Consider the following 41309-nt stretch of genomic DNA (forward strand, 5'->3'; position numbering starts at 1 on the left):
TGGGGTGGTGCACACGGGCCAGGGCGCGGGCCTCGCGCAGTACGCGCTGCCGGGCCTTCGCCGCGGTCTCGGGGTCGGCGTCGGCCGTCTCCGGGTCGGGCGGTCGTACTTCCTTCAAAGCGACCTCCCGGTGCAGGGCTGTGTCGCGGGCCCGCCACACCAGCCCCATGCCGCCGCCGCCCAGGCGCTCCAGCAGTTCGAAGCGGCCGTCGATCACTCTTCCACGGGAGTCGCTCGCCGTCATGGCGGTTATCGTACGGACGGCCGGGGACGTTGATCGACCCTTGATCGGCCCCGCCCGAATCCGGGCTCCGCCACGCGTTGTCGGTGGCGGCGGATAGCCTCCTGTCGGAGAGCACGGGACCGTGGCGTGGGGACACTGAGGCCCGTGCGGAGCACGCGGTACTGGAAGCCGGAGGAGACGGACATGCGCGGGGGAGAGCCACGGTGAGGCTGCTGCACACCTCCGACTGGCATCTGGGCCGGTCCTTCCACCGGGTCGGGCTGCTCGACGCCCAGGCGGCGTTCATCGACCACCTGGTGGCGACGGTCCGGGCGGAGCGCATCGACGCCGTCCTCGTCGCCGGTGACGTCTACGACCGGGCGCTGCCGTCGCTGCCCGCCGTCGAGCTCTTCGACGACGCGCTGCACCGGCTCGCCGCCCTCGGCGTGCCCACGGTGATGATCTCCGGCAACCACGACTCCGCCCGCCGGCTGGGCGTGGCCTCGGGCCTCATCGACCGCGCCGGCATCCACCTGCGGACCGACCCGGCCGGCTGCGCCACACCGGTCGTCCTCGCCGACGCGCATGGGCCGGTCGCCCTGTACGGGCTGCCCTACCTCGAACCGGCCCTCGTCCGCGAGGAGTTCGCCCTCGAGCGCGCCGGGCACACCGAGGTGCTGAGCGCCGCGATGGCACGGGTCCGCGCCGACCTGTCCGCGCGCCCCGCGGGCACGCGCTCCGTCGTGCTGGCGCACGCCTTCGTCGCGGGCGGCGCCCCCAGCGACAGCGAGCGCGACATCACGGTCGGCGGTGTGGCGGCCGTGCCCGCAGGCGTCTTCGACGGCGTCGACTACGTGGCCCTCGGCCATCTCCACGGCAGCCAGACGATCAACGACCGGGTGCGCTACTCCGGCTCCCCGCTCGCGTACTCCTTCTCCGAGGCCGACCACCGCAAGAGCATGTGGCTGGTCGACCTCGGCGCCGACGGTTCCGTGGCCGCCGAGCGGATCGACTGCCCCGTGCCCCGGCCGCTCGCCCGGATCCGCGGCCGCCTCGAAAACCTGCTGGACGACCCGGCGCACGCGGCGCACGAGGACTCCTGGGTCGAGGCCACCCTCACCGACCCGCATCGCCCGCACGAGCCCATGGCCCGCCTGCGCAAGCGGTTCCCGCACGCCCTCGCCCTGGTCTTCGACCCCGAGCGCGCCGACGCCGATCCCCAGGCCACGTACGCCCAGCGCCTGCGCGGCCGCACCGACCGGCAGATCGCCGAGGACTTCGTGGTCCATGTGCGCGGCCGGGGCCCCGACATCGCGGAGCGGGCCGTCCTGCGGGACGCCTTCGACGCGGTCCGCGGCGACGCCGCACGGACGGAGAGCGACTGATGCGCCTGCACCGCCTGACCCTGACCGCCTTCGGGCCGTTCGCCGGCCGCCACACCGTGGACTTCGACGAGCTGTCCGCCGCCGGGCTGTTCCTGCTGCACGGCGCGACCGGCGCCGGCAAGACCTCCGTCCTCGACGCCGTGTGCTTCGCCCTCTACGGAGGCGTCCCCGGCAGCCGCCAGGGCAACCGGCTGCGCAGCGACCACGCCGAGGAGGACACCCCCACCGAGGTCGTGCTCGACCTGACGGTGGGCGGACGGCGGCTGGAGATCACCCGGCGGCCCGAGCAGCCGCGTCCCAAGAAGCGCGGCACCGGCTACACCATGGAGAAGGCCGTCACCCTGCTGCGCGAGCACACCGCGGGGGAGTGGCGGGCGCTCAGCAAGTCCCACCAGGAGGCGGGCGAGGAGCTGAGGCAGCTCATCGGCATGAGCCGCGAGCAGTTCTGCCAGGTCGTCCTGCTGCCGCAGGGAGAATTCGCCACCTTTCTGCGGGCCACGGCCACCGAGCGCGCCGCACTGCTCGGCAGACTCTTCGACACCGGTCGCTTCAAGGCCGTGGAGGAATGGCTGCGCGCCGAGCGGCGGGCCGCCGAGCAGCGCGTCGCCGCCGGTGACGAGGAACTGCTGCGGCTCGCCGAGCGGATGAGCCAGGCCGCCGGTGACGACGCCGAGGCCCTCGCCGGACCGCTGCCGCCGGGCGCCGCCGCCGGGGACCCGGAGTCGGCCGCGCACATCCTGCACTGGGCGGCCGTCCTGGCCACCACCGCACGCGAGCGCGCCGACATCGCCGACCTCGCCGTGGCCGCCGCGGAGGGCGCGCACGAGCGGGCGCAGCGCGAGGCCGAGGCGGTACGCGAGCTCGCCGTCCTGCAGGGCCGGCACGCCGCGGCCGAGCGCCGCGCCCGCGACATGGCCGGCGAGCGCGCGGCACGAGCCCGTGAGCAGGCGCTGCTGGAGACGGCGGAGCGGGCCGCGACCGTGGTGCCCGTCCTGCAGCTGCGCGAGCGCGCGGCCGACCGGCAGGCCCGCGCGGCCGCCGACGAGCGCACCGCCCGCGCAGGCCTGCCGCCCGAGCGATACGAGGCGAGCGCCGACCAACTGGCGGAGTACGAGGACCGGCTCCGCGAGGAGCTCGGCGGCCTCGAGGACGCCGGCCGGGCCGAGCAGCGCGCCGCCGAACTCGCCCGCGAACGTGAGCGCGTGGAGCGCGAGGCGGCCGAGGACGAGCGGCTGGCCGCCGACACGGCCGCGTGGCTCGAGGGCTGGGAGGCCGAACGGCTCGGCCGTGAACGCGCCGTGGACGCCGCCCAGACCGCCGCCACGCGCGCGGCCGAACTCTCCGCCGTCCTCGACCGGGCCGGCCGACGCCTCGACGCCGCCCGGCAACGCGACACCCACGCCGACGCGCTGCTCGCCGCGCAGGAGCGGCTGCGCACGGCCCGCGACGAGGCCGCCGACGCCCGCGAACACTGGCAGGACGTACGCGAGGCCCGTATCGAGGGCATCGCCGCGGAACTCGCCGCGCAGCTCAGTCCGGGTGAGGAGTGCCTGGTCTGCGGAGCCACCGAGCACCCGCACCCGGCCCGCCCCACCGGCCGCCAGGTAAGCCGCGCCGACGAGGAGGCGGCGCAGGAGGTCCACCAGCGGGCCGCCGCCGCCCGCGACGCCGCGCTGGAGCAGGTCGCACGCCTCACCGCGGCCCGCGACGCGGCCCTCGCCGCCGCCGGCGTCGAGCCGGTGCCGGAACTCGCCGCCGCGCACGCCGCCCTGGAGGCGGAGCACCGGGCCGCCGTGCGGGCCGCCGCGGCGGCGCCCGAAGCGCGTCAGGCGCTCGACCGGGCGCTCGCGGAGCACTCCCGCCGCACCGCCGAGCGCGGTGAGGCCGAGCAGCGGCTCGCCTCGCTCACCACCCGCCGCGAAATCCTCGACCAAGAGCACGCCGAGCTCACCGCCCGGCTGTCGCGCGCCCGCGGCCCCTACGCCACCGTCGCCGAGCGGCGCACCCGGCTCGCGGCGGACGCCCGGCTCGCGGCGAGCGCCGCCCGGGCCGCCCGCACCGCGCAGGAGTCCGCCCGCGCGCTGAAGGAGGCCGACGCCGACCTGGCCGACGCCGCCTACAAGGCCGGGTTTTCCACGCCCGAGGCGGCGGCCGCCGCCGTGCTTCCGGAAGCGGAGTTGCGGCGGCTGCGGCAGCGGGCGGAGGAATGGCGCCGCGCGGAGGCCGCCGTCACCGCCGAACTCACGGCTCTGGAGGTGCACGAGGCCGCCGCGCAGCCCCCGGCCGACCCCGACGCGGCCCGCCGGGCCGTCGAGACCGCCACCGCCCGGCTGCGTGAGGCCGCCGCCCGCCAGAACGCCGCGCACACCACCTGCGACGCGCTCGACCGGCTGCGGACGGAGGCACTGCGCGGCACCAGGGCGCTCGCCCCGGCCCGCGAGGAGTACGCACGCCTGCGGCGCCTCGCCGACCTCGCCACCGGCGCCGGGGAGAACACGCTGCGCATGGAGCTGGAGACCTATGTGCTCGCCGCCCGGCTGGAGCAGGTCGCGGCCGCGGCCAGCGCGCGGCTGCACCGCATGTCCTCCGGCCGCTACACCCTCGTCCACACCGACGCCCGCGCCTCACGCAACGTCAAGTCGGGCCTGGGCCTGATGGTCGTGGACGCCTGGACGGGCACCGAGCGCGACACCGCCACGCTCTCCGGAGGCGAGACCTTCTTCGCCTCCCTGGCCCTCGCCCTCGGTCTCGCCGACGTCGTCACGGACGAGGCGGGCGGCGCCCGGCTCGACACCCTCTTCGTCGACGAGGGCTTCGGCAGCCTCGACGAGCAGACCCTCGACGAGGTGCTGGACGTCCTCGACGGGCTGCGCGAACGGGACCGCGCCGTCGGCATCGTCAGCCACGTCGCCGAACTGCGGCAGCGCGTCCCCGTCCAGTTGCAGGTCGTCAAGGGGCAGCGCGGGTCAGCCCTGCGCCACCGCACGGCGGGCGAGCGGTGAGGAGTAGACGACGCTCGTCGTCACCGAGCCCAGACCGGAGACCCGGCCGGTGATCTCCTCCAGGTGACGCATCGAACGGGCGGCGACCTTCAGGACGAAGCAGTCGTCCCCCGTGACGTGGTGGGCCTCCATGATCTCCGGAGTCGACTCCAGCAGATCGTGGAACGGCTTGTAGTTGCCGTGCGGGTAGCGGAGCCGGACGAAGGCCAGGATCGGGCGGCCGGTCCGCTCCAGGTCCACCACGGCCGTGTAGCCCGTGATCACCCCGGCCTCCTCCAGCCGCCGGACCCGCTCCGTCACGGCGCTCGGGGACATCGACACGGCACGCGCCAGCTCGGCGTAGCTCGCCCGGCCGTCGCGCTGCAGGGCGTCGAGGATGCGCCAGTCCACGGCGTCGAGGGAATCCACGGTCATACCTCTGACTATCAGGGAAATCCACGGCCGGGCAAAACGGCTGCCGGGGAACGGCCCTTCAGGCGGCCGTCCGCGGCTCGTAGATTGTCCGCCATGACGACACGGACCGCTCCTTCGCACCCCACCGCCACCGGCAACCCCGTCCTGCGCACGCCGCCCGCCGCGCCCGCCGACGCCGCCGCGTACTTCGCCGCGAGCCTCGCCTTCCACACCGACGTGTCCGACGTCGCGGCCGCCCTCGCCACCGCGGCGGAGACCGGCGCCCACCCCGGCTTCGTCGTCGTGGACTCCCGCTCCACCCAGGCATGGGAGCAGGGCCACGTCCCCGGCGCCGTCCACCTGCCCACCGCGGACGTCCCGAGGCTCGCCGCGGCCCTCCTCGACCGCGACGTGCCCGTCGTCGTCCACTGCTGGGGCCCCGGCTGCAACGGCGCCACCCGCGCGGCGCACGCCCTGGCGAGCGCCGGCTACCGGGTCAAGGAGATGCTCGGGGGCATGGAGTACTGGATCCGCGAGGGCTTCGCCCACGAGACGGCGGGCGGCACCGAGCGGCGCCCCGCCGACCCGCTCACCGCCCCCGTGGGCGCGGACGACTGCGGCTGCTGAGGCCGCCGCGGCGGCGGCCTCAGCGCACGACGGCGGCGGTCGGGCGCAGGAACCGGCGGTCCCCCGGCCCGAAGGCGGCGAGCGGCCCCGCGGCCCGCAGGACGACGTCCAGCACGGCGGCGGCGTCGCAGGCGTAATGGCCGCTCGCCCAGGCGGCGTTGGCCTCGACCACCGCCCAGCCGCCGGTGGTGCGGCCGACGTCGACCACGATCGCGCGGGGCAGCTCCGGCACGTCGGGCGCGAAGAGCCGCCCGGCGAAGTCCCGTACCTCGCCCGCCAGCGGGTCGTCGTCCAGCGGCGCCACGTCCAGACCGCCCCGGCTCGCGTAGCGGCTGCCCGTCACCACCTCGCCGTCCAGCAGGAACAGCCGGTACTCGACGGCGAACGCCACGATGTCGCTCACCAGCACGGGAACGTCGTCGTCCACGGCGTCCGGGCCGGGCAGCCCGCTGCCGTCGGGGTACACGCGGGCCGGGAAGCTCTTGTCGTTCGGCGGCTTGACGAAGGCGGGCCTGCGCAGCGTGCGGGCCTCCGCCAGCGTGGTGAACGCGACCTCCCGCCCGACCAGTTCGAACGGCAGCCGGGCCAGCCAGTCCCCTTCCGCCTCCAGCAGCCCGAGGCCCAGTTCCGCCGCCACGGCGTCGGCGAACAGCGGCCCCGCGTACAGCGACGGGCCCACCGCGTCCGCCGCGTCCCGCGGCACCCGCCACGTGGGGAGGGTGCGCGTCGCCATGCCGCGCCCACGGGCGGCCGCGGCCAGCGCGTGGCCGGTGGCGGTCACCCGGGGTGAGAGGAAGAGGGTCCGGGGCGAGGGAACGGTGTTCACGGTCGCCGATGATGGCGCACCCGGCGGGTGACGCGACACCGCATTACGCCGTCGCACCCCGCCCGGCCGGCCGCAGCTCGTACGCCCAGTGGGCGTCCCGGTCCGCGACCCGCCCGAAACCCGCCCGCTCCAGCACCCGTTGCGAGGCGCGGTTGCCCGGATCGGTGGTCGCCACCACGGCGTTCACCCCGGTTCGGCTCAGCGCCCACCGGGACAGCACGAGCACGGCGTCCGTCGCCCAGCCGGCGCCACGCGCGGACTCCGACAGGTCGTAGCCGATCTCCACCAGGCCGTCCGCGGCGGACGGCGGGCCGTGGAAGCCGATGCCGCCGAGCGCGAGGCCGACGTCCGACCGCTGGATCACGAACAGCCCCCACCCCGGGGTGTACACCCCGGCGGCCGCGGCGATCGTCGACATCCCGGCCGCGATGATCGTGCCCTCGCCCGGCCCGCCGTCGATCCACACCAGCCCGGCCGGCTTCCCGTCGGCCAACTGCGCCGCTTCCTCCGGAAGCTGCTCGCGCAGGGTCAGCCGGCCGTGGCTGAGCACCAGACGGCCGTGGACGTGGCTGGCCTGAGGGGTCGTCACGAGGCACCTTCTCGCAGGGGGGACCGGTCGGACCGGTGGGACGGGGCGGTACCGCCCGGCTTGCCGGCCAGGGCGGACAGCGCGGCGGCGAGCGTCGTCACCGACGCGCCTGCGGACAGGTCCGAGACCTGACCGTCGCCCACTTCCACCACCCGCCACCGGCCGTCCTCACGCAGCGCCAGATCGGTGGTCACGAAGGGGCATCCCAGGCCGCTCACCAGGGGGCGCACCGCGTCCACATCCGGAGCCGGACGCAGGTCGGGGGTGTCCGGGTGAGCCGTGACGAGCGCGGGTTCGCCGCCGGTCCACCAGACCCTTGCCTCCCCGACCGCCTCGACGAACGGCTCGAAGGCCCGCACGACGATGCCGCCCGCCAGGTCGTCTCCCTGGAGCGCGGCGAAGCGGGCGACGACCGAGGTCAGGCGTTCGGTGTCCCCGAGCTCGGGGACGTAACAGGCCTCGTCCCACTCGTGCTTGCGGGATTTCACGTAGTCCTTCACCACGGCGGGGCCTTTGCCCAGGGGTGCGGTCGCCTCCGCCAGCGCCGGTGCGCCCGGAGGCTGCCCCTCGGGGTCGAGGGGCAGCCACGTGCTGAGCGGCGTCTGCGCGGCGAGCGTCTCGTACCAGCCGGGCAGCTCGTGCGCCCTGCGGTACTGGTCGGGGGAGGTCATCAGGACGACGCGGCGCTCGGACAGCGCCGCGGACAACGCGGCGTACCGCTCCGCGGACATCATCCATCCCCGGTACCAGGCCGGTCCCGCACCGAAGGGCACCCGTGAGGTGGCGGCAGCGGCGTCGCCCGCGAGCAGGGCGTCGTGGTCCACCAGCGCCACGTCGTGCCCGAGGGCCCGCACGGCCTCGGCCTCGGCCGCGAAGTGCGCGTCCACCCGGCCAGGCCGCAGGGCGTCGGCGCAGAAGACGAACAGCACCCCCATACCCGCACCCTATCCGGCCGGCGCCGCCGTCGACGGGCTACCGGTCATGTGAATGGGGGCCTTCCGAACCCCATGGGCGGCGGCCCGCCGAGGCCCGCCGCCCGTGGGCACCGTCCGCTACAGCTTCGAGAGCTCGTCCACCAGGTCGTCCAGCCCCAGGGAGCCCTGCGACAGCGCGGCCATGTGCCAGGCCTTGAGGTCGAAGGAGTCGCCGTGGGCCTTGCGGGCGGCCTCGCGGCCGGCGAGCCAGGCGCGCTCGCCCAGCTTGTAGCCGATGGCCTGCCCCGGCATGCCGAGGTAGCGGATGATCTCGCTGTCGAGCATGGCGTCGCTGAGACCGTTGTAGAGCCCGAAGAACTCGCGTCCCAGCTCCGGCGTCCAGGTCTCGCCCGGGCGGTACGGGCTGTCCTGCGGGATCTCCAGCTCCAGGTGCATGCCGATGTCCAGGATGACGCGGGTGGCCCGCAGCATCTGCCCGTTGAGGTAGCCCAGCCGGCGTCCCGCGTCCGTGAGGAAGCCGAGCTCGTCCATGAGACGCTCGGCGTACAGCGCCCAGCCCTCCGAGTTGGCGCTGACCTGGCCCAGCGTGGCCTGGTAGCGGCTGAGCCGGTCCGCGACGTACACCCACTGCGCGAGCTGCAGGTGGTGGCCCGGGACGCCCTCGTGGTACCAGGTGCTGACCAGGTCCCAGACGGGGAAGCGCTCACGGCCCAGGGTGGGCAGCCAGGTGCGGCCCGGGCGGGAGAAGTCCAGCGACGGCGACGTGTAGTACGGCGCGGCGGCGCTGCCGGGCGGGGCGATGCGCGACTCGACGCGCTTGACGGGCTCGGCGAGGTCGAAGTGCGTGCCGTCGAGCGCCGCCACGGCCTCGTCCATCAGGCCCTGCAGCCACTCGCGGACCGCGTCGACTCCCTCGATGGCCTCGCCTGCCTCGTCCAGGTGCGCCAGGGCCTCCATCGGGGTGGCGCCGGGCAGCACCTTCTCGGCCTCGACGCGCATCTCGGCCTCGATGCGCCGGAACTCCTCCCAGCCCCAGGCGTACGCCTCGTCCAGGTCGAGGTCCGAGCCCGTCCAGTGACGTGCCCAGCGGGCGTACCGCTCGCGGCCGACGGCGTCCGACGTGCCCTCGACAGCCGGCGCGTAGGTGTCGCGCAGCCAGTCGCGCAGCCCGGCGACGGCGGCGGCGGCCTCGGCGGCGCCGCCGTCGAGCTCGTCCCGCAGGGTCTCGGGGCCCTCCTTCACGAACTGGGCGAACCAGCTCCCGTCCGCGTCCTCGCCCAGCCACTCGCCGAGCTGCTCGATGACGGTGGCGACCTGGTGCGGCCCGGCCGGCAGCTTGCGGGCGAGGCCCTCCTCCAGGGAGGCCCGGTAGCCGGACAGCGCTTCCGGCACGGCGCGCAGCCGCGCGGCGACGGCGGCCCAGTCCTCGTCGGTCGCGGTCGGCATGATCAGGAAGACGTTCCGCACCGCGTGCACCGGCGAGTGCAGGTTGCTGACCGAGCGCAGGCCCTCACCGGCCTCGTGGACGGCGAGCTTCGCGGTGAGCCGCTCGCGCAGCAGCCGTGCGCAGCGGCGCTCGTCGTCGTCCGGCACGTCGGCCGCGTCGATCTCGGCCAGGGTGCGGCGGGTGAGTTCGGCCTTGGCCTCCAGGCCGGCGGGGGAGTAGTCGGGGAGCCGGTCCTTGCCGGTCTGCACCCCCAGGTACGTGGCGGTGATGGGGTCGAGTTCGGTGACCGCGTCGACGTAGGCGTCGGCGATCCGGCGGGGCAGCGCGCTGCCGGTGGTGTCGGGCATGGCCACATCCTGGTACGGAACGGCCCGGTCGTCACCCCTTGACGATCATCTGCCCGGCGCGGGCGGGAGCAGCGGGCCGCAGTCCCAGTGCTGGAAGATCAACCGGGTCTCGACGCGGGCGACTTCGGGCCGCGAGGTGAACTCGTCGACGACCAGCCGCTGCAGGTCGGCGGTGCTCGCGACGGCGACGTGCACGAGGTAGTCGTCGGGCCCGGTGAGGTGGAACAGCGCCCGCGACTCCGGCAGTGCCCGCACCCGTTCCACGAAGGGGCCGATCAGCTCCCGGCGGTGCGGCCGCACCTGCACCGCAAGCAGCGCCTCCAGCGGCCGCCCGAGCCGGGCCGGGTCCACCCGCAGCTCCTGGCCGAGGATCACCCCGCTGCGGCGCAGCCGGCTGACCCGGTCCAGGCAGGTCGAGGGGGCCACGCCGACGGCGGCGGCGAGGTCCTTGTAGGTCGTCCGTGCGTCGTTCTGCAGGAGTCGCAGAATCTCGAGGTCGACCGGATCCAGAAGCACGGAATCGGACATCGGCCGAAACTAGCACGGGCCTTTCCCTTTACGGACCGGGAGCCGTTCAGCATCGGGCCATGGACACGACAGCATCGGCGCACCTCCGCGCCCTCGCCACCGAGGCCGTGCACGCCGGCCGCGAAGACCTCGCCGACCTCGGCCTGCACGCCGTCCCCCTGGACCTGTCCACCACCTACCCCTCCCGGGACAGCCGCGCCGAGGCCGCCCGCCTCGACAACTTCGCCGCCACCGGCGCCGCGCTGACCGGCCCGCCGGTCTACTCCCGGCTCGACAACCCCACCGTGGCCCGCTTCGAGACCGCCCTGGCCAGGCTGGAGGGCGCCGAAGCCGCGGTGGCCTTCGCCAGCGGCATGGCCGCCCTCACCGCCACCCTGCTGGCCCGCGCCTCCATGGGGCTGCGGCACGTGGTGGCCGTCCGCCCGCTGTACGGCTGCAGCGACCACCTCCTGACCGGGGGGCTGATCGGCACCGAGGTGACATGGACCGATCCGGCCGGCGTCGCCGACGCCATCCGCCCCGACACCGGCCTGGTGATCGTGGAGACCCCCGCCAACCCGACGCTCGCCGAGGTCGACCTGAGGGCCGTCGCCCACTCCTGCGGCGAGGTGCCGCTGCTCGTCGACAACACCTTCGCCACGCCCGTCCTGCAGCGCCCCCTGGAAAGCGGCGCCCGGATCGTGCTGCACAGCGCGACCAAGTACCTGGGCGGCCACGGCGACGTCCTGGGCGGGGTCGTCGCCTGCGACGAGGAGTTCGCCCGCGTGCTGCGCAAGGTGCGCTTCGCCACCGGCGGGGTGCTGCATCCCCTCGCGGGCTACCTGCTGCTGCGCGGGCTGTCCACGCTGCCGGTCCGGGTCAGGGCCGCCTCGGCGACGGCGGCCGTGCTGGCCGAGCGGCTGGCCGCGGACCCGCGGGTGGCGAAGGTGCACTACCCGCGGATCGGCGGCGCCATGGTCGCGTTCGAGGTCCAAGGCGATCCGCACGAGGTGATCGCCGGGGTCCGGCTGATCACCCCGGCGGTCAGCCTCGGCAGCGTCGACACCCTCATCCAGCACCCGGCCTCCATCAGCCACCGCATCGTCGACGAGGGCGACCGCCGCGGTGCGGGCGTCAGCGACAGCCTGCTGCGCCTGTCGGTCGGCCTCGAGGACGTCGAGGACCTGTGGGCGGACCTGGACAGCGCGCTCAGCGCAGCCGAGCGCGCGAGCCGGCGGATGCCAGCGAAGCGGTGACGACCAGGGTGCTGTCCTCCACCTGGTAGTCCAGCGGCAGACCCAGGCGGCGCATCGTGGCGACCATCGCGGTGTCGGTCGCCCGGGTCACCGCGTAGACGCTCTCGCATCCCGTGTCGGCGGCCTGGGCGGCCAGGCGGCGCAGCAGTTCCAGACCGATGCCGCGGCGCTGCCAGGCGTCCTCGACCAGCAGGGCGACCTCGGCCTCGTCGCCGTCCCCCATCAGGTGGCCCAGGGCGACGATGCGGCCGGAGCCGGTCCGCGCCGCGAGCGTCCGCCCGAAGCGCGGGCTGAGCAGGTGGGGCAGATAGCGGTCCGCGTCCGCGACCGGCCCGTGGTAACGGCGCGCCAGGGTCGCCGCGGAGCAGCGGGCGTGGAGTTCCCGGGCGGCCTCGAGGTCCTCGGGCCCCGCCGCGCGGACGGTGATCTGCCCGCCCACGGGCGGGAGGGGAGCGGTCCGGCCGATGGCGCCGCCCAGCTGCGCGCCGAGCTCGACCAGTGCGCGGGCCCGTGCGAACTCGGTCGGCGTGAAGGGGAGATGGGCGCGCTCCACGGTGACGGAGCCACCGGCCGGTTCGCGCAGCCGCATGACCGTGCCCTCCAGGGTGTCCCCGGCCGGGTCGGGGCCGGCCATGCCGGGCGGGACGGTCCGCACCGTGCAGCGGCCGAGCAGCTGCCGTATGGCCAGGGGGAGTCCGGCGGCATCCATGGCGGTACGGGTGGCCAGGCCCAGCACCCGGGTCGGGGTGTCGACGAGGTCGTGGGCGTCGGCCCGCTCGATCCAGGTGTCCCGCCCGCCCCCGGCGGCGACCGCCCGCGTCAGGTCGCCCGGCGCGAGCGCGGCCGGCGCGCGGACCAGGAACTCGTCCACGGCGCCCTCGGCCAGGGGGTGCGTCTGGAGCGTGAGGATGTCCACGTCCTGCCCGGCGAGCGCGGCGCACAGGACGGCGAGGCTGCCCGGCGTGTCGCGCACGGTGGTGCGGAGCCGCCACAGCGTGGTCTGCGCGGAGGGCCCGCCCATGGCGGAGACCTTCGCCCGCTCGGTCGCACGGCCCCCGTTCGGGCCGCCTGCGGGTGGGGGCGTGTGAGCATGACGGCGCGCCCACCAGGTGTGGAAGCCGGCGGTCGCGACGAGCGCGGCGGCCGACAGGCACAGCAGGGCCGGGCCGTCGGGGGCGTGTCCCACGAGGTTCGCGACGAGGTCGGCGGTCGCCACGGCCACGAAGAGGGCCGCGAGTTCGATGACGTCGCGGCGCCAGTGGTGCTGCTGCCTCCGAGCGGTTGCGGAGGCAGCGGTCGTGGCGGAGGTCAGATCGCGCATGCAAACACCATGCCGAACGGGTGTTGCGCGGCCACGAACGCGTTGTGACCGGCGGGTAAAGTGTGGTGCCTGGCTCAACTCCCCCCTTCGGCGATTCCGTTCTGCGACAACCGGCGCAGGCACCGGCCGTAGCGGCGCACCGCGGCACGTTGAGTGGCGCGGCTCAGCGGCCCCAGTACACCCACGTACCACGCCCCCGGTCCGCTGAAGGCCGTGACATCCAGCCACACGGTCCCGTCCGGGGTGCGGCTCACCACGAACGCCTCCTCCCCGCGCTCCGGGTGACCGGGGAGCGTCCCGTACGCGAACCCCACGCGCTCCGGGCCGTGCTCCGCCCACACCACCTCGCACGGCGCGCGCAGCGGGCCGATCCGCAGGGTCACCCGCACCCCCGGTGCCGCGTCCGGGGTGCCGGCGGGAATCCGCAGCCCGGCCGCCCGGTGCATCCGCCACCCGATCAGCGCCCGCCCGGCCGCCGCCAGGACCTCGGGGCCCCGGCCGAGCCGGATCCGCTCGTGCAGGCGGCGGAACCCTGGCGGGGTCGGCTCACCGGTTCGTGTCACCCCGACCTGCTCATAGGTGAAGCCACTCGTCACGGCGCGCTCCTCCCGTCGTCCGTCGGGACTCTGCGGAACATCGGCCCCCCGGCCGCCCCGGCCGCTCCCAGGGGGCCCGGACATCGCCGTGCCGCCCTGTCGACCCGCACATGCTAAACCTGCCGCACCGCTCCCGCGCTGCGACGCGGGAAGGCGTGACCACCCCTGCGGCGTCCTCATCGCCCCGGCGCCCAGGGCCGCGGCTTCCACCGCACGCGGGGCGGCGTACCCACCACGCCCCGCGTGACCGGGCCTTGATCAGGCCGTGGCGTGATCATCCCGCAAGCGCACGTGGCCCCCCCGGCACAGGATCGGCCGCTGCGGATCCAGCCGGCCGACCAGCGCGCCGCGCTCGTCCACCAGGAGCGGGGGCGTTCCGGCTCCGGTGTCATGCCGGCGCACGCCACCGGGACGGCCGGTCGGCGGCACCCGCTTTCGGCCCGGCCTCCCAAGCGGCCGGCGGTGACGCGACCAGGGTCAGCCTGCCTGCCGGTGCGGAGCTTCCCCCCCGCAGCTCGACCAGGAGCAGGTCGATGCCCGCTGCGGCGGCGGCCTTGCCGACCTCCGAGGAGAGGGCGATGAGCGCCTTGTAGGCCGCCGCGTGCTGCTCGCCGATGCTGGCGCGCTGGGGGGTGGTCATCCGTTCCTTCGATTCGTTCGTTTCCCGCGTCGTTCCCTCGGGGGACGACGCGGTGGCGGGTGGGGTGTGATCCGGCGGGAGCGGAGTTCGTGACGGTGTCACCGCCCGCGGCGTTGCGGGAGCTGGGACGCCGGGTCGTCGACCTTGAGTTGGTCGCCGGTCTTGGACACGAAGACGACCAGGAGCTTGGCCGGCTCGGTCCGGCTGCTGTTCTCCGTGAGGACGTGGTGGGCTCCCGGCTCCTCGATCCAGGTCCCGCCCTGGTGGTGGGTGGTCACGGGCTTGTCGTCGAGCTTGCTGCGTACGGTGCCCTCGAGGACGTAGGCGAAGACGAACGCCTGACCGTGCCGGTGCGGCCGCGCGCTCGCGTCGGGCGGCAGCTCGACGATCGCCGAGGTGAACGTCTCGCCCTTCACCTGCGGAAGGGCCTGGTGGGTCAGGGGTTTGAGAGTCTCCACAGGGTGTGTCGATGCGGCAGTCTTCGATGCCGCGGCCGTCGCCGCCGCCCGGGAGTGGGCGGGCTCGGCGGAGGTCGAGCAGGCCATGGCCGCGGTCACCGCGGCGATCGCCAGGGCGCCGGCGGCTATGCGGATGCCGATCACGATAGGTCTCCTCCATCAGTTCTGTGTGCGGCGATGATGTGGCCGGCGGTGCCTCACGGCGGCGGGCTGGAGACCGCCGACCACCGACCCGGACGGGCCGTCCCCCGGTTGTGCCGGCCGGATCGGTGAGCCGGGGCCGTCCGGACTCGGCGACGAAGAGGACCGCTCGCCCGTCCGGGCGGCCCGGGTCGGAGCGGGGCACGCTCCGGCGCGGTGACGGCCCGTGCGCCGGCCCCACGGCGAGGGCGACCCGCAGACCCGGTCCGCTCGTGGTGCTGCAAGGGCCTGCGCACCGCCCGAGGCGACGCTCCCCGTGCGGACGTCTCGCACGTCCCGTGGCGACGGTGACGTTCCGGGTCAACTCGGCCAGGGAGCGCCGAGCATGAGCTCGACCGTGGTCGTCCGGCGGAAGCCGGGGACGAAGTGCTCCAGGACATCCGCGTTCACGGTTCCGTTCGTGGTATCCGGGCGCCACTTGAGTCCGTCGACGTAGGCCCGCAGGAACGCGTTCTTGAAGTCGTCGCGCGGATGGGCGGCGGTGATCTCGTCCACCTGGTCGCGGTCGAACTCGTCCAGGTCCAGGCCGAGCACGTCCGTCAGGACCCCGAGACTGGTGAGGGCGATCTCCGGGCCCATGCGGTGGGGAATGCCCGGGGTCGTGTGCAGTGCGATCGCCGTCCACACGACGTCGGCGGCAGCGGCGGGATAACCGCGGTCGAGCATGAACGCGCGTGCGTGGTCGGCCCCGTCGACCTCGAAGCGCTGTTCCGCGTCGGAGAACGGCGTCGAGAGGCCGGTGTCGTGAAACATGGCGGACAGGTAGAGCAGCTCCGGATCGGGCTCCAAGCCGAGTCTGCGCGCGTGCAGGACGCCGAAGACGTAAACGCGCCGGGAGTGGTGGTAGACGAGCGGACTGGTCATCTCCTGCATGACGCGGGTGGCCTCGGCGACCGCCGCCGTCTCAGGTACCTCTACCCCTGCGATGTTCTCGCTCATGACCTCTGTGCTTTCCGATACGCCAGTGCTTCGCACGGACGGTGTGTCCGTCCCCTCCACACTGCCGACCGGTCCGGTTCCCGCGCCGCCTCCGTCCGGACATGAATCACCTGAATCCGGACAACCGGCGCCGGGCGGGCCGCCACGCGGCCCACGGCCCGGGTGTCGGTGGCCCCATGTACGGTCTGCGCATGAAGGGGCAACGGTGGGTGGGAGTACGCCAGCGGGTCGAGGCGCTGGGGGCGGTGCCTGAGGGCGGCACGGTGTTCGGGGCATCCGGGCACCAGTGGGTGGTGGAGGAGCCGCTGACCCGGGACGAGCTCGCCGAACTCGAGGCTCAGCTGGGCGTGCGGCTACCGGAGGAGTACCGGTCCTTTCTGCTCCACGTCGGTGCGGGCGGCGCCGGCCCGGCGTACGGCTTGTTCCCGGTTCGGCGCGTGCAGGGCCGCTGGCGTTGGGAAGGCGACGGCGCGGACCTGGCCGACCTGTCGAGGCTTGCCGAGCCGTTTCCGGACCAGGGCCCGGACCCCGAAGTGCTTGACGACCTCCTCGCCCGACGCCCCGAGGAAGAGGACTTCGACGACATCGAGGACTTCGATGACGCCATCGAGGTGTGGGACGAGCAGTGGGAGGCTGCCATGTTCGCCCCAGAGCGCACCGCAGGTGCCCTCGTGATCTCCCACGTGGGTTGTGCCCTGAGGCAGTGGCTGGTCGTCAGCGGCAGTCATCGCGGCACGATGTGGTCCGACTGCCGGGCGGACGACGTCGACCTTGCGCCAGTCCTGGACGACAACGCCATGCCGGTGAGCTTCGCCGACTGGTACACCGCTTGGCTGGAGAACGCCGAGCGCGCGGCACTGCCGGCATCGTAGGCCCGGTGCATGGTGCCGCTGAGGCCGTACGCGCAGGGACCGTCGGGCCGAGCAGTTCGGTGGTCGGCTAGAGCCGCGCGATGATCGAAGGAAAATGGGTGAGGCTGCGCGCGCTGCGCTCCGACGACGCGGAACATCACCTTCGGTGGCGCAACGACCCGGAGGTGGTCCGCTGGGCCGCGGCCGGCGATCCGAGTTTCGGCCCCGTCACGGCAGAGGCGGTCCGACTCGGCTTCGACACGATGCCGCGCCTGAGCCCGAGAGAGTCAGCCGTGTTCACGGTCGAGGACCTGGCAGGCGGACGGGTGATCGGCATGGCTGACTACCGGGACCTGGACCCGTACGCCCAGGTGGCAACGCTGGGAGTCACCATCGGTGAGCGTGAGTTCTGGGGGCGCGGCTACGGCAGTGACGCGCTGAGGCTGCTCGTCGACCACCTGTTCGGCGCGTACGGCCTGAGTCGTCTGGAACTGGACACCTGGAGCGGCAACGAACGCGCCGTGCGCGCCTTCACCAGGCTGGGTTTCCGCGAGGAAGGCCGACGCCGCTCGGCGGTGCTGGTGGAGGAGATGCGCTACGACGGCGTGCTCTTCGGGATGTTGCGCGAGGAGTGGGCGAGCCCCGTGTGACGGTCTGGCCGCGGCGTGCCTCGTTCCAAGGCGGCCCTGATGCGCGCGCCGATCCGCTGGGCCTCGCGCGGTGTCCCCATGGGGGAAGCGGCCCGGCTGACCGAACGCCCGGCGGCGCCCGCGCGCCCCGGGGTTCGAGACGTACACGCCAAGGGCTCCTGGCCGGCAATGCCTGGGGCCGGTACGACGTCCCGGCCCCAGGCATTGCCGGCTGCTGCTGCTCGTGGTGGATCAGTGCCGGCCGTGGCCGCCGTCACTACGACGGCGTTGGAGCGTGAACTTCTCGAAGACCGACAGCTCACCTGTGGGCGTGATGATGTTGTAGTAGGTGACGTGGATGCGGGTCATGTCACCGGGGTGACGGCCCGGGTCGACGGAGAACTCGGCGAAGCCGTACGGATGCTCCGCGTCACGGACGCCGATCCAGACCGCGGTCTCCTTCTCCTTGACCGAGTTGTACTTGCCGACGCGCTCCATCTGGACGTATGCCGAGTGATGCCCGTGACCGTCGGCGTCGTCGGTGGTGAAGCTGTTGTTGGTGATGCCTGACACGCCGCCACCGCCGAGGACCATGTGCGTCGTGCCGTGCGCACTGTCGATCACATCGAGTGCGGTCTGGCTCGGGTTCGGTGTGAGGGTGACGCTGCCGGGGACGACGCCACGCACCGCCAACGAGCGCTCGTAGTCGTGCTCGTGGCCACAGACCACCAGGTCGACGCCGTACTTGTCGAACAGCGGGCCGTACGCCGCGCGGAGCGCGACATCAGGGCCGTTCGCGGCGGTCGCCGAGCTGATCATCACCTGGTGCATGCAGACGACGATCCAGTCGATGTCCTTCGAAGCCCGTGCCGACTTGAGCTCCTTCTCCAGCCAGGCGAGCTGCCGACCGCCGGAGTAGCCCTTGATGTAGATGTCGCCGCCCTCCTGCAGGGCGATGTCGTCGTTCTGCAGGGCGATCACCTTCACCCCGCCGACCGTGAAGGAGTACCAGAGGTTGTCGAGCTCGGGCTGGGTCTCGGTCGAGGGCAGCTCGAAGTAGGTCTGGTACGCGTCGAGACCGAGCTTGCCGTTGGCCAGCTCGATCTCATGGTTGCCCGCGCACGGCATCCACGGACGGAACCGCGCTGAGCGGCTGTTGTTGGTGAGGAAGTCGCGCCAGACGCGTACGCGGTCGGGCCCGGTGTTGGCGTAGCAGAGGTCACCGTTGAGGAGGTGGAACAGCGGGCCGACCTTCTCGACGCCGGTGACGATGTCCGCGGCGGCGGGCGTGGCGTTGGGCTCGAAGTCCCGGCCCGAGGCGTCGGCCGGGTTCGCTCCGGTCTTCCACGTCACGCCGGGCGCACCCTGGTCGCCGAAGCTGGTGAAGGTGAACGGAGCTCGGCCGGACGGCGCCGTGTGGAAGGTGCCGGCATCGGGGGTCGCGCCGTCGTGCTGGGCCGCGTACAGGTAGTCGGTGTCGGCCTTGAGCTTGCTGATCAGCGCGTGATGGACCCAGACGGTCCGCCCGGAGGTGCCGTCCACGTAGGTCTTCGTCGTCGCGCGCACGGTGGAACCGAAGCCTCCACTCAGCGTGCCGTAGACGACCCGGGGGTTCTTGACGGCCGCGTCGGTGACCCAGGAGACGACCATCTGGCTGCGTGGGTCGGCGCCGAAGGTCAGGTGCAGGCCCTGGACGGGGGTGGTGGCCGAGCCGGTGGCGAGACCGGTGACTTCCGATTGCGCAGGGACCGCCTCGGCGGTTCCGGCGCCGAGGACCAGTGGTCCGGCGGCGGCGCCGGACACTGTCGCGCCGAACAAGCCGAGCGCGTTGCGACGAGAGATCCTGGTTTGCTTGGGTTCTTCCGACATTCAGGGGCCTTTCGCGTCGTCGGGTGCAGTCGCACACCGACCGGTCAGCAGCGCTCCGGACCTGATGGCGGGCTGCGGAAGGTCAGTGGTGCGCGCACTCACGGACGCTAGGAAGCACGGTCGACCGGAGGGGTGAGACAGGCGTGAACGGCAGATGGCGGTCACCGCAACGGACGGCCGTCACCGGCGGCCTGGCCCTGCCTTGGCTCGCCTTGGAGCCTCGGGGAGTCTCGGGCGCGCTCCCGTCGCGCTGGCGCTGCTCCACGTCGGCCCGCCGGACGGGACCGAGGCGGACTGCGGCGGACCATCGCCTTCGCCGAGGAGCACCGCGCCGAGGAGCGGAGGGCTGCCCGGCTCGCCGACGCGATCACCTCGCAGGCCCGCCACACCGCCGCGCACGGCGACGCCGGGACCGCGGCCGGGCTCCTCGCGCGCCGCCCGCCTTCGACTGGAGGCCGCGCTCCCCCGATACGCCGCCGAGCCGGAGGCGCTGCCGGCCGACCTCTGCCTCCAGCGGGACGGCCACGCCACCGCGGAGGAGTCCGCCCGTGCCGCGCCGGAGCACCGCGCCGCCACCCTGCGCCCGGTGCGGCGCGCCCATCTGCACATCGTTCTCGGCGCCGCGCTCGCCGCCCGCGGCGCCGACGCCGAGGCCGCCGACCACGCCTTGAACGGCGCTCACCGGGCCGACGACGGCGACGCGTCCGATCAGCTCGGCGCCTGGTCGCGGCTGGTGCTCGGCGGGGCGCTGCTGCGCCAGGGCAGGGCCGCGGAGTCCGCGACCGTCCTGGAGACCGCCCTGCCCGACCTGGTGCGCGCTCACCACGACGGCAGGTCGTCCAGACCCGCTGGTGGCTGGGCGAGGCCCTGTGCGACAGGGACGAGCCGCGCGCCGCCGCCGAGCGGTCCTGCCGCCGCGGAGATCGCACAGGGCTGGGAGGAGCAGCAGGACCGCGCCGTCCTCGCGAACCTCGCCGCCGGCAGTCGGGAGCGGGCGGGCCTGGCCGGCGAGGCCGCGCAGGCGTGCACCCGCGCCGGTGAGCTCTGGCGCGCCTTGGAGCGACCTGTTCTTCTGGTCCCCGCCCTGCGGGCCAGGGCCAGGCTCAGCCTCCACGACGACCGGGCCGGCCTCGAAGCGGGCCGCTCGGCGATGGCCGAGGCGGCGGCGGTCGCCGAGGAGGCACCGGCCGCGGCCCGTGCCTTTGGGGAGGAGGCGGCCGCGGCGCACCTGCGCGCCGAACTGGCGGGGACCCACAAGCAGACCGGCGAACTGATCGTCCGCGCGTGCCCCGGCGAGCCCGGTGAGGACGACGCGGACGGCTCGGCGCGCGCCGCGTACGAGGAAGGCCTGGCCTCTCCGCAGTGCGCGATCGCCGCCTTCGACCCGGGTCCGGCGCGCAGCGCGGTCCGGCTCACGGCCGCCTGGCTCGAGGCCGATCCGGGGCGGCGGGCCGCGGCGGAGCGGGCCCGGGCAGTGATCGCCCGCTACACGGAGTCGCGGGAGGACGGGGAGGACGAGGTCGCCGCACAGCGGCTGACCGAGGCGCGCTTCGTGCTCGCATACGCCGGCGAGCGGGCCGCGGGGCCGCGGGAGGCGCAGGTCGGGGAGGTAGGGCGGTCAGGCGGCGTGCTTCGACCGAGAAGGACGGGGACCGGGCGGGTTAGTCTGAATGGTGGCTTCTCTTCCCGGCATGTGAGGAGGCCACCGTGACAGCTGACGTCCTCCGGTCCGAGTTCCCGCCGTCCGACGGCCGGTACCTGCCGATCTCCGCCCACGGGCTCATCGGCGACCTGCGCAGCGCCGCGCTCGTCGGGACGAACGGGACGATCGACTGGTACTGCTCCGGACGCTTCGACGCCCCCAGCGTCTTCGCCTCCATCCTCGACGCCGACCGGGGAGGCAGCTTCGAGTTGGCAGCGAACGTGCCCGCGCGCACGAAGCAGTTCTACTTCCCCGACACCAACGTGCTGATCACCCGGTTCTTCGCCGAGGACGGCATGGGCGAGGTACAGGACTTCATGCCGGTCGTCGACGACGGCCACGAGGCGGACCGGCACCGGCTGATCCGCCGCGTGGTCTGCGTGCGGGGCGTGCTGCCGTTCCGGATGCGGGTGGCGCCGCGCTTCGACTACGGCACCGTGGCGCACACCGTGCAGATGAACGGGATGCAGGCGCTCTTCGCCACCCCCGCCCAGACCCTCGCCCTGACCTGCTCGGTTCCGCTGGAGAACGACGGCCGGGACGTGTGGGCCGAGTTCAAGCTCTCCGAGGGCGAGACCGCGGTCTTCGCCCTGGACCAGGTCGGTGACGGTGTCGGGCCCCGGGGCTGCCCGCTGACCGAGGCGGAGGACCAGTTCGAGAAGACCGTGCGCTACTGGCGGCGCTGGCTGTCCAAGTCCAAGTACCGGGGACGCTGGCGCGAGATGGTGCATCGGTCCGCGCTGACCCTGAAACTGCTGACCTACGCGCCGACCGGCGCCATCGTCGCCGCCCCCACCACGAGCCTTCCCGAGCGCATCGGCGGCGAGCGCAACTGGGACTACCGCTACGTCTGGATCCGCGACGCCGCCTTCTGCGTCTACGCGCTGCTCCGGCTGGGCTTCACCGACGAGGCCGAGGCCTTCATGAACTTCCTGTCGGAGCGCGTCTGCACGGGCGACACGGGCTGCACCACAGGCCCCCTGCAGATCATGTACGGCATCGACGGCCGCTCCGAGCTGCCCGAGCGGGAGTTGCCCCACCTGGAGGGCTACGCGGGCTCCGCGCCGGTCCGGGTGGGCAACAACGCCGTCCACCAGCTCCAGCTGGACATCTACGGGGAGCTCATCGACTCGCTCTACCTCTACGACAAGTGGGGCAAGCCGGTCTCCAGCGCCCACTGGGACACCGTCTGCGAACTCGTGGACTGGGTCTGCGACAACTGGGACCAGCCCGACGAGGGCATCTGGGAGACCCGCGGCGGCCGCAGGAACTTCCTGTACTCCCGCGTGATGTGCTGGGTGGCGATCGAGCGCGGCATCCGCATGGCGAACCACCGCGGCCTGCCCGCCAACCGCGAGCGCTGGTACGGGGCCCGCGACGCCATCTACCGGCAGATCATGACGAGCGGCTGGTCGCAGAAGCGCGGCGCGTTCACCCAGTGCCAAGGAGAGGACGTGCTGGACGCGTCGGTGCTGATGATGCCGCTGTCCAAGTTCATCTCGCCCACCGACCCCCGGTGGCTGTCGACGCTCGACGCCCTCGGCAAGGACCTGGTCTCCGACTCCCTGGTCTACCGCTACGACCCCGCGGCGAGCCCCGACGGCGTCCCCGGCGACGAGGGCACCTTCTCCATCTGCTCCTTCTGGTACGTCGAGGCCCTCACCCGCGCCGGGCGCGAGGACGAGGCACGCCTGGCCTTCGAGAAGATGCTCACCTACGGCAACCACCTCGGCCTGTACGCCGAGGAGATCGACCGCGCCGGCGAGCAGCGCGGCAACTTCCCGCAGGCCTTCACGCACCTGGCCCTGATCAGCGCCGCCTTCAACCTGGACCGGGCGCTCGGCTAACGGGCGGCGCCCGTGGCGTGGCGGACCCACACGTTGGGCTCGACGTACACGGCGTGGTCGTGGGCGGTGTCGTAGTGCACCGGCACCAGCGCGCCGGGCACCTCGACGGCGCCGTCACGGTCGAAGGGGAGCCCCGTCCAGCGCCGCCACCGAGGCGGCACCTGCCAGGCGGGCTCCGCCGCGGCATCCCCTCTGCGTGGCGCCCCGCGGCTCCGTCCGAACGGGCCACGCCGTGCGACCTCCGGTGGCGCTCGGTCGCGGGCGTGCGCCACGTCACACCGGGGACCCGGAGCGGGCGGGAACTCCCTTGCCCCGCCGGTAGTTCGACAAGTACGGGCCGAGCGCGGAGCGCCGGCCCGGCCAACGGCCCCGACCGGGGGCCCCCGTCCCGGTCGGGGTCTTCATCGTGAGGCCCAGGGAGGCCGCGCCTGCCCCGCGGGGGGCTACACCCCCAGCGCCTGCTCGATCGGGTGGATCGCGAAGTAGACGGCGAACAGCGCCGACACCGCCCACAGCAGCCAGTGCACCTGCCGGGCCTTGCCCAGCACGGCCTTGAGCAGGACGAAGGCGATGAAGCCGGCGCCGATGCCGTTGGTGATCGAGTAGGTGAAGGGCATCACGGCGATCGTCAGGAAGGCGGGGACCGCGATCTCGAAGTCGTCCCAGCCGATGTTCTTGACCTGGGTCATCATCAGGAAGCCGACCGCCACCAGCGCCGGCGCCGCCGCCTGCAGCGGCACGATGGTCAGCAACGGGGCCAGGAAGAGGGCCACGGCGAACAGGCCGCCGGTGGCCAGGTTGGCGAAGCCGGTCCGCGCTCCCTCGCCGACGCCCGCCGCCGACTCTATGTAGGCCGTGTTCGAGGAGGCCGAGGCCGCGCCGCCCGCCACGGCCGCGGCGCCGTCGACGAGCAGCACACGGCCCAGGTGGGGGACCTTGCCCTCGTCGTCCAGCAGACCGGCCTCCGCCGTGATGCCGACGACCGTGCCCATGGTGTCGAAGAAGTCCGACAGGATGAGGGTGAAGACCAGCAGCACCACCGTGATGAAGCTGACCTCGGCGAAGGCCCCGAAGAGGCTGAAGTGCCCCAGCAGCCCGAAGTCCGGCGCGGCGAACACGTCGTCCGGCACCTTGGGCGTGGTCAGCCCCCAGCTCTTCACGTCCGCGACCGCGTCGACCACGACGGCCAGCACCGTCATGGCGATGATGCTGATCAGGATCGCGCCCTTCACCTTCCGGGCCAGCAGGGCAATCGTCAGCAGCACGCCCACGCAGAAGACGAGCACCGGCCAGCCCGACAGCGCACCGCTCCCGCCCAGCTGCACGGGCACCGTGGTGTTCGCGGCGTCCGGGATCCGGGTGACGAAGCCGGCGTCCACGAAGCCGATGAAGGCGATGAACAGGCCGATGCCCGCGCTGATCGCCTGTTTGAGCGGCTGGGGTATCGCGTGCATCACCGCCTCGCGCAGCCCCGTCACCACCAGGAGGCAGATCACCAGGCCCTCGATGACGATCAGGCCCATCGCGTCGTCCCAGCTCATCAAGGGCGCGATCTGGAAGGCGACCACCGCGTTGAGGCCGAGCCCCGCCGCGATGGCCAGCGGCAGGTTGCCGGCGACCCCCATCACGATCGTCATGACCGCCGCCACCAGCGCGGTGGCGGTGACCAGTTGACCCGTCGACAGGACGTGGCCGAACTTGTCCTTCGCGCTTCCCAGGATGATCGGGTTCAGCACAAGGATGTACGCCATCGTGAAGAAGGTAGCGAAGCCGCCGCGGACCTCGCGGCCGAGGGTCGACCCGCGCTCCCCGATACGGAAGTAGCGGTCCAGTGCGTTTCGCGGTGGCGGGGGCGGCGAGCCCTTCGCGACGTCGGTGGCCTGAGCGGACATGGTGCTCCTCGGAGTCGGTGCAACAACCGGGCAACCTGCTGGAGGCTGGATTGTGTACTCACTGACGTCCGCTCGGGTTTTGAATCCGTTTCCTTGTGTTAACAAATCAGCACCGTCCAGCGCCCAACCGGCGGACCGCACGCCGAAGTCGGCATCCTCGTCCATCTCGACGCGGCACGTCCGCAGGTCCGTCCGCCCACTCGTCCGCGCGTCCGCCGTCCGCCCGCCGAGGGCACGGATCCACGTACGTCGCCTCAGCCCAGTGGCTGTGGCCGGTTCTCGAGTGCCGCCAGGCAGGCGGCCAGGGGGCGGTCTGGGGGCTCGCCTTCGGAGGCGCGGCCACGCTCTTCCGGTCCGCGACCACGAGCGCGGCGGGCAAGGCGGCGGCGGACGTGGCCCAGTCCATGCTCGTGACCATGTGGAACATCGGCGTCGCGGGCGGCGGCGCCATCGGGGGCGCCCTCCTCGCGCGGCTCGGCGCGCGGTCACCGACGTGGGCGGTGCTCGCCCTGCTGGTCCCGTCCGCGGTCGCGGTCGTCCGGGCGAAGGGGCATGCCTTCCCCTCCTCGGCCGTCCGTGCGGCACGCGAGTCCATCGGAACCACGCGCGGCCGCCCGGAGGGCGGACGCCGAGGTCGCGCCGGCCGCCGGCATGCTCCGGCGGCGGGCTACAGACCGCCGGCGACGCGGAGCACCGCGCCCGTCGTGTAGGAGGCGTCCGCCGACATCAACCAGGCCACGGCGCCGGCGACCTCGTCCGGCTCCCCGGGCCGCCCCATGGGCACGCGGTCCCGGTTGCGCCAGGGCCGCTCGGGGTCGCCCATCGCGGCGTGGATGTCGGTGACGATCATGCCGGGCTGCACGGAGTTGACCCGTACGCCCTCCTCCGCCAGCTCCTTGGCGAGGCCCACGGTCATCGCGTCGACCGCCGCCTTGCTGGCCGCGTAATGCACGTACTCCCCGGGGGCGCCGAGCGTCGCGGCGCCGGAGGAGATGTTGACGATCGAGCCGCCTCGGCCGCCGTGGCGGGTGGACATCGCCAGTGCCGCGCGCCGCGCGCACAGGATCGCGCCCATCACGTTGACGTCGATCACCCGGCGCATGACGTCGACCGGGGTGTCGGTGAACCGGCCCAGCGGGCCGGTGACGCCGGCGTTGTTGACCAGGCCCGTCACCGCGCCGAGCCGCTCGCCCACCGTGTCGAAGAGCGCGTCCACCTGCCCGGCGTCGCTGGTGTCGACGCGCACCACGGCGCAACGGGCGCCCGCGTCCCGCACCTTGTGCGCGACGTCCTCGGCGGCGCCGGCGTCCTTCTCGTAACCGATGCCGACGGCGTGCCCCTCGTGGGCCAGCCGCAGGGCGACCGCCGCGCCGATGCCGCGGCCCCCACCGGTGACCACCGTGACCGAACCCATGCCGGCTCCCTCCCTCGACGTGATCACGAACGCTATCAGCGGGTGAACGGTCAGCGGCGGCGTGACCACCTCATGCACGGCCCGCGTCGGCCGCCCACCTCAGCCCGCGGCGGGTGCGGGCCCGGATTGGTCTTGACCAAGCCGGAGGGCCGCTCTATCGTCCCGTGGTAGTGCAAGGACCTTTAATAAAGAGCCGTTCGGAAACAAACCTGCACAAACCCCGGACGGCGCGGGCGCGATCGCGGAGGACAGGGTGGGGACCACGCAGCTCGAGAAGGTGCCGGAGCCCAAGTACTGGCACCTCAAGACCGTGCTCATGGACGCGCTCGACTCCGAGTTCGAGGTCGGGGAGATCCTCCCCAACGAGCGCGAGCTCGCCTCCCGCTTCGGTGTCGCCCGGGCCACGCTGCGCCAGGCACTGGAGCAGCTGGAGCTCGAAGGCCGCCTCCAGCGCCGCCGCGGGGTCGGCACCACGGTCGCCCCGCCCCGCGTGGGCGTCTTCGTCGGCCCCACGAGCGGTTCCTGGCCCGGGGCCGCGGACGACGCCTGGCTCACGGTGGGCTGCGTCGAGGCCGCCGCTCCCGCCGCCGTCGCCCACATGCTCGGTACGGGTGCCGACGAGCCGGTGCACACCGTCCGCCGGATCCGCTCGATGGGCGGCCAGTCCGTCGCCACCGAACTCCTCTACGTGCCCGGGGCCTCCGTCCCCGGCCTCCCCAGCGACCTGACGCCGACCGACCACGTCCCGGCCGTACTGCGGGAGTTGCACACCCTCGGTCTCGACGGCGAGGACCGGGCCGTGGAGCTCGGATCGGCCCGCGCCGAGGACGCCAAACAGCTCGACCGGCTGCCCGGAGCCCCCGTGCTGGTCGTCACCACCCGCTACGTCAGTGGCGGGCGCGTCACGGCGGTCGCCGTCGCGACCTACCGCGCCGACACCTGCCGGCTGACCTTCGGCGACAGCGGCGCGATGGAGATCACCCACCAGGGGCAGGAGCGGCACGCCGCCGCGTCGTGACCGCGAGGCCGCCGCGGGGCGCACCGCGTGCCGCGTGCGGTCAGGTCAGTAGGAGCGCCCGGTGTTGGCGTCCCTCGCGCCGCCGGGGCCGGAGGGCACGGGCAGCGGGTGCCCGGGGCATCGGACGTCCTGGTCGCCGGTCGCGCCGGACACCAGGTAGCGGTCCACGCGCGCGGTGACGCACTCGTTCCAGATGCTGATCAGGCCGTGCGAGCCGCGGCCCTCCTCGGTGATCATCCGCGAGCCCGGCAGCCTGCGGTGCAGCTCCACCGCGCCGTCGTACGGTGTGGCCGCGTCCCGTTCCGACTGGACGATCAGCACGGGCGGCAGCCCCGCCCCGGGGTGCGCCCCGACGTCCACCGCCCGCCCGCCCTCGACGGGCCACGAGGCGCACGGCAGGTTGAGCCAGGCGTTGGCCCAGGTCTCGAAGGGACGCCTGCGCGCCACGCGTTCGTTGTCGCGGTCCCACACGTTCCAGTCGCGCGGCCACGCCGCGTCGGAGCACTCCACGGCCAGGTAGACCGCCTCGCCGTTCTCCTCGTCCTTCGCATCCCCGGGATCGGGTGCGGCCGCGGCGACCAGCGGGCCGTCGTCCCCGCGCAGGTAGCGCGAGAGCAGGTGGGCGAACGGCACCCAGCGCTGGTCGTAGTAGGCGGCCTGCACCGCCGCGGAGTGCAGTTCCCCGGGGCCCACCGTGCCGGCCGGGCGCCTGCCCAGCATCCGCATCGCCCGGTCGAAGCTCGCCTGCACGCGGCCGGGCGTGCCGCCGAGGCCGTACACGGCGTGGTGCCCGGCCGCCCAGGCGCGCCAGTCCGCCCAGCGGTGCTCGAAAGCGACGTCCTGGGCGAGGTTGGCGCCGTACCAGACGCCGCGGGGGTCGGGGTTGACGACGCTGTCCGCCACCATGCGGCGCACGTGCGAGGGAAAGAGGGTGGCATAGACGGCGCCCAGGTAGGTCCCGTACGAGACGCCGTAGTAGTTGAGGCGCGGCTCGCCCAGGGCCGCGCGGATGACGTCGAGGTCCCGTGCCAGGTCCGCGGTGCGCATGTTCCGCAGCAGCGCCCCGCCCCGCGCACCGCAGGCCCCGGCCTTGCGCCGGGCCTCCGCGCGCTGGGCGGCCTTCACCGCGGCGGTGGGCCGGCGCGGGTCCAGGCTGGGGGCCTTGTGGTGACGCGCCGGGTCCTGGCAGGACAACGGGGAGGAGTGGCCCACGCCGCGCGGGTCGAAGCCCACCAGGTCGTACGTCCTGGCCGCGGTCTCCCACACCTTGCGGGTGACCCCCGCCACGCCGGGCCGGCCCACGCCGGGGAACCACAGCCCGGACGCACCGGGACCGCCGGGGTTGAACACCAGGGCCCCCTGCCGGACGGAGGCCGGGCCCGCCGCCCGCAAGCGGCTGACCAGCAGGCTGATCGTCGCCCCGCCCGGCTCCGCGTAGTCCACCGGGACGCGGACCCTGCCGCACTGCACGGGCGCCGTCAGGCCGCTGTCGGAGGGACAGGCCCCGAAGACGATCCCGGTGACCCCGGCCGCCCGGGCCGCCACCGCGGCCCCGGCCATCCGCAGCCGCTCGCCGACGGCGGGCTCCGAAAGGGGCGCGTCCGGGGGCTCCGGGAAGTGCGCGGCGGCAGGGGCGGTCGCCGCGCCGGCCGTGAGCACCACGGACACTGCCAGGACCACTGCTCGCCGCACGCGGACGCCCTTTCGCCGGCCGCGCCCCCCCCGCGCGGCACGCTCGTCGATGCGACGGATCGTCGGCTGGTCGGACAACCCCGCAAAGCAGGCAGGCCGATGAACAGCGGAATTTCGCCCGTATTGCCCTGGCGGGCCCCCGTGGTCCGCCGCCTGGCGGCTCAGCGGCCCAGCAGCGAGGTGCGGGCCACTGCGAACAACTGCTCCTCGACATGGTCGAGCGCGAGCCGCAGGGCCCCCGTCGCGACCGCCTCGTGGCCCAGCACCGACAGCGCGACCTGCGGCGGCCGCAGGCAGTAGCGCGACAACTCGGCGCGCAGCGGCTCGAGCACCCCGTCCAGTCCGGCCGCCCATCCGCCGATCACCACCAGCTCCGGGTCGATCGCCAGCACCAGCGCCGCCACGTCGTGCACCAGGCGCTGCAGGAAGCGGTCGACGGCCTCCCGTGCCTGGACGTCCCCGGACTTCGCGAGCGCGAACACCTCGGCCACCGCCGACTCGTCCAGCGGGTGCAGCGGCGTCCCCGTCGTGGACAGCAGCCGCTCCGGCCGCGCCTCCCGGCCGAGCAGGTGCAGCGCCCCGATCTCCCCGGCCGCCCCGCCGAAGCCGCGGTGCAGCCGGCCCCCGATCAGAGAGCCGGCCCCCGGGCTCAGCCCCGCCAGCACGAAGACCACGTCATCGGTGCCGACGGCCGCTCCCTTCCAGTGTTCGGCGACGGCGGCGGCGTTCGCGTCGTTCTCCACCAGGACGGGGCAACGGAACGACCGGCGCAGCCGCTCGCCCAGCGGCAGTCCCGTCCAGCCGGGCAGGGCCGTGCTCAGGCGCACCGCGCCGTCGGTCTCCACGATCCCCGGGCTGCCCACGCCGACCGCCCACAGCGTGCTGCGGGCCACACCGGCCTTGCGCAGCAGCTCGGCTACCAGGCCCCGGACCCGTTCCAGGCGCTCCTCGGCCGGCAGCGTGTCGGCGACGTCGTGCGTCAGCGTCCCGAGGACCCGGCCGCTCAGGTCCGACAGCAGCGCCCGCATCTGCCGCGCCCCGATCTCGACGCCCAACAGGTGCCCCGCCTCCGCGTGGAAGCGGAACCTGCGCGCCGGACGGCCCTGCCTGCGGGCGTCGGCGGGCTCCTGCGGAGCCTCCACCACCAGGCCCGACTCGGACAGGCCCTCGATCACGCCCTCGACGGTGGGCCGTGACAGCCCCGTCGTCCGCACCAGTTCGGTCAGGCTCACGGCGGGCGCGCCGCGCAGGGCATGGAGCACCACCGCGGAATTGATCCGCCGGAGCAGAGACGGGTCCCCGCCGGTGAGCCGCCCCACCCTACGTCCTCCCAGCTCGTACGCGTATTGGCCGGATCGTACCCGCCCGGGCGTCCTGGCGGCGAGGGGCAGCGGCGCATGGTTACTGAGTCGATGTCACGGCCGAGGGCGGCGAGCGGGGTCGCGGACGCGCCGGGCGGCCGCCGTGCCGGCGCGGCCTCAGGCCCGCGCCGCGGCGCGCAGGCGGCCGAACTCCTCCGCCATCGCCTGCGTCGACCAACCCGCGTTCAGGCCACTGGGGTTGGGCAGCACCCAGACGCGTGTCACACCGATCGTGCGGTCCTGGGGGCCGATCTTCGCGCGAGGCTCGGCGAAGGCGACGCGGTACGCCGTGACGCCCACGACCGCGAGCCAGCGCGGTGTGTACCGCTCCACGGTCGCCGTCAGCAGCCGTCCGCCCTCGATCAGTTCCGCGCGGGTCAGTTCGTCGGCGCGGGCGGTGGCCCGGGCGACGACATTGGTGATCCCCAGCCCGTACGTCAGGAGTCCGTCCTGCTCCGCCGGGTCGAGCCGGCGCGGGGTGAAGCCGGAGGCGTGCAGCACCGGCCAGAATCGATTGCCGGGGCGGGCGAAGTGCCGGCCGGTGGCTGCCGACAGCAACCCCGGGTTGATGCCGCAGAAGAGGACCCGCAGGCCGTCCGCGATCACGTCGGGGATGACGCGGTCGCGGGCGGCCTCCAGTTCGTCCTGGCTCGGGCGGGGCCGGCGGGCCGTGGTCAGAGGATGGCCCCGGGGGCGTAGGCGGCCGCCTGCGGGTAGCGGCCGGCGACCTCGCCGATCCGCCGCACTACCTCGGCGACCTGGTCCGCGGCCGCGCCGGTGAAGGACAGGCGGTCGGCCATGAGCGCGTCCAGCTGGGCGCGGTCGAGCGGGATGCGCTCGTCCTCGGCGAGCCGGTCCAGCAGCTCGTTGCGCTCGGCGCCCTTCTCCCGCATGGCGAGCGCGGAGGCGACCGCGTGCTCCTTGATGACCTCGTGCGCCAGCTCGCGGCCGACGCCGGCCCGCACCGAGCCCATCAGCACCTTGGTCGTGGCGAGGAACGGCAGGTAGCGGTCGAGTTCGCGGGCGACGACGGCCGGGAAGGCGCCGAACTCGTCGAGCACCGTCAGGAAGGTCTCCAGCAGGCCGTCGAAGGCGAAGAACGCGTCCGGCAGGGCCACCCGGCGCACCACGGAGCAGGAGACGTCGCCCTCGTTCCACTGGTCGCCGGCCAGCTCGCCCACCATCGAGGCGTAGCCGCGCAGGATGACCGCCAGGCCGTTGACGCGCTCGCAGGAGCGGGTGTTCATCTTGTGCGGCATCGCCGAGGAGCCGACCTGGCCGGGCTTGAAGCCCTCCGTGACCAGCTCGTGGCCGGCCATCAGGCGGATCGTCTTGGCGAGTGAGGACGGGGCGGCGGCCAGCTGCACCAGCGCGGTGACGGCGTCGTAGTCCAGCGAGCGCGGGTAGACCTGGCCGACGGAGGTGAAGACCTCCGAGAAGCCGAGGTGCGCCGCGATCCGGCGCTCCAGCTCGGCGAGCTTGCCGGCGTCCCCGCCGAGCAGGTCGAGCATGTCCTGCGCGGTGCCGACCGGGCCCTTGATCCCGCGCAGCGGGTAGCGGCCGAGCAGGTCCTCGACCCGGGCGAAGGCGACCAGCAGCTCGTCGGCCGTGGTCGCGAAGCGCTTGCCGAGGGTCGTGGTCTGGGCCGCCACGTTGTGCGAGCGGCCGGCCATGACCAGCTCCGCGTGCTCGGCGGCGAGCCGGCCCAGCCGGGACAGGACGGCGACGGTGCGGTCGCGGACGTGCTCCAGGGAGAGCCGGATCTGCAGCTGCTCGACGTTCTCGGTGAGGTCGCGCGAGGTCATCCCCTTGTGGACGTGCTCGTGCCCCGCGAGGGCGTTGAACTCCTCGATGCGCGCCTTGACGTCGTGCCGGGTGACCTTCTCCCGCTCGGCGATCGACGCCAGGTCGACCTGCTCCAGCACCCGCTCGTAGTCCGCGACGGCCTGGTCGGGCACCTCGATGCCCAGGTCCTTCTGGGCCCGCAGCACGGCCAGCCACAGGCGGCGCTCCAGCACCACCTTCTGCTCGGGGGACCACAGGGTGGCGAGCTCCGCCGAGGCGTAGCGGCCGGCCAGGACGTTGGGGATGCGGGGCTTGGAAGTCACGTAGCGAGAGTCTACCTGCCGCCCATGGCGCGCGTTCACCTCCGCCCGCCTCCGTGAGGGCGGGGAAAGTCCAGGTCAGGTGCGGTGGGCGAGGGGTCGGCGGCGGCCTCCGCGGGGACCGGCGCGGTGCGGGAGCCGCGGCCTCCACCGGGCGAAGCGGTTTTGTCATCTTGTCGACTCGGCCCTGCGGGCGGCACCCTGGGTGACTTCCGACGGATCGGGGGGGCGTGATGGCGGAGTTGCAGTGCCCGGGCTGCGGGTCGTCGCGGGTGGAGAAACTGACGCTGTTCGCGGCGAAGGTGACCGCGGACAGGCTGCGGCCGGAATGGGCGGAGCCCAGTGTGCCGACGCTGTCGCGCGGCGTGCCCCTGGCGTGTCTGGCGGTGGGGGTGGTGGTGCTCTTCTCGGGTGCGATCCTGCCGGGGCTCCTGGTGGCGCTGGCGGGCGCCGTGTGGCTGTCCCGGGTCAACGGGGCGATCCGTGCGGCCGAGGCGAAGCTCAAGGAACATCGCGAGAAGAGGATCTGCCTGAACTGCGAGAAGACGCTGCCGCCCTCGGCGTAGCCCGGACGCCGTGACGAAGCCGGTCGGGCGGGACCCTGCCCACGGGGGGCGCTCGCCCGGACACGGTGACGCCCCGCTCAGAGCTCGTACGGCACGAGCTCCGCGCGCTTGGGGGACAGGCCGTCGCCGGAGGAGCGTCCGGTGAGGCGGCGGCCGATCCAGGGGAGGAGGTGGCGGCGGGTGAAGCGCAGATCGGCGGCGCGGCGCGCGGGCCATGACAGCGGGACGGAGACGGGCAGCGCCTCGCTCCAGTCGAACTGCGGTGTGCGCCCGAGGGCCTGCCAGACCGCCTCGGCGACCCGGCGGTGGCCCTCGCCGTCGAGGTGCAGCCGGTCCTCCGCCCACAGGCGCGGGTCCCCCAGTACGGGGGCGCCGTAGAGGTCCACCAGGAGCGCGCCGTGCCGTGCCGCCAGATCGTCCAGGAAGCCGAACAGCTGCTCCATGCGGGGCAGGAAGCGCGTCGCCACCGGGCCGCGGCGGGCCGGGCTGCGCATCAGCACCAGCTGCCGGCAGGTCGGCGCCAGCCGCTCCACGGCCTCTTCCAGCAGCGCGCACACCCGTGCCACGTCGCACGTGGGCCGCAGCACGTCGTTGAGCCCGCCGACCAGGGTGACCAGGTCGGCCTCCATGGAGGCCGCGGTCTCCACCTGCTCGTCCACGATCTGCTGGATGAGCTTTCCGCGCACCGCGAGGTTCGCGTAGCGGAAGCCCGGCGCGTGGGCGGCGAGGCGTCCGGCCAGGAGGTCGGCCCACCCGCGGTACGAGCCGTCGGGCAGCGCGTCGGACATGCCTTCGGTGAAGGAGTCGCCGAGCGCGACGAAGCTGGTGTGGGTGGCGTTCATCTGCATGGCGCGCGTGATCCTACCGGCCCGGCGGAAGGCCGCCTCAACCGGCCGCGGCACGGCCCACGAGTTCCTTCAGCACGTCCTCCATGGTCACCAGACCGAGGCCGCGGCCCTGGTCGTCGACGACGGCCGCCAGGTGTGCGCCGCTGGCCCGCATCGCGGCCAGGACGTCGTCCAGCGGGGTCGCCGCGCCGACCCTGGTGATCCGGCGCAGCGCGCCGCGCGGGAAGGGCTGGTCGTGGCGGCTGGGCCCGAGGGCCAGGGCGTCCTTCACATGGAGGTAGCCGAGGATGCGGCAGGCGTCGTCGGTCACCGGGAAGCGCGAGAAGCCGGACCGGGCGGCCAGGCGCTCCAGTCCCGCCGGGGTGACGCCGAGGCGGGCGGACACCACGCGGTCCCAGGGGACGACGACCGCGCGGACCGGCCGGCGGCCCAGTTCGAGAGCGTCCTGCAGGCGGACGGCGGCCCGCTCGTCCAGCAGCCCGGCCTGCCCCGCGTCGGTCACCATCCGGGCCAGCTCGTCGTCCGAGAAGACCGCCGCGACCTCGTCCTTCGGCTCGACCCGCAGCAGCTTCAGCAGCCCGTTCGCGAAGGCGTTCACCGCGAAGATCACCGGGCGCAGTGCCCGTGCCAGGGTCACCAGCGGGGGGCCGAGGAGCAGCGCCGTCCGCTCCGGAGCGGCGAGCGCGATGTTCTTGGGAACCATCTCGCCGAACAGCATGTGCGCGTACGTGGCCAGGGCCAGCGCGATCGCGAACGACAGGGCGTGGATCGCGCCCTGCGGCACGTGCAGGAGGTGGAACAGCGGCGCCAGCAGGTGCTCGATGGCGGGCTCCGCCACGATGCCCAGCATGAGGGTGCACAGTGTGATGCCCAGCTGGGCGGCGGCCATCAGCGGCGAAAGGTGCTGCAGTCCCCACAGGACGTGCCGCGCGCCGCGCTCCCCGGCTTCCGCGCGCGGCTCGATCTGGCTGCGCCGGACGGAGATCATCGCGAACTCGGCGCCGACGAAGAAGGCGTTCGCCACCAGGGTCAGGAAGCCGATGAACAGCTGCAGGAAGATCATCGCGCACCCGCCGGCCCGCCGCCCGCGCCGGCCGCCGGCGACGCGAAGCCTTCCTGCGTGTGCGGCGCCGGGGAGATCAGCCGTACGTGCGCCGCGTGGTGGTGCGAGTCGTCGGTGACCTCGATCATCCAGCCGTCGACCTCGACGGTGTCGCCGGTGGCCGGGATCCGCCCGAGCCGCTGGGCGACCAGGCCGGCCAGCGTCTCGTAGGGGCCGTCCGCGACCCGCAGGCCGATCTCGGCGACCTGGTCGGTCCGCACCGCCCCGTCGGCGTCGTAGACGCGGCGGCCGGTGCGGTCCTGGTGGAGGAAGGCCAGATCGGGGGTCTCCAGCGGGTCGTGTTCGTCGCGGACCTCGCCGACGACCTCCTCCACGATGTCCTCCAGGGTGACGACGCCCGCCGTGCCGCCGTACTCGTCGATGACGACCGCCATGGTCATCGAGCCGGACAGGCGGTCCAGCAGCCGGTCGACGGGGAGCGACTCGGGCACCGGCACCGGCTCCCGCAGCAGCGGGGTGATCGGGTGGCCCTCGCGGCGTTCGTACGGCACGGCCAGGACGTCCTTGATGTGGACGATGCCGATCACGTTGTCCAGGCCGCCGCGGTGGACGGGGAAACGGGACAGCCCCGTGGCACGGGTGATGTCGGCGACGTCCCGGCAGGTGGCGCCCTCCTCCAGGGCGACCACCTGGACGCGCGGGGTCATCACGTTCTCGGCCGTCAGCCCGGGCAGGCTCAGCGTCCGGACGAACAGCTCCGCGGTGTCGGCCTCCAGAGCGCCGGCCCGGGCGGAGTGCCGGGCGAGAGCGACCAGTTCCTCCGGGCTGCGGGCCGAGGCCAGCTCCTCGGCGGGTTCCAGACCGAGCCGGTGCAGCACACGGTTGGCGGTGTTGTTCAGGTGGCGGATCAGCGGACCGAAGGCGGCGGTGAAGAGGGTCTGCGGCGCCGCGACGGCCTTGGCCACCGGCAGCGGACGGGAGATCGCCCAGTTCTTCGGCACGAGCTCGCCCACCACCATGAGCACCACCGTCGAGACGCCGGTGCCGATCACCAGCCCCAGCGACGCCGCCCCGGCGGCCGACATCCCGAGGGCGCGCAGCGGGCCGGCCAGCAGCTCGGCGATCGAGGCCTGCGCCAGCATGCCGATGACCAGTCCGGTGACGGTGATGCCGAGCTGGGCGCCCGACAGCTGCAGCGTCAGGCTGCGCACGGCCCGCAGCGCCGCCGGGGCGCCGCGCTCACCCGCCTGCTCGGCCCGCTGCAGATCGGTGCGCTCGACCGTGGTGAGGGAGAACTCCGCGGCGACGAAGACGGCGCAGGCCAGGGTCAACAGCAGGGCGACGGCCAGCAGCAGCACCTCGGTCATCGCGGCACCTCGGTCGCATGAGCGGTCCGGCGCGGGGGGAGCGCGCGTCGGCCACGGGACCGCGGACGTGACGGACTCGCAGGGTCGTCCATATGCCCATCGTAGGAAGCACTGGCACAGCGGACAGCCCGGAGACGGCCGCGCGGCGCGCCCCGCCGTCCCTGGGGCCGCGTTCGCCGGAGTGCCCGCGCTACCCGGGGGTGCTGCCGAGCAGCTTGGTCCAGCGGCGCCAGTGGTGCTCGGGCGCGTATCCCGCCGCGCGCCATGCGTGGTGGGCGCGGGCGTTGTGCTCCAGCACCATGGCGTCACCGCGTCGGCCGCCCAGCGCGCTGAAGCGTTCCTCGGCCGCCGCGAGCAGGGCGCGGGCGACGCCCTGCCGGCGCCGCTCGGGGTGGACGGCCAGCCGGTACAGGTGGCAGCGCCAGCCGTCGAAGCCCGCGATGACCGTGCCGACCAGCCCGCCGCCGGCCTCGGCGAGCAGCAGGGCTTCGGGGTCGCGTGCGATCAGCCGCGCCACGCCGTCCGCGTCGTCGCTGATGCTGGTGCCCTCGGCGGCCGTCCGCCAGAAGCCCAGTACCCGTTCGGCGTCGGCCGGTACGGCGCTGCGAATCGCGAGATCGTTCGTGCGGTCAGCCACGCAGGCCTCCAGGGGGTGCGGCGAGCGAATCAGGGCTGCCCAGGTCCTCCGGCGGCTCCGCACGGCGCAGCTGCGCGGTCACCGGGCGAAGGCCCCGTCCGTCGGTCCACGACCTTCCCCGCCCGGGCGCCGATCATTCGGGTCATTCGTGGGCGATCGCGGCAAGGACGTTCATCCGCGAGGCGCGCAGGGCCGGCAGCAGCGCCGCGACCAGGCCCACCACCACGGAGCCGGCGAGGACCGCCCCCACCGTCGTCCAGGGAACGGCGAAGGCCCGCAGGCCCTCCAGCGCCAGCACCTCGTGCGTCACCACGCCCCAGACCAGTCCCAGGGCGAGCCCCAGCACCGCGCCGAAGACCGCGATCACCACGGACTCCAGCCGGATCATCCGGCGCAGTTGCCGTCGCGACAGACCGATGGCGCGGAGCAGGCCGATCTCACGCGTGCGCTCGATCACCGACAGGGCGAGCGTGTTGACGACGCCCAGCACCGCGATGACGATCGCCAGCCCGAGCAGCGCGTACACCAGGTTCAGCAGCACGGAGATCTGGGTGCGCACCAGTTCCTTGTAGTCGGCCTGGTCACGGACCTCCACCTGCGGATAGGGCGCGAGGGCCCGCTCCAGTCCCGCCCGCAGCGCGGGTTTGCCGGTGCCGGGCGCGGCGTTCACGTACAGCGCCGCGTCCTGGCCGTGGGGCAGGAACCGCTCGGCGGTGGCCAGGCCCATGGTCAGGGTCGCGTCGTCGCCCAGCACGGTGCTCTGGCTGGTGGTCAGCGCGCGCAGCGTGAAGGCCGCGGAGCGGCCGTCGACGAAGCGCACGGGGATGCGGCTGCCCACGCGCAGCCCGTGCTGGGCGGCGTACGTCGCGGACAGCGAGAGGCTGTCGCGGGCCAGGGCGCGCGCCGTGTCGCCCGCGGCGTACTCCAGGTTGAGCGCGCGGTCCGCCCCGGGGCCGATGGCCGTCCCCGTCAGCTTGGTCGTCCGGCCGTCGGGCAGCGTCACCAGGACGGAGACGTACCGCACCCGCACCACCTCCCCGGCGCCGCGCACCGCGCGCACCCGGTCGGTGATCTCCGGGGCGAACGGCGCGAAATGCGTGCCCTGCACGACATAGTCCGCGCCCAGGGCCCGGTCGATCTCCTGGTCGAAGGAGCTCGCCATCGACGTGCCGGCGACGGACATGCCGGTGACCAGCGCCAGCCCGATCATCAGCGCGCCGGCCGTGGCGCCCGTACGGCGCGGGTTGCGCAGCGCGTTGCGCTGGCTCAGCCGCCCCACCGGCCCGTACACATGGGGGAACGCCCCGCCGAGCACCCGGACCACCGGGCGCACCAGCAACGGGCCCACGACCACCGCCGCCGCCAGCGACAGCCCGATGCCCACCCCGAGGAAGGTCGCGGCGGCGCCGACGCTCCCGGCCGCCGCCGCGCCGCTCAGCGCCGCCGCGGCCACCAGGGTCGCGACCGCGCCGCCCACCGCCCGGTACCGCAGGCTCCGTCCGGGCCCGGCGGCCTCGGCGTCCGACAACGCGGCCATGGGGGAGACCAGGGACGCCCGCCGCGCCGGCAGGTAGGCCGCGACCAGCGTCACCAGCAGGCCGACGGTGAACGCCGCCACCGGCACGCGCAGCCGGACGGCCATCTCGGCGGCGTCGATGTTCATCCCGAACACCCCGAGCAGACGGAAGAGGCCCGCCGCCAGCCCGACCCCGCAGACCAGGCCCAGGGCGGAGCCCACCGCCCCGAGAAGCACCGCCTCCACCAGAACCGACCGCCGCACCTGTGCGCGGTCAGCCCCGAGGGCGCGCAGCAGGCCGAGTTCCCGGGTGCGCTGGGCGATCAGCATCGAGTAGGTGTTGACGATCAGGAAGACCCCGGCCAGGACCGCCACCCCGGCGAAGCCCAGCATCACGTACTTGATCACGTCGAGAAGGGTCGCCAGGCTCTCCACCGCCGACTTCGCCTGCTCGGCCTGGGTGGTGTAGGTGTAGCGCGGCCCCAGCGCGGCGGCGATCCGCTCCTTCAGCACCTCGTCGGTGACCCCGGGGGCGGCGTCGGCCTGCACCGACGTCGCGACACCCGTCCGGCCGAGCAGCAGAGACTGCGCGGTGGGAGTGTCGACGAACACCAGGGCGGCGCCCGGATTGGTCGTGGTGAACGTGGCGATCCCGACGATCCGCACGGAGAACGCGCCCGGCTGGGCCAGCACCCGCAGCCGGTCGCCGATCCTCAGGCCCCGCTTCTCGGCGGTGTCGGCGTCGATGACCGCCTCGTCGGGGCCGTGCGGCGCGTGACCGCTGGTCAGCCGGACCGGGCTGCGCGGATGGCCCGACCAGTCGGTGGCCGCGGTGAGGGCCCCGGTGGTCGGTTCCACCGGGCGGCCCCGGGCGTCGACGACGGTGGTGTTGTACACGGTGACGTCGACGCGCGCGTCCGCGACGCCCGGTACCGCTCTCACCCGGTCCAGCAGGGACGCCGGCAGGGTGCGCACCTGCCCGGAGGCGAACTGCTGGTCCTCGCTGAAGGCTTCCGGGGGTCCCACCGTGACGTCGGCGGACGTCGAGGCGAAGAGGCGGTCGAAGGTGCGGTTGACGGTGTCGGAGAAGATCATGCTGCCGGTGACGAACGCGACCGACAGCAGGACGGCGAGCGCGCTGAGCAGCAGCCGGCCCCTGTGGGCCAGGAAGCTGCGCAGCGTCGCCCGGAGCATTTGCGGCCCCTATCCCTGTGTCCGCAGCGCGTCGAGCCGCTTGAGCCGTTCCAGGACGCCGTCCGCGGCCGGCTCGTGCATCTCGTCGACGATCCGCCCGTCGCCCAGGAAGAGCACCAGGTCCGACCACGCCGCCGCGCCGGGGTCATGGGTCACCATCACCACGGTCTGGCCGAGGGAGTCCACGGACTCGCGCAGGAAGCCCAGCACCTCGGCGCCCGCCTGCGAGTCGAGATTGCCGGTCGGTTCGTCGGCGAAGATCAGTTGCGGCCGGGAGGCGAGGGCGCGGGCGCAGGCCACACGCTGCTGCTGCCCGCCCGACAGTTGTGCGGGTCGGTGCCCCAGCCGGTCGCGCAGGCCCAGGGTGTCGATCACCCGGTCCACCCACTCCCGGTCGGGCCTGCGGCCCGCAATGTCCATCGGCAGCGTGATGTTCTCGGCTGCGGTGAGCGTCGGCAACAGGTTGAACGCCTGGAAGACGAAGCCGACCCGGTCGCGGCGGAGCCGGGTCAGGTCGCGCTCGGCCAGCCGGGTGATCTCGGTCCCGCCGATCCACACCCGCCCCGAGGTGACCGAGTCCAGCCCGGCCAGGCAGTGCATCAGCGTGGACTTGCCCGAGCCCGAGGGGCCCATCACCGCCGTGAAGCGGCCCCGGGCGATCTCCACGTCCACCGCGTCCAGCGCCACCACCCGGGTCTCGCCCGTCCCGTAGGACTTCGTCAGCGCCGTCGCCCGGGCGGCGGGCTCCGCTCCCGCCTCTATGCCCTCTGCGTCCGCTGCCGTCCATGTCGACACGCCGGCCCCCAGGATGAGGAAGTGCGTTTGTCCGTATGCGACCCGAGGGTAGGACGTCGGCTGCGCCGCCGCATCGTCCCGCAGGGCGGGCCCGGCGCGAACCCGGCGCACGCCGGGGCGGCAACCGTTTCGCGGGGCCGAAACCGAGCGGCTGCCGGGTGCGTCTGTAGGGGCATCCGTCCCGGGGTGGACGACCGGGACGTGAGCGAGACGCCTACCGAGGGGGGAACGAATCGATGGTGCACGCACGCAGCCGGACGGCGTCCGGCGACCGCAGGCGCACTCCGGTCTGGGCGGGGGTGCCGGTGGTGGCGCTGCTGGCCCTGGCCCTGCAGGGGTGCCAGCAGCCGGCGGCCGGCGGCGCCGGCGACAGGCCGTCCGCGACCGCGCCGACCGCGCCGGGTGCGCCGGGTGCGCCGGGTGCGGAGGGGTCGTCAGCGGCGTCCCCGGCCCGGCCGTCCGCGTCGCCGACCGCCGGGGTGGCGGACGGGACGGCAGCGGACGACCCGTGCGCCCTGGTGACGCAGGCAGAGGCCGAACGGCTCGCCGGTACGGCCCTGACGGTCGGCAAGGACCTGGCCGGAACCTGCACCTACACCGCGCCGGAATCGGGCCCGACGGCCCAGGTCGAGATCTTCGCGGGGGATTCGGGGAAGAGCTACTACGACGCCGAGCGCGGGATCGGCCACGAGATGAGGCCCCTCGACGGCATCGGCGACGAGGCGTGGCTGGAGGACGGATCGGTCTTCCTGCGGGTGTCCGAGCAGTGGGTCGCGATCCGGCTGGTGCGCAACGCGGAGCCTTCCCGCTTCGACAAGCCGCTCGAGGAACTGGCGCGCACGGTGGCCGGCCGCCTCTGACCCGAATCCGCAGGTAGCGGCCGATGGCTGGTCAGGTCGTGGCCTGCCCGGCCGTGGGGCCGTGGTGCGGGGTGGAGCCTCCCCTTGATCCTGGACACCTGTCGACTGCGATCTTGAGGTTCCACAGGAAGTAGCACCAGGTGGGAGGCAAGTATACGACCCCGGAGATCGCAGGAGTCCAGTGATGTGCCGTGAGCGCGCAAGAGAGCGGGGATGCGCCCGCTCGCTGCGAACGCCGCACGACCAAGAAGCCGTGTGGCGGCCCACACGCCGCGGCACTGGCACTTATGATCAGAAACTCATGGAGTTCTCGTTCAGGACGTAGCGGACGTGTGGGCCGCCGAAGTAGCCGCGGACGATGTGTGGCTGACGCTGGCGTCTGCGGAAGAAT

At 73.9% G+C, this 41309-nt stretch carries 36 protein-coding genes and 1 pseudogene (1 of these 37 only partly in view); 11 read left to right on the forward strand and 26 right to left on the reverse strand.

From position 1 onward, the window contains the following. Positions 1–244 carry the start of a serine/threonine-protein kinase gene (locus ACRWND_RS09535; RefSeq protein WP_431948001.1) on the reverse strand. 1358 nt of this gene lie to the left of the window's left edge, so 244 of the gene's 1602 nt are visible here — the first part of the coding sequence; its start codon is at positions 242–244; its stop codon lies off the left edge, out of view. Between the two features lie 203 nt (positions 245–447). Between ACRWND_RS09535 and ACRWND_RS09540 the strand changes: the two genes are divergently transcribed. Both ACRWND_RS09540 and ACRWND_RS09545 read left to right on the forward strand, forming a co-directional pair. After that, positions 448–1608, forward strand: a complete 1161-nt coding sequence (locus ACRWND_RS09540; RefSeq protein ID WP_431948003.1) for an exonuclease SbcCD subunit D — start codon at positions 448–450, stop codon at positions 1606–1608. Next, the gene (locus ACRWND_RS09545) at positions 1608–4610 is read left to right on the forward strand and encodes an AAA family ATPase (protein WP_431948005.1); all 3003 of its coding nucleotides are present in this window, start codon (positions 1608–1610) and stop codon (positions 4608–4610) included. The genes ACRWND_RS09540 and ACRWND_RS09545 overlap by 1 nt, the downstream gene beginning before the upstream one ends. On the opposite strand, the gene ACRWND_RS09550 is transcribed toward ACRWND_RS09545, so the two are convergent. Then, a complete protein-coding gene (locus tag ACRWND_RS09550) occupies positions 4575–5024 on the reverse strand; it encodes an Lrp/AsnC family transcriptional regulator (RefSeq protein WP_431948007.1) in 450 nt (149 codons plus the stop codon). The genes ACRWND_RS09545 and ACRWND_RS09550 overlap by 36 nt on opposite strands. 93 nt (positions 5025–5117) lie before the next feature. Between ACRWND_RS09550 and ACRWND_RS09555 the strand changes: the two genes are divergently transcribed. Next, on the forward strand, positions 5118–5630 hold the full coding sequence (locus tag ACRWND_RS09555) for a rhodanese-like domain-containing protein (protein WP_431948009.1): 513 nt from the start codon (positions 5118–5120) through the stop codon (positions 5628–5630). Between the two features lie 19 nt (positions 5631–5649). Here the strand turns inward: ACRWND_RS09555 and ACRWND_RS09560 are convergent, their stop codons facing one another. From ACRWND_RS09560 to ACRWND_RS09580, 5 genes are all read right to left on the reverse strand, one after another. Then, on the reverse strand, positions 5650–6456 hold the full coding sequence (locus ACRWND_RS09560) for an ATP-grasp domain-containing protein (RefSeq protein ID WP_431948011.1): 807 nt from the start codon (positions 6454–6456) through the stop codon (positions 5650–5652). Positions 6457–6499: 43 nt separating this feature from the next. Then, on the reverse strand, positions 6500–7045 hold the full coding sequence (locus tag ACRWND_RS09565; protein WP_431948013.1) for a GNAT family N-acetyltransferase: 546 nt from the start codon (positions 7043–7045) through the stop codon (positions 6500–6502). Then, positions 7042–7980: an ATP-grasp domain-containing protein gene (locus tag ACRWND_RS09570; protein WP_431948015.1), complete on the reverse strand. Its 939-nt coding sequence runs from the start codon at positions 7978–7980 to the stop codon at positions 7042–7044. Before ACRWND_RS09570 ends, ACRWND_RS09565 begins: the two co-directional genes overlap by 4 nt. Before the next feature lie 117 nt (positions 7981–8097). Further along, positions 8098–9774 (reverse strand): DUF885 domain-containing protein, encoded by a 1677-nt coding sequence (locus ACRWND_RS09575; protein WP_431948017.1) that lies wholly within the window; start codon positions 9772–9774, stop codon positions 8098–8100. Positions 9775–9819: 45 nt separating this feature from the next. Continuing rightward, positions 9820–10302, reverse strand: a complete 483-nt coding sequence (locus ACRWND_RS09580) for an Lrp/AsnC family transcriptional regulator (protein WP_431948019.1) — start codon at positions 10300–10302, stop codon at positions 9820–9822. 59 nt (positions 10303–10361) lie between these two features. Here ACRWND_RS09580 and ACRWND_RS09585 point away from each other — a divergent pair, with 59 nt between their 5' ends. Then, positions 10362–11537, forward strand: a complete 1176-nt coding sequence (locus tag ACRWND_RS09585; protein ID WP_431948021.1) for a trans-sulfuration enzyme family protein — start codon at positions 10362–10364, stop codon at positions 11535–11537. Here ACRWND_RS09585 and ACRWND_RS09590 read toward each other — a convergent pair. From ACRWND_RS09590 to ACRWND_RS09610, 5 genes are all read right to left on the reverse strand, one after another. Continuing rightward, positions 11491–12858: a GNAT family N-acetyltransferase gene (locus ACRWND_RS09590; RefSeq protein WP_431948023.1), complete on the reverse strand. Its 1368-nt coding sequence runs from the start codon at positions 12856–12858 to the stop codon at positions 11491–11493. The two genes, ACRWND_RS09585 and ACRWND_RS09590, sit on opposite strands and share 47 nt — an antisense overlap. A 74-nt stretch (positions 12859–12932) precedes the next feature. After that, positions 12933–13454, reverse strand: a complete 522-nt coding sequence (locus tag ACRWND_RS09595) for a DUF1990 family protein (protein WP_431948025.1) — start codon at positions 13452–13454, stop codon at positions 12933–12935. A 388-nt stretch (positions 13455–13842) separates the two neighbouring features. Beyond that, positions 13843–14094: a hypothetical protein gene (locus tag ACRWND_RS09600; protein WP_431948027.1), complete on the reverse strand. Its 252-nt coding sequence runs from the start codon at positions 14092–14094 to the stop codon at positions 13843–13845. A gap of 98 nt (positions 14095–14192) precedes the next feature. Then, positions 14193–14696, reverse strand: coding sequence for a cupin domain-containing protein (locus ACRWND_RS09605; protein ID WP_431948029.1), 504 nt, complete (start codon positions 14694–14696; stop codon positions 14193–14195). Positions 14697–15053: 357 nt separating this feature from the next. Beyond that, positions 15054–15692 (reverse strand): HD domain-containing protein, encoded by a 639-nt coding sequence (locus ACRWND_RS09610; protein ID WP_431948031.1) that lies wholly within the window; start codon positions 15690–15692, stop codon positions 15054–15056. A 191-nt stretch (positions 15693–15883) separates the two neighbouring features. On the opposite strand from ACRWND_RS09610, the gene ACRWND_RS09615 reads away from it, so the two are divergent. Then, the gene (locus tag ACRWND_RS09615; protein WP_431948033.1) at positions 15884–16564 is read left to right on the forward strand and encodes an SMI1/KNR4 family protein; all 681 of its coding nucleotides are present in this window, start codon (positions 15884–15886) and stop codon (positions 16562–16564) included. A gap of 80 nt (positions 16565–16644) precedes the next feature. Then, positions 16645–17193 carry a GNAT family N-acetyltransferase gene (locus ACRWND_RS09620; RefSeq protein ID WP_431948035.1) on the forward strand — a complete coding sequence of 183 codons (549 nt, stop codon included), beginning with the start codon at positions 16645–16647 and terminating at the stop codon, positions 17191–17193. 231 nt (positions 17194–17424) lie between these two features. Here ACRWND_RS09620 and ACRWND_RS09625 read toward each other — a convergent pair whose 3' ends face one another. Continuing rightward, positions 17425–18990: a purple acid phosphatase family protein gene (locus tag ACRWND_RS09625; protein WP_431948037.1), complete on the reverse strand. Its 1566-nt coding sequence runs from the start codon at positions 18988–18990 to the stop codon at positions 17425–17427. A 637-nt stretch (positions 18991–19627) separates the two neighbouring features. On the opposite strand from ACRWND_RS09625, the gene ACRWND_RS09630 reads away from it, so the two are divergent. Continuing rightward, the gene (locus tag ACRWND_RS09630; protein WP_431948039.1) at positions 19628–20752 is read left to right on the forward strand and encodes a hypothetical protein; all 1125 of its coding nucleotides are present in this window, start codon (positions 19628–19630) and stop codon (positions 20750–20752) included. Further along, entirely contained in the window at positions 20749–22590 is a 1842-nt protein-coding gene (locus tag ACRWND_RS09635; protein WP_431948041.1) for a glycoside hydrolase family 15 protein, read from the forward strand. Before ACRWND_RS09630 ends, ACRWND_RS09635 begins: the two co-directional genes overlap by 4 nt. Here ACRWND_RS09635 and ACRWND_RS09640 read toward each other — a convergent pair. From ACRWND_RS09640 to ACRWND_RS09650, 3 genes and pseudogenes are all read right to left on the reverse strand, one after another. Continuing rightward, positions 22587–22739 (reverse strand): annotated as a pseudogene (locus ACRWND_RS09640) (N-acetyltransferase); the annotation flags it as partial. The gene ACRWND_RS09635 and the pseudogene ACRWND_RS09640 overlap by 4 nt on opposite strands. A 294-nt stretch (positions 22740–23033) precedes the next feature. Next, positions 23034–24482, reverse strand: coding sequence for an NCS2 family permease (locus tag ACRWND_RS09645; RefSeq protein ID WP_431948043.1), 1449 nt, complete (start codon positions 24480–24482; stop codon positions 23034–23036). 667 nt (positions 24483–25149) lie between these two features. After that, a complete protein-coding gene (locus tag ACRWND_RS09650) occupies positions 25150–25896 on the reverse strand; it encodes an SDR family oxidoreductase (RefSeq protein ID WP_431948045.1) in 747 nt (248 codons plus the stop codon). A gap of 253 nt (positions 25897–26149) precedes the next feature. Between ACRWND_RS09650 and ACRWND_RS09655 the strand changes: the two genes are divergently transcribed. Further along, the gene (locus tag ACRWND_RS09655; protein WP_431948047.1) at positions 26150–26914 is read left to right on the forward strand and encodes a GntR family transcriptional regulator; all 765 of its coding nucleotides are present in this window, start codon (positions 26150–26152) and stop codon (positions 26912–26914) included. A gap of 45 nt (positions 26915–26959) precedes the next feature. Here ACRWND_RS09655 and ACRWND_RS09660 read toward each other — a convergent pair whose 3' ends face one another. The 4 genes from ACRWND_RS09660 to purB form a co-directional block, all read right to left on the reverse strand. Continuing rightward, positions 26960–28606 (reverse strand): alpha/beta hydrolase, encoded by a 1647-nt coding sequence (locus ACRWND_RS09660; RefSeq protein ID WP_431948049.1) that lies wholly within the window; start codon positions 28604–28606, stop codon positions 26960–26962. A 161-nt stretch (positions 28607–28767) separates the two neighbouring features. Then, positions 28768–29925, reverse strand: a complete 1158-nt coding sequence (locus ACRWND_RS09665; RefSeq protein ID WP_431948051.1) for an ROK family transcriptional regulator — start codon at positions 29923–29925, stop codon at positions 28768–28770. Between the two features lie 159 nt (positions 29926–30084). Next, the gene (mug, locus tag ACRWND_RS09670) at positions 30085–30573 is read right to left on the reverse strand and encodes a G/U mismatch-specific DNA glycosylase (protein WP_431948053.1); all 489 of its coding nucleotides are present in this window, start codon (positions 30571–30573) and stop codon (positions 30085–30087) included. Positions 30574–30641: 68 nt separating this feature from the next. After that, a complete protein-coding gene (gene purB, locus ACRWND_RS09675; RefSeq protein ID WP_431948055.1) occupies positions 30642–32075 on the reverse strand; it encodes an adenylosuccinate lyase in 1434 nt (477 codons plus the stop codon). Between the two features lie 230 nt (positions 32076–32305). On the opposite strand from purB, the gene ACRWND_RS09680 reads away from it, so the two are divergent. Continuing rightward, complete coding sequence (locus tag ACRWND_RS09680; RefSeq protein ID WP_431948057.1) at positions 32306–32638, forward strand: hypothetical protein; 333 nt, start codon at positions 32306–32308, stop codon at positions 32636–32638. 77 nt (positions 32639–32715) lie between these two features. On the opposite strand, the gene ACRWND_RS09685 is transcribed toward ACRWND_RS09680, so the two are convergent. From ACRWND_RS09685 to ACRWND_RS09710, 6 genes are all read right to left on the reverse strand, one after another. Then, on the reverse strand, positions 32716–33486 hold the full coding sequence (locus ACRWND_RS09685; protein ID WP_431948059.1) for an SGNH/GDSL hydrolase family protein: 771 nt from the start codon (positions 33484–33486) through the stop codon (positions 32716–32718). A 37-nt stretch (positions 33487–33523) separates the two neighbouring features. Beyond that, positions 33524–34549 (reverse strand): hemolysin family protein, encoded by a 1026-nt coding sequence (locus ACRWND_RS09690; protein ID WP_431948061.1) that lies wholly within the window; start codon positions 34547–34549, stop codon positions 33524–33526. Further along, positions 34546–35916 (reverse strand): hemolysin family protein, encoded by a 1371-nt coding sequence (locus tag ACRWND_RS09695; RefSeq protein WP_431948063.1) that lies wholly within the window; start codon positions 35914–35916, stop codon positions 34546–34548. The genes ACRWND_RS09690 and ACRWND_RS09695 overlap by 4 nt, the downstream gene beginning before the upstream one ends. 190 nt (positions 35917–36106) lie before the next feature. Beyond that, the gene (locus tag ACRWND_RS09700; RefSeq protein ID WP_431948065.1) at positions 36107–36553 is read right to left on the reverse strand and encodes a GNAT family N-acetyltransferase; all 447 of its coding nucleotides are present in this window, start codon (positions 36551–36553) and stop codon (positions 36107–36109) included. Positions 36554–36695: 142 nt separating this feature from the next. Beyond that, positions 36696–39263: an ABC transporter permease gene (locus ACRWND_RS09705; RefSeq protein ID WP_431948067.1), complete on the reverse strand. Its 2568-nt coding sequence runs from the start codon at positions 39261–39263 to the stop codon at positions 36696–36698. Between the two features lie 9 nt (positions 39264–39272). After that, positions 39273–40058, reverse strand: a complete 786-nt coding sequence (locus ACRWND_RS09710; RefSeq protein WP_431948069.1) for an ABC transporter ATP-binding protein — start codon at positions 40056–40058, stop codon at positions 39273–39275. A 236-nt stretch (positions 40059–40294) separates the two neighbouring features. Between ACRWND_RS09710 and ACRWND_RS09715 the strand changes: the two genes are divergently transcribed. Further along, entirely contained in the window at positions 40295–40918 is a 624-nt protein-coding gene (locus tag ACRWND_RS09715; RefSeq protein WP_431948071.1) for a hypothetical protein, read from the forward strand. Positions 40919–41309 lie beyond the last annotated feature (391 nt).

It is taken from the genome of Actinacidiphila sp. bgisy167 (assembly GCF_965342175.1).
Classification (GTDB): Bacteria; Actinomycetota; Actinomycetes; order Streptomycetales; family Streptomycetaceae; genus Actinacidiphila.

What these genes read in the sequence shown, in the direction of transcription:
- ACRWND_RS09685 (WP_431948059.1), bottom strand. Translation starts at nt 33,486, where the DNA reads ATGCAGATGAACGCCACCCACACCAGCTTCGTCGCGCTCGGCGACTCC.
- ACRWND_RS09575 (WP_431948017.1), bottom strand. Translation starts at nt 9,774, where the DNA reads ATGCCCGACACCACCGGCAGCGCGCTGCCCCGCCGGATCGCCGACGCC.
- ACRWND_RS09610 (WP_431948031.1), bottom strand. Translation starts at nt 15,692, where the DNA reads ATGAGCGAGAACATCGCAGGGGTAGAGGTACCTGAGACGGCGGCGGTC.
- ACRWND_RS09715 (WP_431948071.1), top strand. Translation starts at nt 40,295, where the DNA reads ATGGTGCACGCACGCAGCCGGACGGCGTCCGGCGACCGCAGGCGCACT.
- ACRWND_RS09555 (WP_431948009.1), top strand. Translation starts at nt 5,118, where the DNA reads ATGACGACACGGACCGCTCCTTCGCACCCCACCGCCACCGGCAACCCC.
- ACRWND_RS09585 (WP_431948021.1), top strand. Translation starts at nt 10,362, where the DNA reads ATGGACACGACAGCATCGGCGCACCTCCGCGCCCTCGCCACCGAGGCC.
- ACRWND_RS09645 (WP_431948043.1), bottom strand. Translation starts at nt 24,482, where the DNA reads ATGTCCGCTCAGGCCACCGACGTCGCGAAGGGCTCGCCGCCCCCGCCA.
- ACRWND_RS09600 (WP_431948027.1), bottom strand. Translation starts at nt 14,094, where the DNA reads ATGACCACCCCCCAGCGCGCCAGCATCGGCGAGCAGCACGCGGCGGCC.
- ACRWND_RS09550 (WP_431948007.1), bottom strand. Translation starts at nt 5,024, where the DNA reads ATGACCGTGGATTCCCTCGACGCCGTGGACTGGCGCATCCTCGACGCC.
- ACRWND_RS09695 (WP_431948063.1), bottom strand. Translation starts at nt 35,916, where the DNA reads ATGACCGAGGTGCTGCTGCTGGCCGTCGCCCTGCTGTTGACCCTGGCC.
- ACRWND_RS09690 (WP_431948061.1), bottom strand. Translation starts at nt 34,549, where the DNA reads ATGATCTTCCTGCAGCTGTTCATCGGCTTCCTGACCCTGGTGGCGAAC.
- ACRWND_RS09620 (WP_431948035.1), top strand. Translation starts at nt 16,645, where the DNA reads ATGATCGAAGGAAAATGGGTGAGGCTGCGCGCGCTGCGCTCCGACGAC.
- ACRWND_RS09650 (WP_431948045.1), bottom strand. Translation starts at nt 25,896, where the DNA reads ATGGGTTCGGTCACGGTGGTCACCGGTGGGGGCCGCGGCATCGGCGCG.
- ACRWND_RS09570 (WP_431948015.1), bottom strand. Translation starts at nt 7,980, where the DNA reads ATGGGGGTGCTGTTCGTCTTCTGCGCCGACGCCCTGCGGCCTGGCCGG.
- ACRWND_RS09590 (WP_431948023.1), bottom strand. Translation starts at nt 12,858, where the DNA reads ATGCGCGATCTGACCTCCGCCACGACCGCTGCCTCCGCAACCGCTCGG.
- ACRWND_RS09545 (WP_431948005.1), top strand. Translation starts at nt 1,608, where the DNA reads ATGCGCCTGCACCGCCTGACCCTGACCGCCTTCGGGCCGTTCGCCGGC.
- ACRWND_RS09615 (WP_431948033.1), top strand. Translation starts at nt 15,884, where the DNA reads ATGAAGGGGCAACGGTGGGTGGGAGTACGCCAGCGGGTCGAGGCGCTG.
- ACRWND_RS09580 (WP_431948019.1), bottom strand. Translation starts at nt 10,302, where the DNA reads ATGTCCGATTCCGTGCTTCTGGATCCGGTCGACCTCGAGATTCTGCGA.
- ACRWND_RS09680 (WP_431948057.1), top strand. Translation starts at nt 32,306, where the DNA reads ATGGCGGAGTTGCAGTGCCCGGGCTGCGGGTCGTCGCGGGTGGAGAAA.
- ACRWND_RS09705 (WP_431948067.1), bottom strand. Translation starts at nt 39,263, where the DNA reads ATGCTCCGGGCGACGCTGCGCAGCTTCCTGGCCCACAGGGGCCGGCTG.